A 51,235-nucleotide genomic window follows, 5' to 3' on the forward strand; every position below is an offset into this window, starting at 1 on the left:
TATGGTGAGCGCCGACCAACTGGGGCGGCGAGTTGTCGCTTCCGTGGCGACCTGCACCCAAACGCAAGTCACGCTCCGTAACGCCAGACTCTCGAAGCTCGCGATGTGCGGGCCGTATCGTTGGTGCGTCTATCTGGGCGAAGTGACGTGACGTCGAACGTGCTGCGACCGCCCCTCGGACGACTCCCAGCCGGGGGCGCGCGCACCACGACGTGCAGCCGCCCGGCCCGAGCCGGGTTGGCCCCGCGCCCGAGAAGTGGGAGTCGCCAACGCCGCCCCGGTCACGCTGACCGCTCTCGCGCGCCGCGTCAGCGACGGCGCAGGAGCGCGAAGAACATCGCGTCGGTGCCGTGCACGTGGGGCCACAGCTGCACGAACGGCCCGTCGCCGAGCCCGCCCAACGGCATACCGGCGGCGTCGACGAAGAGATCACGGGCGTCGACGAGCTCGACGTCGTCACGGTTCCTCATCACGTCCTGCACGACGAACCGGGTCTCGTTCAGGTGCGGGCTGCACGTGGCGTAGCCGACCACTCCCCCGGGCGCGGTGGCCTCGATGCCCGCCGCGAGCAGCTCCCGCTGAAGGCCGGCGAGAGCCGCCACGTCGCCGGGCCCGCGGCGCCAGCGCGCCTCCGGCCTCCGCCGCAGCGCCCCGAGGCCGGTGCAGGGGGCGTCGATGAGGACCCTGGTGTATGCCGCCGGCTCGTCGACCCCGACGTCGCGACCGTCGCCGGTGCGCACCTCCAGGGGCGTGCCGGCAGCCTCGGCCGCGTGCCTGGCCGCATGGAGCGTCTGGCGTACGAGCTGGGTGCGGTGCTCGGAGATCTCGTTGGCCACGAAGGGAATTCGCCGCTCGACCGCGAGTCCGGCCAGCAGACCGGCCTTGCCGCCGGGGCCCGCGCAGAGGTCGACCCACCGCTCCCCTGCCTCGGCGTCGACGCGCGCCGCCGCGAGGGCGAGCGCCAGGAGCTGGGAGCCCTCGTCCTGCACGGCGGCCCGACCCTCCCGCACGGCCGGTATGGCACCCGGATCGCCTTCGGTGAGAACGGCCCCCACCGGGCTGACCACCGACGCGGTCGCACCGGCCGCGACCAGCTCGGCGACGGTCGAGAGGCCCGGTCGGGCGACGAGGGAGACCTTGGCGGGCGTGTTGTCGGCCTCGAGCAGGCGGGCCAGGTGGTCCTCGACGTCGGCCGGCCCGGCGGTGCCGTGGCCGAGCAGCGCGGCCCGCAGGGCCTTGACCACCCACGTTGGGTGCGACGTGCGCGTGGCAAGGGCGTCGACCGGGTCGAGCGCCGCGGCCGCGACGACGTCGAGCCACTGGTCGAGCGGGCGCTCGCTCACCCGGCGCAGGACGGCGTTGACGAAGCCGGCGGCTCCGGCCCCGTTGACCTGGCGGGCGAGCGCCACGGTCTCGTCGACGGCGGCGTGCGGAGGCACCCGCATGCCGAGCAGCTGGTGCGTGCCGAGGCGCAGCGTGTCGAGGACCCGGCCGTCGATCCGGTCGAGCGGCCGGGCCGCCGCCTCGGACACGATGGCGTCATAGAGCCGCCGCAGGCGTGTCGCGCCGTAGACGAGCTCCGTGACGAAGCCCGCGTCCCGCCCGGTGACCCGCTGCTCGCGCAGGAGCCTTGGCAGCGCGAGGTTGGCGTAGGCGCCGCCCTCGATCTCCCGCATCGCGGTGTATGCCGTGAGCCGCGCCGCGTCGGTCCGGCGGGCTCGCTCCGCCGGACGGGTCGCGGACCGGTGGTGCGCCGCGTGCCGGCGCGCCGGGGGACGCTGGCGCCCGTGTCGGTCCCGGCCCTCCCCGGACCCACCGCCCCGGTGGGCCGGTCCTCCCGCGTCACTCATCGCCGACCTTCTCCCCCGGCTCGATCCGCACGCCTCGGGCCCAGTCCTCCGCGGGCATGGCCCTCCTGCCGTGCGGCCTGACCGTGCCGAGCCGGACGGGCGTCGACCCCGTGCCGACGAAGACGGCGTGCTTGGTGCAGGCCAGCCGGCCGGCGGCGAGCCCGGTCGCGTCGCCGGGCCAGGCCGCGTCGCCGGGCCAGGTCGCGTCGCCGAGGGCTCCGGCGAGCTCGTCGGCCGGGACGACGGCGACCGGGCCGATACCGAGGCGCTGCCCACGGAACGTCGTCCAGGCTCCGGGACTTGGGGTGCAGGCCCGCACCCGCCGGTCGACGGAGAGGGCAGGGTGCTCCCAGCGGACCCGGGCGTCCTCCGTCGTGAGCTTGGGAGCGTGCGAGACGCCTTCGGCCGGTTGCGGCTGCGCCACGAGGCGGCCCGCCTCGATGCCGTCGAGGGTGGCGACGAGGAGCCCGGCACCCGCCCCGGCCAGCCGGCCGAGCAGGTCGCCCGCGGTGTCGCACGGTCGGATCGACTCGGTGAGCACCCCGAAGACGGGGCCCGTGTCGAGGCCAGCCTCCAGCCGGAAGGTACTGGCACCGGTCACCTCGTCGCCGGCCAGGATGGCGTGCTGCACCGGCGCCGCGCCCCGCCACGCGGGCAGGAGGGAGAAGTGCAGGTTGACCCACCCGTGGGGCGGGATCTCGAGGGCGTCCGGCGGCACGAGGTTGCCGTAGGCGACGACCGGGCACGCGTCGGGCCGCAGCCGCCGCAGCTCGTCGAGGAAGCCGGCGTCCCTGACCGACGCGGGCGCCAGCACCGGCAGCCCGTGCTCGCCGGCCCGCACGCGCACCGGTGACGGCTCGAGCCGACGCCCCCGTCCGGCGGGGGCATCGGGACGGGTGACCACCGCCACGACCTCGTGGTCGGAGGCGACGAGCGCGTCGAGGCTGGGCAGCGCGACCTCGGGGGTACCGGCGAAGACCAGGCGCACCGTCACATCCCCAGGCCGAAGGTCGAGTGCGGGCTGACCCGGACGGTCGGGGGCCGTTCCCCGGCCCAGTCGGCCGCGCGGATGGCCCGCATCGCGGCCTTGCGCGTCTCGGTGTCCAGCCGGTCGATGAAGAGGATGCCGTCGAGGTGGTCGGTCTCGTGCTGGACGCACCGGGCGAGCAGCTCGCTGCCCTCGAGCACGACCGGTTCGCCCCACATGTTGTGCCCCTTGGCGACGACCGAGAGCGCCCGCTTCGTGTCGAAGGCCAGGCCCGGCAGGCTGAGGCACCCCTCAGGGCCGTCCTGCTCCTCCTCGGAGAGGTCGAGGACCGGGTTGACGAGGTGCCCGACGACGTCGTCGACGAAGTAGGTGAACACCCGCAGCCCGACGCCGATCTGCGGCGCGGCGAGTCCCGCGCCGGGCGCGTCGAGCATCGTGTCCTGCAGGTCCTTGACGAGGACCCGCAGCTCCTTGTCGAAGTCGACGACCTCGGCGGCGGGGGTGCGCAGCACCGGGTCTCCGAAGAGTCGGATGGCCTGGATCGACACGGGCGGCTTGCTCCTGGGGGGACGCGGGTGGCACGCGGCGGTCGGCGTGCGGCGGCACCTGCGGCGCCAGTCTAGGTCGTCGTCTGCATCCGCGACGCCCCGCCCGGGGTCGAGGCCGTCACGCCGTGCGGCTCACCTCGAAGGTGAAACCCTGCGCCCGCAGCCGCGCCACGAGCGGCTCGCCCATCGCCGTGGCCGGTGTGAGGACGCCCGCCCGGGCGGGCGTCGCGGCGCCGTCACGGGCGAGGCAGAGGGCGCTCTGGCCGAGCATCACCGCCGTGCCGTCATAACCGGGGTCGTAGTCGGCGCCGACCCGGGCGAGGTAGCGGGCGCCGCTCGTCGTCGTCGTCTCGATCTCCATCCGGAACCGGCCGGCGGCCCGTGTGGCGGCGTCCGGCCCCTGCCCGGGCCTCGGCAGGACGCGGTCGAGCACGGCCCGGGTGGGCCGGATGGACAGTCCCGTGAGCACGCCGCCGAGCCCGATGGCCATGCCCGCCGCGAGCAGCGGCGAGACCGGGCTGGACCCGAAGTCCGTCGCCTCCCGGTAGCGCAGGCCGCGGCCGTAGGACCAGCCGCTCAGCGTGTTGGACAGGCGCACGATCCGCGTGTTGAAGGAGGCCATGAGGAACGGGCCGGACCAGCGGCCCGTGCGTGGGTCGCGCTCGACGGGCAGGCGGGTGCGCAGGCGGCCCCGCACCCCGGTGGGCCCTTCCCGGCCGGAGGGCGGCTCCTCGGCTCGGCGGGGGCTGAGGCCGTAGGGGTCGGCGAGGACCGCGCGCGCCGACGGGTCGGCCCGCGCGGCGATCGCCTGCTGGCGCCCGGAGTCGATGGTGCCGCCGCTCAGCCCACCGCGCAGGGACCGCACGCGCAGGGTCGTCTCCCCGAGCGTCCCCTCGCCGTCCGCCGCCGCCCGGCGCGCCAGCAGCAGCACCCCGAGGTCCGAGGGGATCGAGTCGAACCCGCAGGCGTGCACGATGCGGGCACCCGTCTCCCGGGCCCGGGCGTCGACCTCGTCGAGCGACCAGCGCACGAAGAGCACCTCGCCCGTGAGGTCGGCGTATGCCGTGCCCGCTTCGGCACACGCGCGCACGACCTCCCTGCCGTGGACGGCATACGGCCCGACGGTGGACGCGAGCACCGTCGTGCGCGCCGCGAGCTTCCTCAGGCCGGAGGCGTCCGTGGCGTCCACCTCCACCAGCTCCCAGCCGTCCGTGGACGCGCCGAGGCCGGCCCGCACCGACTCCAGCCTGGCGCGGGAGCGGCCGGCGAGGGCGACCCTGACGTCGGGCCCGGCTTCGCGCGCGAGGTGCGCCGCGGTGAGCGCCCCCACGAAGCCGGTGGCGCCGAAGAGGACGATGTCGAGCTCGCGGCCGGTCATGCGCCCCACTCTGTCACTGACGCCGACGAGGGCACGCCCGACATACTGGCGGCATGGAGACGCTCTCGATCACGCAGATCCTCGACGCCCACCTCGACGACTGGCGCAAGCTCGCCCAGGCCCTCCACGCCCGGTTCCGGACCGGCGACTTCGCCACGGGCCTGCGGTTCGTCACCGCGGTCGGCGCTGCCGCCGAGGAGGCCAACCACCATCCCGACGTGACGTTGACCTATCCCTACGTGGACGTGCGGCTGTTCAGCCACGACGCGTCCGGGATCACGCAGCGCGACCTCCGACTGGCCCGGCGGATCAGCGACATCGCCCGCGAGCAGGGCATCCGGCCCGAGCCGAGCGCCGTCGCCGAGGCGGAGCTCGCGCTCGACACCGCGGACGTCGCGGCCGTCGGTCCCTTCTGGGCCGCCCTGCTCACGGGGAGCGCCGACGCTCTCGACGGCGACGACGTCCGTGACCCCGGTGGCCGCGTGCCCCTCCTGTGGTTCCAGCACACGGACGCTCACGACACGCCGCGGCAGCGCTTCCACGTCGACCTGTGGGTGGCGCACGACGTGGCCGAGGAGCGGATCGCCGCTGCGGTCGCGGCGGGCGGCCGGGTGGTCGACGACGCCCAGGCCCCGTCCTTCGTCGTCCTCGCCGACCCGGAGGGCAACAAGGCCTGCGTCTGCACCTGCCTGGACCGCTGAGGCCCACGGCGGCTCGCGCCCCTCTGCGCGGCCGCGCAGCCGCGCGGCGGCGCGGCGGCGCGGCGGCGCGGCGGCGCGGCGCTCACCAGCTGTCGAGCGGGTCGACGCGGACTCCCACCACGTCGGGCTCCTTGCGCGCCGAGCGGGTGGCCTTGAGCGCCACGAGCGCCCGGGTCAGCTCGGCCTGGCGTCGCAGGTCGATGCGGACCAGGGCGTGCCGGTCGGCGGCGCCGGCCCCGTCGACCGCACGCCCCGGGTCAGGCAGCGGCATCGGCCCGAGCAGCTGCGCCCCGGCGGGCAGGTCGAGCTGCTCGATCGCCCCGGCGAGGGCGTGGCGGGAGCCGGTCAGCTGGGCCATCCGGACGGCGGGCGGCAGGTCGAGCTCGCGCCGCTCGGCGAGCTCCCGCTCGGCCAGCCACGCCGGGTCCCAGCGCACGGCGGCCTCGACCGGCGGAAGCGCCACGGCGTCGGGCACCCCGCAGAGGACGACGGACCGGCCAGGCCGGACGAGGGCGGCGGCCGCGGCCCAGCGGCGCAGGGACTCCAGGGGCGCGTCGAGGACGGGCAGGTCGAGGCTCGCCCACGCGTCGAGCAGCAGCACGGCGCAGTAGCCCCGCTCGGCGGTGGGCTCGGCCCCCGGGGTGGCGATGACGAGCGCCGGCTCAGGCCCCACCGAGGGCAGCACCTCGCCGGAGCCGGAGGTGTGGACGGGCACGCCGGGAAACGCCCGCCCGACCTCCTCCGCGGTCCGCCGGGCCCCCACGACGGACGAGCGGACCCGGCGCGACCCGCAGGACCGGCACTCGAACTGCCCGGCGGCCAGAGCGAGCCCGCACCACCGGCACGACGGCGTGGCCGAGCTCGACCCGAGGGCCACCGGCCCCCGGCACCGCTCGCACCGCACCGGGGCCCGGCACTCCGCGCAGCGCAGCGCCGGCAGGTAGCCGCGCCGCGGGACCTGCACGAGGACCGGCCCCTCACGCAGGGCGTCCTTGGCGACCCGCCACGCCCGCGAGGGCAGGTGCGCCCGGGCGGCCGCGCCGTCGCGCTCCTCGTCGAGTCCCTCGCCGGCGACGGCGACCGCCGGCGCGGCGGCCCGCACCGTGGCGGGCTCGGCCTCGACCGGCACGAGACGCCCGGCCTCCACCTCCAGCTGGGTCCGCAGGCTGCGCACGAAGCCACCGGCGAGCAGGGCCGCCCCGCTCTGTGCGGCCCTCAGGCCGAGGACCACCCCCGCGTGGTGATACGGCGCGCGGGGCTCGGACAGCAGGTCGTCACCGTCGTCCCACCAGGCGACCAGGCCCAGGTCGCGCACGGGCGCGAAGGCCGCGGCCCGGGTGCCGATGGCCACGCGGGCGTGGCCACGCAGCACCTTGAGCCAGGCGGTGTAGCGGGCCTGCGGGCCCTGGTCGGCCGTGAGCCGGACGTGCCGGTCGGGACCGAGCAGCTCCCTCAGGGCGCGGTCGAGCCGCTCGACGTCGCGGTGGTCCGGCACGACGAGCACGGCTCCCCGACCCGCCGAGAGTGCGGTCGCGGCGGCGACCGCGAAGGCCGCGGGCCAGTCCCGCCCCGGCCCACGGGTGGGCAGCGCCGACCACGCCGCCGCGGGCGCCTGCCCGGCCGCGACCCGCCGCAGCCAGGCCGCCCCGGCGGGGTAGTCGTCCCACGGCCCGGACGGCGGGGCGGACACGGGCTCGCGAGCCGGCGGCTCCAGGGCCAGGGCGCGCTCGGCGGTGGCGTGCCGCTTGGGGACGGCCAGCCGCAGCACGTCGCTCAGCGTGCCGGCATACCGCGACGCCACCGCGCGGCAGAGGCGCAGCACTTCCGCGGTGAGGACCGGCTCGGGGCTGACCACCCGGCGCAGCGGGGTGAGCCGGCCGGCGTGCTCGGCCTCGGCGCGGCGCTCGACGACGAAGCCGTCGAGGTCGCGGCCCGCGAAGCGGACGCGGACCCGGGCCCCGGGCACGGCGGCGTCGGCGAGGTCGGCGGGCACGGCATACTCGAAGACGCGGTCGAGGTGCGCGAGCGGCGTCTCCACGACCACGGCAGCGACCGGTCGCTCGACCGGTCGCTGCTCGGGTGTCGTGGGGGGGTCGTCGCTCACGCGACGCAACCTAGCGTCAGCCGGAGACAGCCGACTGCAGCGCCTCCACGCGGTCGGTGCGCTCCCACGTGAACGGGTTCTCGACGCCGTCGGCCTTGGTGCGCCCGAAGTGGCCGTATGCCGCCGTCGGCTTGTAGATGGGCCGCAGGAGGTCGAGCGCATCGACGATGGCGGCCGGCCGCAGGTCGAAGACCATCCCGATCGCGTCCTGGATCTTGTCGACCGGCACGGTCTCGGTGCCGAACGTCTCGATGTAGAGCCCGACCGGCTGCGCCTTGCCGATGGCGTAGGCGACCTGCACCTCGCACCGGCGCGCGAGACCGGCGGCGACGACGTTCTTGGCCACCCAGCGCATCGCGTAGGCGCCGGACCGGTCGACCTTGCTCGGGTCCTTGCCGGAGAAGGCGCCGCCACCGTGGCGGGCCATCCCGCCGTAGGTGTCGACGATGATCTTGCGCCCGGTGAGGCCGGCGTCACCCATGGGACCGCCGATCTCGAAGCGGCCGGTGGGGTTGATCAGCGCCCGGTACGCCGACACGTCGAGGTCGGTGCCGCTGTCGCGCAGCTCGGCCAGGACCGGATCGATGACGTGCTGGCGGATGTCCGGCTCCAGCAGGCCCTCGAGGGAGATGTCGGGGGCATGCTGGGTCGACAGCACGACGGTGTCGAGCCGCACGGCCCGGTCCCCCTCGAAGGCGATGGTCACCTGGGTCTTGCCGTCGGGCCGCAGGTAGGCCAGCTCCTCGTTCTTGCGCACCTGGGTCAGCCGCTCGGCGAGCCGGTGCGCGAGGAAGATCGGCAGCGGCATCAGCTCGGCGGTGTCGTCGCACGCATAGCCGAACATCAGGCCCTGGTCGCCGGCGCCCTGCTTGTCGAGGGGGTCGACCCCGCCCATCCGGTTCTCGTGCGCGGTGTCGACGCCCTGGGCGATGTCCGGCGACTGGGCACCGATGGAGATCGACACGCCGCACGTGCGGCCGTCGAAGCCCTTCTGGGAGCCGTCGTAGCCCACCTCGAGGATCGTCTCGCGCACGAGCGCGGGGATCTCGACGTAGCTCGTCGTGGACACCTCGCCCGCCACGTGGACGAGGCCGGTCGTCACCATCGTCTCGACCGCCACCCGGGCCTGCGGGTCCTGGGCCAGCATCGCGTCGAGGATCGAGTCGCTGATCTGGTCACAGATCTTGTCGGGGTGTCCCTCCGTGACGGACTCGGACGTGAACAGACGTGCGGACACTTGGTCTCCTGGGTGGTCGCGGTCGGCGTGTTTCGCGCTCGGCGATGAGCCGTGCGGAAGTCTAGTCGTCAGGCGAGCAGGTCCTGCACGACGTCCAGCACGGCGGCGGCGACCGCCTCCTTGGCCGCCGGCCCGACCGTGCGGACCTCGTCGGTGTCGCGCCGCAGCAGGTGCACCGTGTTGTCGTCGGCCCCGAAGGTCCGGTCGGCGCCGACCTCGTTGACGACCTGCAGGTCGCTGCCCTTGCGCGCGAACTTGGCACGGGCGTGGTCCATGACCGACCCGGTGGCGTCGCCGGTCTCGGCCGCGAAGCTGACGATGACCGGCCTCGTCGCGGCTCCGCGGGCCGCGACGAGGCCCTTGACGATGTCGGGGTTCTCGACGAGCTCGAGGCGCAGGCCGGAGCCGGGGCCGCTGGACTTCTTGATCTTGCTCGGGCTGACCGCCGCGGGCCGGAAGTCCGCGGGCGCGGCCGCCATGATGACGGCGTCGGCGCCGACGGCCGCCTTCTCGACGGCCTCCTGCAGCTCCAGGGTGCTCTCGACCCGGACCACCTCGACGTCGCGGGGCAGGTCGAGGGCGACGTTGGCGGCGACGAGCACGACGCGCGCGCCGCGGGCCGCCGCGACCCGGGCGAGCGCGAGGCCCTGCTTGCCGGAGGAGCGGTTGCCGAGGTAGCGCACCGGGTCGAGCGCCTCCCGGGTGCCCCCCGCCGAGACGACGACGGTGCGCCCGTGCAGCGGGGCCTTGCTCGACTCGGCGGACACGACCGCCAGGCTCGCGGCATACAGCTCGCCGGGCTCGGGCAGGCGGCCCCGGCCGGTGTCGACGCCCGTCAGCCGGCCCTCGGCCGGCTCGATGACGTGGCAGCCGCGCCCGCGCAGGGTGGCGACGTTGGCGCGGGTGGCCGGGTGCTCCCACATCTCCGTGTGCATCGCGGGGGCGAACACCACCGGGCAGCGGGCGGTGAGGAGCGTGTTGGTCAGCAGGTCGTCGGCGAGGCCGTGGGCGGCCTTGGCGAGCACGTCGGCCGTGGCGGGGGCGACGACGACGAGGTCGGCCGACTGCCCGATCCGCACGTGCGGCACCTCGTGCACGGAGGTCCACACGTCGGTGCTCACCGGTTTGCCGGACAGGGCCGCCCACGTCGGCGCCCCGACGAACTCGAGGGCGGCCGCGGTCGGCACGACGGTGACGTCGTGGCCGTTCTCGGTGAAGAGCCGCAGCAGCGAGCAGGCCTTGTAGGCCGCGATCCCACCGCTCACGCCGAGGACGACCCGCATGGGGCGCTCAGGCCTCGGTCGGCTCGGCGGTCAGCAGGCCCTCGTCGATCTCGCGCAAGGCGATCGACAGCGGCTTCTCCGAGACCTCGGTCTCGACGAGCGGGCCGACGTAGTCGAGCAGGCCCTCCTGCAGCTGGGAGTAGTAGGCGTTGATCTGCCGGGCGCGCTTGGCGGCGTAGATCACGAGGGCGTACTTGCTGTCCGCCGCCTTGAGCAGGTCGTCGATCGGCGGGCGGGTGATGCCGATGGGGGCAGCCTTCGTTCCGGACACGTCGTCTCGTTTCGTCTCGTCGTCGCTGGGTGGCGTGCTCCCGAGGGGCACACGTAAGCGGGAACTCACCGGAGGGTGCGTCCCGATCTCATCAATGATACGAGTTCCTCGCTGGCCCGACGAACGTCGTCGTTGACGACGACCGCGTCGAACTCGCGCCGGCTCGCCAGCTCCTCCCGCGCGGTGGCGAGGCGACGCTCGCGCTCGTCGCCGTCCTCCGTGCCACGGCCGACCAGCCGGCGCACGAGCTCGTCCCAGCTCGGGGGCTCGAGGAAGACGAAGAGCGCCTCCGGCATCGTCTCGCGCACCTGCCGCGCACCCTGCAGGTCGATCTCGAGCAGCGCGTCCTTGCCCTCGCGCAGGGCTCGCTCCACGGGGCCGCGGGGCGTGCCGTACTGCGCCGTGCCGTGCACGACCGCGTGCTCGAGGAACTGGCCGGCGGCGACGAGCCGGTCGAACTCCTGGTCGTCGACGAAGTGGTAGTGCACGCCGTCCACCTCCCCCGGACGGGGCCTGCGGGTCGTCATCGAGACGGAGAACCACACCCCCGGGAAGTGCGTGCGGACGTAGGCCGCGATGGTGCCCTTGCCGACCGCCGTCGGGCCGGCCAGGACGGTGAGGCGGCCCGACTCGGGCGTCACGGCCGCTCGAACCGCTGCAGCAGCGCCGCGATCTGGTTGGCCCCCAGCCCACGCACCCGGCGGGACTCCGCGATCCCGACCTCGGCCATGATGGCCTTGGCCCGCACCCGCCCCACCCCGGGCATGGACTCGAGCAGCTCGGTGACCTTCATCTTGCCGATGACCGCGTCGGACTTGCCGTCCTCGATGACCTCGGCGAGCGACCCGCTGGAGTACTTGAGCCGGTTCTTGACGGCGGCCCGCTCCCGGCGCGCCGCGGCAGCCTTCTCCAGGGCGGCTGCGCGTTGCTCCGGAGTGAGCGGGGGAAGGGCCACGGCGGTGTTCTCCTCGGGTGGGCTGGGCGTTTCCGCCGAACCTAGCGACCCGGCGGACCGGGTCGCAAACGGGGCGGCGCAGCGCACTTCCGGCGCACGTGCGGCCCGTGGGCGTCAGGCGCGCAGCGAGTCGGCCAGCCGACGGGCGTGGTCGGTGAGGGCCCGCACGGATGGCCCGGCGGCGAGGACCTCGCGGCTGGAGGAGGCGAGGACCTGCCCGCGCGCCGCGCCGAAGACCTCGTCGAGGTTCGCGGCGCTGCCGCCCTGCGCGCCGACGCCGGGGGCGAGGATCGGCGCGTTCGCGGTGACGAGGTCGAGACCGAGGTCGGTCACGGCGGTGCCCACGGTGGCCCCGATGACGAGCCCGACGCTGCCGAGCTCGCCTTCCTCCCGGGCGGGGGCGTTGTCGACGGTGGCCCCGTCGACGACGGTGCCGGCCACGGCCCGGCCGTCGCGGAGCGCGTGCTGGACCTGCGCGCCCTCGGGGTTCGAGGTCAGCGTGAGCACGAAGACCCCGCGGCCCGCCTCCTGCGCGAGGTCGAGGGCCGGCCGCAGCGACTCGTAGCCGAGAAACGGGCTGAGCGTGATGGCGTCCGCGGCCGCAGGGGCGTCCGGACCGAGGAAGGCCTCGGCGTATGCCGCCATCGTCGTCCCGATGTCCCCGCGCTTCACGTCGAGGATGCTCAGCGTGCCGGCGGCGGCCAGCTCGCGCAGCACCCGCTCGAGGACCGCCACCCCCGCCGAGCCGAAGACCTCGAAGAACGCCGACTGCGGCTTGACCGCGGCCACCTGCCCGGCGAAGGCCTCGACGCACGTCATGGCGAAGCGCTCCAGCCCCGTCGTGTCCTGGGGTAGCCCCCAGGCGTCGAGCAGGCTGCGGTGCGGGTCGATCCCGACGCAGAGCGGACCGTGGGCGGCCATGGCCAGGCGCAGCCGCGCCCCGAACGTCGCCCTCATCCGCGGTGCGCGGCCGCGACCGCGTCGGCGAGGGCGGCATACCCCCGCGCCTCCAGCAGCGCCTCGAGCTCGTCGCGGACGCGGACCGGGGCCAGCGGGTCGGCGAAGGTGGCCGTGCCGACCTGCACCGCGCTCGCGCCGGCCGCGACGAGCTCGAGCGCGTCCCGGCCAGTGCGCACGCCGCCGACCCCGATGATCGGGACGGTGGGGATGCGGCCCTCGAACATGGCCTGCCGGACCTGCCAGACCGCGCGCACGGCGATGGGGCGGATGCCCGGTCCGGACAGGCCCCCGGTGAGCCCGGCCAGCTGCGGCCGCATCCGGTCGGTGTCGATGGCCATGCCGAGCAGCGTGTTGATCATCGTCAGGCCGTCCGCGCCGGCCTTGACGCACGCCGACGCGACGGCGCAGATGTCCGTGACGTCGGGGCTCAGCTTGGCGAAGACCGGCACCTCGCGGGGCAGCTGCTCCCGGACGAGGGCGATGACCTTGGCGGACGCGAGCGGGTCGGTGGCGAAGACCAGCCCGCGGTTGGCGACGTTGGGGCACGAGATGTTGACCTCGACGCCGACGACGCTGGCGAAGGCGCTGCTGCGCCGGAGCGTCGCCGCGACGGAGGCGAACTCGGTGCTCGACCCACCAGCGATGGACGGCAGGACCCGGGCTCCGCGGGCGGCCAGCCACGGCAGGTCGTCCGCTACGAAGGCGTCGATGCCGGGACCCTGCAGCCCGATCGAGTTGAGCATCCCCGACGGCGTCTCGGCCATGCGGGGGGTGCCCCGCCCCGAGCGCGGCTCGGCCATGACGGACTTGGTGACGAAGGCGCCCAGCTCGCACACGTCGAAGAAGCGGTGCAGCTCCTTGCCGTTGGCGGCGCAGCCCGAGGCCGTCATGAGCGGGTTGGGCAGGGTGAAGCCGCCGAGGCGGACCGACATGTCGACCATCAGTGGCCCGCCTCCCGCGGCGCGCCGACGGCGTCGGTCGGCACGCGGCAGTAGCCGGCGTCGAAGGCCTCCCAGCGCACCCGGTCGCCCCGGAACACCGGCCCCTCCACGCAGGACCGGACCATCCGCGTGGCCCCGTCGTCGCCGACAACCGGCATGACGCACGTCATGCACACGCCCACCCCGCACGCCATGGACTCCTCCACGGCCACCTGCGCCACGGCGCCGTGCGCGCCGGCGATCGTCGTGATCGAGGAGAGCATGCCCATCGGTCCGCAGCCGTAGACGACCCGGGCGGCGGTCCTCTCGAGGATCCCGGGCAGGACGTCGCTGACCCAGCCCCGCAGGCCCGCGGACCCGTCGTCGGTCGTCACGGTCACGCCGTCGCTGGTGCGCCGGGCCTCCACGACGCCGAAGAGCCGGTCCTCGCTCGCGGCCCCGAGGACCATCTCCACGGGGCAGCCGCGCTCCCGCAGCTCGCCGGCGAGCCAGAAGAGGGGCGCGCTGCCGTAGCCGCCGCCGACGAGGACGCACGGGACCGGCTCCTTGGGCAGCGGGAAGGCCCGGCCGAGGGGTCCGACGACGTCGACCTGCTGGTGCGGCTGCAGGCCGGTCAGCCAGCGGGTCCCCGGACCGACCGCCGAGACGATGACCTCGACGGTGCCGCCGTAGGTGCCGCTCGGCGTCACCTTGTGGATGGAGAAGGAGCGTCGCAGCAAGTGGGCCGAGGACTCGCCGCCGACGGCGAGGGCCACGAACTGGCCCGCGCGGGCCAGCTCGGCCACGCCCGGGGCGACGAGGGTCAGGTGCTGGTAGGCGCCGACCCGACGGGTCGCGATGACCTCCGCCACCTCCTTGGTGACCCGCGCCCGGGGCTCCCGCGCCCGGGGCTCCTGCGCCCGGGGCTCCTGCGTCCGGCGCTCCCGCGCCGCCTCGGCGGTCACGGGGCCACCGCCCCCGTGGCGCGCCCGTAGAGGTCGAGGTGGCGGGCGTGGTCCTGCAGGGACGTGACCCGCACCTCCTCGGTCAGCTGCGCCTCGATGCCGAGCACCGCGGCAGCCAGGGTCGCGATCGTCGTGATGATCGGCAGGTCCGCGCTCGTCGTGGCCGCGCGGATGGCGTAGCCGTCGGCCCGCGCGTGCGGCCCCGACGGGGTGTTGACGACCATCTGGACGCTGCCGTCGGAGATGAGGTCGACGATCGACTTCTCGGCCCCCTGGGCGTCACCGGTGCGCTGAGTGAGCTTGCGCACGACCGTCGCCTCGATGCCGTTACGCCGCAGGACGGCGGCGGTGCCCGTCGTGGCGAGGATCGTGAAGCCGAGCTCGACGAGCCGCTTGACGGGGAAGATCATGGCCCGCTTGTCGCGGTTGGCGACCGACACGAAGATGGCGCCCGACCGCGGCAGCCCGCCTCCGATGGCCTGTTGCGTCTTGGAGAACGCCGACCCGAAGTCCTTGTCGATCCCCATCACCTCGCCCGTGGAGCGCATCTCGGGGCCGAGGAGGGAGTCGACCGCGATGCCCTCCCGGGTCCGGAAGCGCTTGAAGGGCAGCACCGCCTCCTTGCACGAGATGGGCGCGTGGTCGGGCAGCGCGCCGCCGTCGCCGGACGGCGGCAGCATCCCCTCGGCCCGCAGCTCGGCGATGGTGGCCCCCAGCATGACGCGCGCGGCGGCGCTCGCGAGCGGCACGCCGGTCGCCTTGGCCACGAAGGGCACCGTGCGGCTGGCCCGCGGGTTGGCCTCGATGACGTAGAGGATGTCCTGGGCGAGCGCGAACTGCACGTTCATCAGCCCCCGCACCCCGATGCCCTCGGCGAGCTGGCGCGTGGCGGCCCGGACCCGGTCGAGCTCGGCGTCCCCCAGCGTCGCCGGAGGCAGGGTGCACGCGCTGTCACCTGAGTGGATCCCGGCCTCCTCGACGTGCTCCATGATCCCCCCGAGATACATGTCCTCGCCGTCGAAGAGCGCGTCCACGTCGATCTCGATGGCGTCGTCGAGGAAGCGGTCGATGAGCACCGGGTGCTCGGGTGAGGCCTCGGTGGCCCGCTCCACGTAGGTGACGAGCGAGTCGTCGTCGTAGACGATGACCATCCCCCGGCCGCCGAGCACGTAGGACGGCCGCACGAGGACCGGGTAGCCGATGCCCCTCGCCACCTCGAGCGCCTCCTCGGCGGTGTATGCCGTGCCGTGCTTGGGTGCGACGAGGCCCGCGCGGGCGAGCAGGTGGCCGAAGGCCCCCCGGTCCTCCGCGAGGTGGATCGCGGCGGGCGACGTGCCCACGATGGGCACCCCCTGGTCGGCCAGCGCCTGGGCGAGCCCGAGCGGCGTCTGGCCGCCGAGCTGCACGATCACGCCGGCGATCGGACCGGCCTGTGTCTCGGCGTGGATCACCTCGAGGACGTCCTCGAGGGTGAGCGGCTCGAAGTAGAGGCGGCTGCTCGTGTCGTAGTCGGTCGACACCGTCTCGGGGTTGCAGTTCACCATGACGGTGTCGAACCCCTTGTCCCGCAGGGCATACGAGGCGTGCACGCAGGAGTAGTCGAACTCCACGCCCTGGCCGATGCGGTTGGGGCCCGAGCCGAGGATGATGACCGCGGGGCGGTCCCGGGGCTCGACCTCCGTCTCCTCGTCGTAGGTGGAGTAGTGGTAGGGCGTCCGCGCGGCGAACTCCGCGGCGCACGTGTCGACAGTCTTGTAGACCGGCCGCACCCCGAGGGCGTGGCGCACGCCCCGGACCACGGCTTCCGGCATACGGCGCAGTGACGCGATCTGGGCGTCGCTGAACCCGTGCCGCTTGCCGAGGCGCAGGAGGTCGGACGTGAGCTCTGGAGCGTCGGCCAGCGTCGTCGCCACGTCGTTGACGAGCTGGATCTGGTCGAGGAACCACGGGTCGATGCCGGTCGCCTCGTGGACCGCCTCGACGCTAAAACCGGCACGGAGCGCCTGCTGCACCAACACGATCCGCCCGTCGGTGGGCGTCTTGGCCTCTGCGAGAAGGCGTTCGGCTGCTGGCTTCGTGATCTCGCCGTCCCAGTGGAAGCTCGCGCCCCTCTTCTCCAGGGAGCGAAGGGCCTTCTGCAGGGCCTCGGTGAAGTTGCGGCCGATCGACATGGCCTCACCGACGGACTTCATCGTCGTCGTGAGCGTGGGGTCGGCGGCGGGGAACTTCTCGAAGGCGAAGCGTGGCACCTTGACGACGACGTAGTCGAGCGTCGGCTCGAAGCTGGCCGGCGTCTCGCGGGTGATGTCGTTGGGCACCTCGTCGAGCGTGTAGCCGATGGCCATCTTCGCGGCGATCTTCGCGATGGGGAAGCCGGTCGCCTTGGAGGCGAGGGCGCTCGACCGCGACACTCGGGGGTTCATCTCGATGACGATGACGCGGCCGTCGACGGGGTTGACCGCGAACTGGATGTTGCAGCCGCCGGTCTCGACACCCACCTCGCGGATGACGGCGATGCCGATGTCCCGCAGCCGCTGGTACTCCCGGTCGGTGAGGGTGAGGGCCGGGGCCACCGTGATGGAGTCACCGGTGTGCACGCCCATCGGGTCGAGGTTCTCGATGGAGCAGACGACCACGACGTTGTCGCGGTGGTCGCGCATGACCTCGAGCTCGTACTCCTTCCACCCGAGGATGGACTCCTCGAGGAGGACCTCGGTCGTCGGGGAGTACTGCAGTCCCGCGCCGGCGATGCGGCGCAGGTCGGCCGCGTCGTAGGCGAAGCCCGAACCGAGCCCGCCCATCGTGAAGGAGGGCCGGACGACCACGGGGTAGCGCAGCTCCTCGGCGGCCGCGAGGCACTCGTCCATGGTGTGGCAGATGATGGACCGGGCGGACTCCGCGCCGCACCGCTCCACGACGCCCTTGAACTTCTCGCGGTCCTCGCCGAGCTGGATCGCCTCGACGCTCGCCCCGATGAGGGGGCAGTCGTACTTCTCGAGCACGCCCGCCTCGTGCAGCGCGATGGCGCAGTTGAGCGCGGTCTGGCCGCCCAGCGTCGCGAGCACGGCGTCCGGGCGCTCCTTGGCGATGATGGCCTCGACGACCTCGGGCGTGATCGGCTCCACGTAGGTCGCGTCGGCGAACTCGGGGTCGGTCATGATCGTCGCCGGGTTGCTGTTGACGAGGACGACGCGGATGCCTTCCTCGCGCAGGACCCGGCAGGCCTGCGTGCCCGAGTAGTCGAACTCGACGGCCTGGCCGATGACGATCGGGCCGGACCCGATGACGAGGACGCTCTTGATGTCACTGCGCTTGGGCATCAGGCATTCGCTCCCTGCTTGTTCATGGAGTGCTTCGTCGTCATCAGGTCGACGAACCGGTCGAACAGATAGGCCGCGTCGTGCGGGCCTGCCGCGGCCTCCGGGTGGTACTGCACCGAATAGGCCGGCACGTCAAGGCATTCCAGCCCTTCGACGACGTCGTCGTTGAGGCACACGTGGGAGACGCGCACCCGCCCGTATGCCGTGTCGCGCGGCGCGAAGGACGGCGCACCTGGCCACTCGATGGCGAAGCCGTGGTTGTGCGCGGTCACCTCGACCTTCCCCGTGGCGCGGTCGAGCACCGGCTGGTTGATCCCGCGGTGGCCGTACTTCAGCTTGTACGTGCCGAACCCGAGCGCCCGGCCGAGCAGCTGGTTGCCGAAGCAGATGCCGAAGAAGGGGATCCGTGCCTCCAGCACCTGCCGGAGCAGCGCGATCTGCGGGTCTGCGGCGGCCGGGTCGCCCGGCCCGTTGGAGAAGAAGACGCCGTCCGGCCCGGCCTCCCCGACCGCCTGGATGTCGGCGAAGCTGGCGGTCGCCGGCAGCACGTGCACCTCGATCCCCCGCCGGGCCAGCAGCTGCGGGGTCATCCACTTGATCCCGAGGTCGAGCGCCGCCACGGTGAACCGCCGCTCGCCGACGGCCGGCACGACGTAGGCCTGCGGCGTGGTGACCTCCTCGGCGAGGGCCGCGCCCTCCATGAGGGGCGCCTCTCGCACGATCGAGAGCAGCTGCTCGTCCGGCCGGTCGGCCGCGGCGCCGCTGAAGATGCCGACCCGCATGGCTCCGCGCTCACGCAGGTGGCGGGTCAGGGCGCGGGTGTCGACGTCGCAGATCCCGACGACGCCCTGGTCGCGCAGCTCGTCCTCGAGCTCCCGGGTGGCCCGCCAGCTCGACGAGCGGAGGGCGGGGTCGCGCACGACGTAGCCGGCCACCCAGATCCGGGAGGACTCGGCGTCCTCGGGGTTGACGCCGGTGTTGCCGACGTGCGGGGCGGTCATGACGACGACCTGGCGCCGGTAGCTGGGGTCGGTCAGCGTCTCCTGGTAGCCGGTCATGCCGGTCGAGAAGACCGCCTCGCCGACGGTCTCGCCGACCGCGCCGTATGACGAGCCGCGGAAGGCTCGGCCGTCCTCGAGGACGAGGGTGGCGCGGCTCCGGTGGTGCTGGGTGGGGACGTGCGGCGTCACAGGGCGCTCTCCATCTGGGGTTGGTGCGTGGTCGGCGAGATATCTGTCGAGTAGGTGACCCGCCCGCGCAGGACCGTCGTGTGCACGGCGCCCCGGAAGGTGCGCCCGTGCCACGGGTTGTTGCGCGACAGGCTGCGGCTCGTGCTCGCGTCGACGGTGACCGCGCCGTCGGGGTCCACGAGGGTGAGGTTGGCCGGGCTGCCGGGGGCGACGGGCCGGCCGTGGTCGGTCAGGCCCCCGATCCGTGCCGGCGTGCTCGACATGACCCGGGCGACGTCGGCCCAGCCGAGGAGTCCGGGGCGCACGAGCAGCTCGCTCACGACGCCGAGCGCCGTCTCGAGGCCGAGCATGCCGAAGGCGGCGTCGACGAAGGCATGCTCCTTGTCGTGCCGTGCGTGCGGGGCGTGGTCCGTGGCGACCGCGTCGATCGTGCCGTCGGCGAGCGCGGCGCGCAGGGCCTCGACGTCCTCGCGGGGCCGTAGCGGCGGGTTCACCTTGTAGACGGGGTCGTAGCCGGCGAGCAGGTCCGTCGTGAGGGCGAGGTGGTGCGGGGTCACCTCGGCGGTGACGTCGATGCCCCGCGCCTTGGCCCAGCGCAGGACCTCGACAGTCCCCGCCGTGGACACGTGGGCGACGTGGAGTCGGGAGCCCGTATGCCGCGCGAGCAGCACGTCGCGGGCGACGATGGACTCCTCGGCGACGCTCGGCCAGCCGGGCAGGCCGAGCCGCCCGGAGAGCTCGCCCTCATGACAGCACGCCGCGCGGTCGGCGAGCCGGGGGTCCTGGGCGTGCTGCGAGAGCACCCCGCCGAAGGGCTTGAGGTATTCGAGCGCACGGCGCATGATCCGGGCGTCCGAGACGCACGTGCCGTCGTCGGAGAAGACCCGGACCCGCGCCCGCGAGCGCGCCATGAGGCCGAGCTCGGCCAGCTCCGTGCCGCCCAGACCCTTGGTCACCGCGCCGACCGGCACGACGTCGACGAGCCCGCAGGCCGCGCCGAGATCCAGCACCCGCTCCGCCGCCTCGGCGGTGTCCGTGACGGGACTCGTGTTGGCCATGGCGAAGACCGCGGTGAAGCCTCCCGCCGCGGCGGCGGCGGAGCCGGTCGCAATCGTCTCGGCGTCCTCCCGACCCGGTTCGCGCAGGTGGACGTGCAGGTCGACGAGGCCCGGCAGGGCGACCAGGCCGTCCGCGTCGAGGACGGTCGCGCCCGCGGGTGCGCTCACGGTGCCGACCTCGCGGATGACGCCGTCCGCGACGAGGATGTCGGCGGCCTCGCCGCCGAGGATCCGGGATCCGCGGATCACGGTGGGGCCAAGGACATCGGTCACCGGGCTGCTCCTTCGGTGTCGTCGCCCGCGAGCAGGTGGTAGAGGACGGCCATCCGCACAGCCACCCCGGCCGAGACCTGGTCGAGGACGACCGACTGCGGGGCGTCGGCCGCGTCGGCGGCGATCTCCAGGCCCCGGTTCATGGGGCCGGGGTGCATCACGAGCACGTCGGGGTTGCGGGCCACGAGGCGGGCGAGCCGATCGCGGGTCAGGCCGTAGCAGACGGTGTACTCCCGAGCCGTCGGGAAGTAGCCGCCGGTCATCCGCTCCCGCTGCACGCGCAGCGTCATGACCGCGTCGACCGGCTCCGCACCGAAGAGGACCGCGTCGAGGTCCCAGCTCGTCGCGAAGCCCTCCGCCGCGCTCCACGTGTCGATGCCGCTCGGCATGAGGGTGGGGGGCGCGACGACGGTGACCTTGGCGCCGAGCGTGCGCAGGAGGATGGCGTTGGACCGGAACACGCGCGAGTGGGTCAGGTCGCCGACGATGACGACGTGCCGGCCCTCCAGGTCGTGCAGGCGGGTGCGCAGGGTGTAGGCGTCGAGGAGCGCCTGCGTGGGGTGCTCGTGGGTCCCGTCGCCGGCGTTGATGACGCTGGCCCGCACCCACTGCGCCACCTGGTGGCAGGCGCCCGAGGCGTGGTGCCGGATGACGAGTGCGTCCACCGCCATGGCGTCGACGGTCATCGCCGTGTCGCGCAGGCTCTCGCCCTTGGAGGTCGAGGACCCCTTGGCGGAGAGGTTGATGGTGTCGGCGGACATCCACTTCCCGGCGATCTCGAACGACGACCGGGTCCGCGTGGAGTCCTCGAAGAAGAAGTTGATGATGGTCCGCCCCCGCAGCGTCGGCACCTTCTTGACCTCCCGGCGTTGCAGGTCGTGCATCGAGGCCGCGCTGGCGAGAATGTCCTCGACGTCGTGCCGGTCGAGGTCGGCGGCGGAGAGAAGGTGCCGGGTCATCGGGTCTCTCCCCCGCTGATCCGCACGACGTCGAGCCCGTCGAGCTCGGCGACGCGGACGTGCACCCGCTCTCCCCGGGAGGTCGGCAGGTTCTTGCCGACGTGGTCGGCCCGGATCGGCAGCTCCCGGTGCCCGCGGTCGACGAGGACCGCGAGCCGCACCGCCCGTGGCCGGCCGAGCTCGGACAGGGCGTCGAGCGCCGCCCGGATGGTGCGCCCGGAGTAGAGGACGTCGTCGACGAGGACGACGACCTTGTCGTCGATGCCGCCGTCGGGGACGCTGGTGCGCTGGGCGGTGCGGACGGGGTGGCGCCGCAGGTCGTCGCGGTGCAGCGTCACGTCGAGCGCGCCCACCGGCACGGCCACCTGCTCGACGCTCTCGATGGCAGCGCCGAGGCGGCGGGCGAGCGGGACGCCCCGCGACGGGATGCCGAGCAGGACGAGGTCCTCGCTCCCGCGGTTGCGCTCGAGGATCTCGTGGCCGATGCGGCGCAGGGCTCGGGAGATGTCGTCGGCGCTCATGACGTCGCGCGCGTCGGGAGGGGTGTCGGACGAGGGGGCCGGTGCGCTCAGGTCAGGGCAGGTCACAGCCGCTGGACCTCCTTCCCCGCCTCACGGGACGGTGGTTAAAGGATGTCGGTCGGGCCAGAGTCTAGCCGAGGTCACGCAGGGGCTCCGCCGCCGGTCCGGCTCGTGAGCGAAGCCGCCCGGGCGCGGCTGGGGCTGTGGGCAGGGCGTGGGACCGCGCTCTCGGGTGCGACCTGTCGGCGCACCGACAGCCCACGCCCTCCCGCGCAGCCAGGGCCCGCCAGGGCAGCCGTATGCCGTCGCGGTGGCCCGCAGGACCGGGACCGGCGGGTCGGCATGGCGTCAGAGGACGGTGATGCCCGACCACGGCGAGACCGCGACGACCGCACCGGCCCGGTCGACCATGACCGCCCGCCAGCCGTAGTCGGTCCGGTCGGTGGCGACGACGGTGTACGTGAACGACCGGTCGCCCGCCGGGGTGAGGCGAGCGACGCTGGTCCAGCCGGTGCCGGCACCCGGGGCAGCGCTGCGCTGCACGACGACGACCGCCCCGTCGGGGGCGTCTCGCACCGTGCCGCCGAGCTGCGCGCTGCGCCCGACCCGCAGCCAGGCCTTCGACGCGCCGAGGGCCACGACCGGCGCCGGCGCCACGCGCACCGGCTGACGGGAGGCGCTGCGCGACGCGCGCTCCGGTGCCACGGTGGACCGCGGGTCGACGGGGCTCGCCCCACGCGAGCTCCCCGGCCCCGGCGCGGGCGTGGAGGTCGCAGGCTTGGGCGACGCACCCGACCGCACGGGGGCGCCCTTGCGGTGCAGGTAGGAGTCGGCGCGCATGCCGGAGCGCACCGAGTAGGCGTGGTAGCGCGGCCCGTTGAACTCCTCGATCGTCACGGAGCCGTCCGGTGCCACCGCCGTGACCAGCGCGACGTGCCCACGCGCCCACCAGGCGATGTCGCCCACCGACGGCGTCGACGTCGCGACCCGGCCGATGTTGCCGGCATAGGCCTTCCAGTCCACCGCCCCGCCCCGCCCGCTCGGGAAGCCGAAGGAGCGCCAGGTCAGCCCCAGCCTCCACGCGACGAAGTCGCCACACTCGAGGTAGATGAACCCCCGGCCCGGGTCGGCCGGATAGGTGTAGGCCGCCGAGGACGCTGCGGACGCGGGCGACGCGGGAAGGGCCACACCGACGCCACCGAGGAGTGCGGCGGACAGGGTCGCGGCCGCGAGCCGGGGGGCGCGCGCGAGCAGTGGCGTCATCGGGATCTCGCTTCGGGGGGCGGCAGGAGCGGCTCCCACGGTAGGCGGGGGCGGACGGCCGTGACAAATCCGTGACCTTCTGCGGCCTCCGGTTGGTGGCGCTTTGGGCCGAATGAGCCACGATGCCGCTGGCTCGCGGCCCCACCTTCCCGCCCAGCTCGCCAACCCGGCGCCCGGCTGCTGCCGCGCGGCGTCAGTCCATGACCCGTGCCGCGAGGGTGCCGCCCAGCTCGAACGCCGCCTCCCGCACGTGCCTGTCGACCGGGCCGGTGACGAGCAGCGGCGGCGCCGACCGCATCCAGCCGAGGGCGTGGGCGATCGACTCGATCGCGCGGCTCGCGCCCTCGGTGTCGTTGTTGCCGTGGACCCAGTAGCCGTAGGGCAGCCCGCGCTGCGCGCCGAGGCTCGGGTAGTAGACGGTGTCGAAGAAGTGCTTCAGCGCCCCCGACATGTAGCCGATGTTGGCCGGCGTCCCGAGGAGGAGGCCGTCGGCGGCGAGCAGGTCGCTGGCCGTGGCCGACAGGGCCGGGTGGACGTCGACGTCGACCCCCTCGATCCCCTCGGCACGGGTGCCCTCGAGCACCGCTTCGAGCACCTCCCGCGTCGCCGGCGACGGCGTGTGGTGGACGACGAGGAGGCGGGCGCTCACGACGTCACCGTATGCCGCCCGCGCCGGCTCGGCGGCATACGGTCAGACGATGGTGGCCTTGACCTCGGAGAGCCGGCCGAGCAGGCCGTTGACGAAAGCCGGCGACTCGTCGGTCGACAGCTCCGTCGCGAGCGCGACGGCCTCCGAGATGGCGACGGGATCGGGGATCTCGTCGTTCCAGAGGATCTCCCACGCGCCGAGCCGCAGGATGGCCCGGTCGACCGCGGGCATCCGCCCCAGGGTCCAGCCCTGGCTGTAGTCGGTGAGGGCCGAGTTGATGTCGTTCCACCGGGACACGACGCCGCGCACGAGCACCGCGGTGTAGGGGTTGTTCGCCGCGCGCGACTCGGGGTCGCCGAGGCGCTCGTCGAGCAGCGTCTCGGCGTTGAGGCCTCGCTGGTCGGCCTCGAAGAGGATGTCGAGGGCCCGGGTCCGGGCCTTGGTGCGGGCGGCCAAGGGGATCAGTCGCCGATCAGTCGTTGACTCGGCCGAGGTAGGAGCCGTCACGGGTGTCGACCTTGACCCTCGTGCCGGTCTCGAGGAAGAGCGGCACCTGGATCTGCGCGCCGGTCTCGAGCGTGGCCGGCTTCGTGCCGCCGGTCGAGCGGTCGCCCTGCAGGCCCGGCTCGGTGTGGCTGATCTCGAGGACGACCGAGGCGGGCAGCTCGACGTAGAGCGGCACCCCGTCGTGCGTGGCGACGATGGCGTTCTGGTTCTCGAGCAGGTAGCCCGCGGCGGTGCCCACGACGTCCTCGGCCACGTGCAGCTGGTCGTAGGTGTCGGTGTCCATGAAGACGAAGTCGCTGCCGTCCTTGTAGAGGTACTGCATGGTGCGCTTGTCGACGTTGGCGGTCTCGACCTTGGTGCCCGCGTTGAAGGTCTTGTCGACGACCTTGCCGGACAGCACCGCCTTGAGCTTGGTGCGCACGAAGGCCGGACCCTTGCCGGGCTTGACGTGCTGGAACTCGACGACGGACCACAGCTGTCCGTCGATGTTGAGCACCATGCCGTTCTTCAGGTCGTTGGTCGTAGCCACACCAGTCCACTTTCGTATGCCGCGTCCGGTGCCGGAGGCACGCCGGACGGGGGGGGTTCTCGTCGGGGGGATCGCGCAGGAGTCTATCGGCGCGCCCGGCCGATCGCGGAATCGCGGTGCCGGCGTCACCCCCTGCGGGCTGCCACTCGGCCGGCTCGGTGACCTCCGTCGACTGCGGTCCTGCCGGCTGGGGTCCGCTGCCGCCCCGGCCCATCAACTGGCAGATCAACTGGCAGACGGTGCTGCCCTGACGACACCGAACGCCAGCTGATCCGCCAGTAGATCCGCCAGTTGATCCGGTCGGCCGCCCCCGCCCATCAACTGGCAGATCAACTGGCTGACGGTGCTGCCCTGACGACACCGAACGCCAGCTGATCCGCCGGTTGATCCGACAGATCCGCCAGATCCGCATATTCGCCAGGGCCACCGCCTGCCAGCCACCTCCAGGCTGTGAAGAGAATCCACTGCAGTCGGTGTCTCAGACGCCTAAGGTGAGGGCCGCCGCATACCCGCTCGTCACACCGCCGGACATCGTCGCGAGCTGGTGCACGCCCCCGTCGTCGCCGAACACGTTGTCGCTCTCCAGGCTGAGCCGCGCGAGGGTCTGGACGCTGCGTTCGTAGCCCGGGGTCGCATAGACCGCGTCGCAGGCCGCCTGCGGCAGCGCGATCTGGGAGGTCTTGACGATGGGCCCGCTCGAGGTGGCGTCGGCGACCGTGCCATAGACCTCGAAGTGGATGTGCGGCCAGCGGCCGGGATAGCACGCCGGGAAGATCGAGGTGAACGTCGCCGTGCCGGAGCCGTCGGTCACCTGAACCCCGCGAAGGTAGTTCTCCCCCTCGACGCCACTGGAGTAGAGCGAGTAGTTGCCGTCACGGTCGCAGTGCCAGAGGTAGACGGCGGCGCCCACCATGGCCTGGCTCGTGGCGAGCGCCTTGACCGTCAGCCGGATCGTCAGCGGGACCCCCTCGGCCTTCGTCGTCGACGTGCCGTAGCTGGTGCGGATGTCCTGACGCACGATTCCGGAGTCGTCGAGGACGTTCTGGCCGTTGGACCCGTCGCCCGGATAGGGCCCGGCGGTCTCGTCGGGCGCTTCCGCGAGGGCCGCCTCGGAGGTGGCGGCACCCGTCGCCGCGCTCGTTCCCGCGCTCGCTCCCGCGCTCGTTCCCGCAGTCGTTCCCGCACTCGTCGCGCCCGAGGAGGAGGACGCGCCCGACGGTGCACCGCCTGCGGTGGTGTCGCCGCCGCTGCAGGCCGTGAGCGCGCCGACGACGCCGAGCCCGCCGAAGAGCGCGAGTGCCCGGCGCCGATCGAGGAGCGTGTGCACGTCGAAGAGCAGTCCGCGGTCGTGGTCTTCGCCGGCTGGGTTCGGGCTCATGGGTGACCTTTCCTCCGGGGACCCCGATGCGGCCCCTCCTCGCGAACAGTCTGACCGGCCGGGCCCTGCCCGAACTGTCCCGTGCCTGTGCCGTCCCTGTGCCAGGGGCCTCGCGGGTGGCTGGCGCTGGCTGGCGCTGGCTGACGCCGCCCGACTGCGCGCTCGAGTCGGATCCGCGCTCGTCACTTGACCGCCGACGCGGCCGGTCCATAGCGTGAAAGGTTCGAGCCGAGGGCCGGTGTCGGCGTGGCCAGCACCGAGTGGCCTCTACCGCGTGGCGGCTTGCCACAGGCGGAACGGTCGGCTCTGCACCTTGTGGGAGTTGCCATGACGCACCACCCGAACCAGCGTCGCGTTCTCACCGCCGCGGTCTTGACCACCTTGTTCCCCCTGATGGGGGCCGAGGCGGTCAGTCCGGCCTCGTCGATCGGGACGGCCGCCCCGGCCGCTGCACCGCCTCCCGTCGTCATGGAGCTGTTGTCGCGTGGCACGGTGGCCAAGCCGTTCGAGGCCGAGGCCAAGGGCATCGAGCTGGAGGCTCACCGGGCGATGGATGTCGTCACCCTTCGTCTCACCTTCGCGCCAGGCACCACCATCGACTGGCACACGCACCCGGGACCGGTCGTCGCGACGGTCACCTCCGGGAGCCTGACCTTCACCAACGACAAGTGCGCTCGCCACACGTTCAAGGTTGGGGAGGCTTTCGTCGAGAGGCCCGGCGAGCGCGGCAAGGCTCGCAACACCGGCACGACGACCACCACGACCATCGTCTCGTTCTTCGTCCCGAAGGGGACTGACAAGCTGCTCGTCCCCGCGGCGCCGCCCCCCTGCGCCCGGTGACTCGGTCCTGCCGCCCATAGCCGCAGCGCGCGCGCCGTGCCTAAGCCGAGCGGCGCGGCTCGCGAGTGACCGCGATCGGGAGTGACCGTGTCGGGCAGTGACGGTTGACCGACCCTCGCTGCTTCGCGCCCCCGTCGGATCAGACGAGGGCGCGCAGCGCGAGCAGGTAGGACTGGAGCCCGAACCCGGCGACCGTGCCCGTCGCGACGCCGGAAACGACGGAGGTATGCCGGAACTCCTCCCGCGCCGCAGGGTTCGACAGGTGCACCTCGACGAGGCTGCGCCCGCTCGTCGTGACGATGGCGCACGCGTCGCGCACGGCATACGAGTAGTGCGTGAAGGCTCCGGGGTTGAGCACCACGTCGGCGCCGGCGTCGACCGCCTCGTGGAGCCAGTCGATGAGCTCGCCCTCGGAGTTCGTCTGCCGGCAGTCGGCTGTGAGGCCGAGCCGCTCCGCCTCCCTGCCCACCGCCTCGTGCACGTCGGCCAACGTGTCGGAGCCGTAGATCTCCGGCTGCCGGGTGCCGAGGCGGTTGAGGTTGGGCCCGGAGAGCACGAAGACCGTGGGTGCCGTCATGCCGCGCAGTCTAGTGACGCCACAGGCGCCGTACCCGGGGTGCACGACGGCCGGCGTGCCGGGGTGCACCCGGCACGCTGACCTGGCGTGCCCGGCTCAGGGCGTGATCGCCGTGGTGAAGACGTCCGTGCGGTTGGCGGTGTTGCCGGAGTTGGTCGCCACGTAGAGCGACCGGAAGGCAGCCCCCGCAGCGGCGAGCCCCTCGTAGTCACCGACGAAGAGTCCGCGGGCGTTGGGCGCCGTCATCATGTCGAACGGCCCCGCAATGTGGCTGTCGGCCACGAACCCGTCGCGGGAGCTGCTGAACCAGTAGTCCGTGGGCAGCGTTGTGCTGTTGCCGGCGGCGAGGTTGCGGAAGTCGTAGTAGGTCAGGCCCACGGTGCCGTCCGCCGCCACCGCGATGCTCGGCGTGAAGGCAGGCCGTCCGGTGCGAGTGCTCACCTCGACCGGCGCCGACCAGGTGAGGCCTCCGTCGGACGAGCTGCTCATCGCCACCGTGTCATACAACCCGCCGGAGAACCTGGCGTCCTGCCAGACGACGTGCAGCGTGCCGGTGACCGGGTCGATGGCCGGCTCGGGGATGATGTCGCCGGTCCGCACGGCCGCGCCGGTGTTGGGGTCGGTCACGCCGACGCTCTGCAGCTGCGCGATCACCCGCGGAGCCGACCATGTGCGCCCCCCGTCGGTGGACTTCACGAAGGCCACCGTGCTGTGCGTCATGGTCACGCTGTTGGGTGGCTGGATCCAGTTGGCGACGTCGTAGAGGGTTCCCGGGTGCACGCGGTCGACGACGATCTGGTTGCCGATGGTCTGTTGCCGCGTACCGGTCGGGAAGATGACTCTCGGCGCGCTCCAGTGCCGCCCGCCGTCGGTCGTCATGGAGAGGTATCCGGGACCGCTGTACGCGGCAGTGAACAGGGCTGCGCGCGGGTTGCTCATGGGCGTCTGCAAGGTGTCCCAGACGGAGTAGGCAACCCCGGTGCGGAGCGGGTCAGCCGTGACCGAGTTCTTGTCCGTGAAGAAGGCTGCGGTGTCGAACGACTGGAGCGTGGCGAGGTTGGTCCACGTCTGGCCGCCGTCACTCGACGTCGCCGCGGTCACGGCGTTGCGTGGGGTGCTCTGGTCGAAGGAGATGGCGTTGGCGTATGCCGTGCCGTCGGGGCCGAAGGACACCCACGGGTCGGAGGCCCTCTCATAGCGCGCCCCGCCCGGCGCGCACGCCGAGAAGGGCAGCGGTGTCTCGAGCCACGTCAGCCCCCCGTCGCGGGAGGAGCCGGCAACGAGCCCGTGCGCGCCGCCGTCCGCCCAGCGGTCCTGCTGCCAGGCGCCGACGACCTGTCGGGTGTCGGCCGGGTTGACGGAGACCGAGGGCTCCACCTCGGCGTCGAGATAGTTGGTGCCGGGGCCGCCTACGGTGCACGCGGCATACGGCGTGGGACCGGAGACCCGCAGCGGAGCGGTGACGGTGGCGGCTGCCGTCGTGAGCACGACGGCGCCGGCCGCGGCGACGAGTGCCAATGGTGTGCGCTTGCTCATGTCCAACCCCCATCAGATTCCTAGCACAAGATGATGACGGCGGCGCTCACGCAGCGCCGCGGGGTCGGTCCGCCCTGATCGGGGCGGGCCGAGACGGACAGCGGCCACGGGGTGGCCGGCGTCGAGGCGCATCGAGTCTAGGGCCGGCACCGGCGCCGCGCAGGCAGATGTGCGTCCTTCAGGGATGTGCGTGCAACTCGCCGACCCGCTCGTATGCCGCCCGCAGCAGCTCCTCGCTCGGGCCGGCGAGCCGGGTGGGTGAGGCGAGCCCGGTCAACACGACGAAGCGCAGCGTCGAGCCCCGCGACTTCTTGTCGCGGCGCATCGCGGTCAGCAGCTCGGCCCAGCGGTCGGCACGATAGGTGACCGGCAGGCCGACCGCCTGCAACACCGAGCGGTGTCGCTCGACGAGGGCGTCGTCGGCGCGGCCGGTGAGGCGCGCCAGCTCGGCGACGTAGACCATGCCGACACTGACCGCCTCCCCGTGCCGCCACGTGTAGTGCTCGACCTGCTCGATGGCGTGGCCGAAGGTGTGGCCGTAGTTGAGGATCTCGCGCAGGGAGCTCTCGCGCAGGTCCGCGGCCACGACCTCGGCCTTGACCCGCACCGCGCGCTCGATGAGCTCCCGCAGGCGCGGGTTGTCCGCCCGCCGCGCCGCGACCGGGTCCGCCTCCACGAGGTCGAGGATGGCGGGGTCGGCGATGAAGCCGCACTTGATGACCTCCGCGAGACCGGCGACGAGGTCGGCCTGCGGCAGCGTGGCGAGCACGTCGACGTCGCAGAGGACCCCGGCGGGCGGGTGGAAGGCGCCCACGAGGTTCTTGCCCTCGACCGTGTTGATGCCCGTCTTGCCCCCCACGGCGGCGTCGACCATGCCGAGCAGCGTCGTCGGCACGGCGACGAAGGGCACCCCCCGCAACCACGTCGCCGCGACGAAGCCGGCGAGGTCGGTGACCGTGCCGCCCCCGAGCCCGATGACGGCGTCGGAGCGGGTGAAGCCGGCGCGGCCGAGCTGCGCCCACAGCCGGGCTGCGACGTCGGCCGTCTTGGCCGGCTCGGCGTCGGGGACCTCGGCCAGGTGCACGGCATACCCGGCCGTCGCGAGGGCCTGGGCCACGGCCGCGGTACGGTCCGCGAGGGTCGGTGGGTGCACGACCAGCACCCGCTCGGCGTCCGGGCCGACGAGCCCCGGCACCCGGCCCAGCACGCCGCTGCCGATGACGACGTCGTAGTCGCCGCCGACGCTCACCGTCGTGGGGTCGGTCCCGCTGGGGGGGCCGGTCCCGCTGGTGGGCTCGGCAGCCCGGGTCACGTCGCCGGTGCTCACGGCACGCCAGCCCGCACCAGGCGCAGGACCTCGGCCGCGACGTCCTCGGGCGAGCGCCCCGCCGTGTCGACGCGGTGGCTGGCGAGCCGCTCGTAGACCGGGCGTCGGGCGTTCATCATCGTCACCCAGCTGGCCCGGGGGTTGACCGCGAGCAGCGGGCGTGACCGGTCGAAGCCGATCCGCTTGGCCGCGTCGGCGATCGAGACGTCGAGGAAGACGACGACGTGGCCGGCGAGCGCCGCCGCCGTCTCGGCGTCAAGCACGGCGCCGCCCCCGAGCGCGAGGACGCCGTCGTGGGCGCCGAGCGCCCGGGCCACCTCCTCGCGCTCGAGCTTGCGGAAGAGCGCCTCACCGTCGTCGAGGAAGATGTCCGAGACCGACCGCCCGGTCGCCTGCTCGATGGCGCGGTCCGTGTCGTGCAGTCCCACCCCCAGCAGCTCGGCGAGGACGGCCCCCACGGTCGTCTTGCCGGCCCCCGGTGGACCGACGAGCACCGCCACGGGGCGGACGGGCGCCGGACCGCCGTCCCCGGTCACCACGTGCGCATCGCCTCCGGGACGTGGTCGAGGTAGGACTGGCGGTTGCGGGCCGTCTCGGCCACCGAGTCGCCGCCGAACTTCTCGAGGCACGCGGAGGCGAGGACGAGCGCCACCATGGCCTCCGCCACCACGCCGGCCGCGGGCACCGCGCACACGTCGGAGCGCTGGTGGATCGCGGTGGCCGGCTCGCCCGTGGCGACGTCGACCGTGGCGAGCGCCCGCGGCACGGTGCTGATGGGCTTCATCGCGGCCCGCACCCGCAGCACCTGGCCGGTCGACATGCCGCCCTCCGTGCCGCCGGCCCGCCCGGTGCGGCGCGTGATGACGTCGTCGACGCGGTCCATCTCGTCGTGCGCTGCGGAGCCGCGGCGCCGCGCGGTCTCGAAGCCGTCGCCGACCTCGACGCCCTTGATCGCCTGGATGCTCATGAGCGCGCCGGCGAGCTGCGCGTCGAGGCGCCGGTCCCAGTGCACGTGCGATCCGAGCCCGGGCGGCAGCCCGTAGGCGAGGACTTCGACGACGCCCCCCAGGGTGTCGCCGTCCCTCCTCGCCGCGTCCACCTCGGCGACCATCGCCGCGGAGCCAGCGGTGTCATGCGCGCGCACGGGGTCTGCGTCGAGGCGCTCGACGTCGTCGGGGGTGGGCAACTCGGCATCGGCGGGCACGGCGGCGGTCCCGATGGCGACGGTGTGGGAGACGAGCCGTATGCCGTAGGCCTGGTCGAGGAACCGGGCCGCCACCTCACCGAGCGCCACCCGAGCCGCCGTCTCGCGCGCCGAGGCGCGCTCGAGCACGGGCCGTGCGTCGGCGTGCCCGTACTTCTGCATGCCGACGAGATCGGCATGTCCCGGCCGGGGACGCGTGAGCGGCCGGTTGCGCGCGATCTCCTTCTCGGCACCCACGTCGTCGGAGGCGGCATACGCCTCCTCGGTGACCGGCTCGGGGCTCATCACCGTCTCCCACTTGGGCCACTCGGTGTTGCCGACGCGGATGGCGATGGGCGAGCCCAGCGTGATCCCGTGGCGCAGGCCGCCGAGGAACTCCACCTCGTCCTGCTCGAACTTCATCCGCGCTCCGCGGCCGTAGCCGAGCCGGCGCCGGGCCAGGGCCCCCCGGACGTCGGCCGAGGTCACCTCGACGCCGGCCGGCAGCCCTTCGAGCAGGGCCACGAGGGCAGGGCCGTGCGACTCACCGGCCGTCAACCAACGCAACATGGCCCCGATCCTGCCACGCACCGTGGCGCGTCCCGAGGGCCGCCCGGACCGCGGACGCCGACAGCTCGCAATCCTGCCCCCGTCGAGTGACCACTTGTGCACAACCCCGCCCCATGCACAGCCCCGCCCCTCACGTCGAGTGGCCACTTGTGCACACCCCCGCCCCTCACGTCGAGTGGCCACTTGCGCACACCCTCGCCCCGTGCACAACTGGCCACTCGACGGGGTGGACGCACGACACCGCCGGGCAGCCTCCGCGCACACCCCCGCCCCGTGCACAACTGGCCACTCGACGGGGTGGGGAGGCACGGCACTCGACGGGGTGTGGAGGCACGGCAGGCTCTTCAGAGCAGCGGGCGCACCTCCACCAGGAGCGCCACGGCGGCGCCCACGAGCAGCCAGGGCCCGAAGGCCACCGCGTCGCGCCGGCCGGCCCGGCGGAGCAGGACCCGTCCGCCGGCCCACGCACCGCCGAGGAGGAAGGCGGCATACGTCGCGACGACCGGCCCCCACCACGCGAGGTATCCGGTCATGAGGCCGACCAGGCCGGCGAGGGACACGTCCCCGCGCCCGAACCCGCTGCGCAGCAGGGCGGCCAGCAGGGCCAGGGCGAGGTGCAGCAGCCACAGCGCCACCGCGCCGGCGACAGCACGGACCAGAGCCGCCCCGTCGCCGCTCGCGGCCGACGCGAGCGTGAGCTGGACGGCGAGCACCGGGAGCGCCGGGCGCGTGAGGCCGGTCGGCAGGCGGTGCACGTCGACGTCGACCCACAGCAACGCCATCCCGACGGTGGCGAACGTCAGGTATGCCGCCAGCACCGTCCCGTGCGCCACCGTGCCGAACCGCCAGCCGAGCACCGCCCAGACGAGGCCGGTGAGCGGCACGAGGAGGCCCGGGGCGAACGGGAGCGGACGCCCCGCCTCGTCGTCGAGGCGGTAGCCGGCGGTCGCGAGCCGGGTCGCGAGCAGCCGGCCGACGACGGCGCCGAGCAGGGCGACCACGGCCACGAACCACATCGGCGCGCCGGGCGCCTGGGCCCACGTCACGTGCCGGGCCGCACGGTCAGGCCGACGTCGTCCGCGCCGCGGCGAGCGCAGCCCGCATGGCCTCGATCGGCGCCGGGCGGCCGGTCATGAGCCGCACCTGGGCACCCGCCTGGTGCAGCAGCATGCCGGTCCCCTCGGCCAGGCGCCAGCCCCGGGCCAGCGCCTCGTCCTCCAGCGGGGTGCGGCCCTCTCCGTAGACGGCGTCGAGGAGGACTGGCCGCTCGGCACGCGCGCCCACGACGGGCAGGTCGCCCAAGCCACCGACGGCCTGCGGCGGCACGGTGCTGACGAGCACGTCGACCGGCACCCACTCCCCCATGCCGACGACCGCCACCCGTACCCCGGCTGCCCGCGCCTGGGCGACGGTCTCGGGGCGGGCCCGGTCGCGGACCATGAAGGTGATGGTCCGGCACCCGGCGCCGACGAGCGCGCTGACGGCCGACCGCGCCGTGGCACCGGACCCGAGGACGAGGGCCTTGTCCACGCGGCCGACCCCCGCCTCGCGCAGTGCGGCCCGGAGGCCGTGGACGTCGGTGTTGTGCCCGACCCAGCCCTCCGGCTCGCGCACGAGCGTGTTGACCGCCCCCGTCTCCCTCGCGGCGTCTCCGAGGCGGACGGCCGCGGCGGCCGCGACCTCCTTGAGCGGCATCGTCAGCGACAGGCCGCGCCACTGCGGCCCGAGGCGGGCCAGCTCGGCGGGAAACGTCGACTCGTCCACCTCCCGCCGCTCGTAGCTCCACCCGGTGAGGCCGAGGGCGGCGTATGCCGCCCGGTGCAGGACCGGAGAGAGCGAGTGCCCGATCGGGCGTCCCCAGACCTCGCACCGCATCCGGCTCAGCACTTGCCCTTGTTGGCCTGGCACCACTGCTGGAACAGGGCGACGTTCTGCTCGTGCTCGGCGAACGTCGTCGCGAAGCGGGTCTCCCCCGTCGTGGGGTTGACGGCGACGAAGTACAGCCACGGGCCGGCCACCGGCGCGGCGGCGGCCTTGAGGGCGCTCTCTCCCGGGTTGCCGATGGGGCCGGCGGGCAGCCCGACCACCTTGTAGGTGTTGTAGGGGCTGCTCGACGCCCGTGCGGCGTCGGTGGTCGTGATGGTGCGGCTGCCGACGGCGTAGCTGACCGTGGAGTCGAGCTGCAGGGACATCTTGGCGGCCAGCCGGTTCTCGATGACCCGGGCCACCTTGGGCCGGTCCTGCTCCCGCCGGGCCTCCGCCTCGACGATGCTCGCAACGGTGACGACGTGCTCCATCCGCGCCGGGGTCACGCCGAGGGCGGAGAGCCGTTTGACGGAGGCCGCCACCATGGCCTTGAGGTGGGACGCCGCGGTGGTGTCCGGGTCGAAGGTGTAGCTGGCCGGGAAGAGGTAGCCCTCGACGTTGCCCTTGGCGGCGGCGGGCAGGCCCAGGGCCGCCGCGTCCTTGGCCGCCCGCTCGTAGTCGGCGACGGCCAGCCCGGTCTGGGCGGACAGCTTGGCGTAGACCTCCTTGGCCCAGAGCCCCTCGGGTATGACGACGGAGGTGGTCACCCGGTTCTTGGCCTCGACGAGGACGGCCACCACGTCGCTGGCAGCCATCTGCTTGCGCAGCGCGTAGACGCCCGGCTGGATCGAGGTGCTCTTGTCGTTCGCGCTGGCGGCGTCGAGATAGGCCTTGGCGGTCTTGACGACCCCCGCCTCGACGAGCCTCCGTCCGATGGCAGCGCCGGTGTCGCCCTCCTCGACCCGGACCCGCACGTCCCCGGCGCCGGGCCCTGGGTAGTCGTTGGACTCGAGGATGCCGCCGACGACGGGACGCAGGACGTTGAAAGCGGCATACGCGCCGGCGCCGACGACGAGGAGGGCCACCAGGATGACCGCGAGCCGGCGCCGCGGGTGGGGACGCCCGGACCGGCGGCGCCCGCCCCGATCCCGGCTGCCCACGGAGGACGGCGCGTGGGCCTCGGGCGCGTGGTCGTCGTGCTCGTGGCCCGTCTCGTGCTCGCCGGAGTCGCCGAAGATCGACGAGTCGAGGTGGTCCTTCATCGCCGGCGCTCCTTCTTCCGTGCTGCGCGGGCGGCCCCGACGGCCTCACCCGGTGGCCTGCCCGACGCCGCTTCCGCGTCGATGGCGAACTGCAGGATGAGCACGGCCGCCGCCTGGTCGACGACCGACCGCTGCCCACGCCCGGGGACCCCACTCTCGCGCAGTCTCCGGTGAGCGTCCACGGTGGTCAGGCGCTCGTCGACGAGCCGCACGGGCACCGGCTCCACGCGGGAGGCCAGCGACGCGGCATACTCGCGCGCCAGTCGAGCAGCCTCCCCCTCCTTGCCGGAGAGCAGCAACGGCAGCCCGACGACGACCTCGACGGCCGCCCGGTCCCGGACGATCTGGGCGATCTCGCCGAGATCGGTCCGGTCCCGCTCGTCGCGGGCAAGGGTCGCGACCGGGCTCGCGAAGGTGCCCGACGGGTCCGACGCGGCGAGCCCGACGCGGGCCCTGCCCACGTCCACGCCGATCCGCACCCCGGTCCGCACGGTCATCCCGGCGCCGGTCACGCAGCCCGGCTGCGCAGCTGGTCCTCGACCGCGCCGAGGGCGAGCGAGACCTTGGCCACGTCGGTGCCGCCGCCCTGGGCGATGTCGTCCTTGCCGCCGCCGCCGCCGCCGAGCAGCGAGGCCGCGACCTTGACGTAGGCGCCCGCCTTGACCCCGGCCTCCCGGGCCCGGGCGTTCGTCGCGACGATGACCAGCGGCCGCCCCGCCATCACGGAGGCCATCGAGACGAGGACCGGGCGGTCGTTGCCGAGGCGTCCGCGGACGTCGAGCACGAGGGCCCGCAGGTCCTCGGCGGCGACGCCCTCGCCCGCGTCGTGGCTGACGAAGGTCACCCCGCCGATGTCGCGGGCGGACGCCACCAGCCCGGCGGCGGCCCCGAGCACCTGGGCCTGCTTGACCGCCGCGATCTCCTTCTCGGCGTCGCGCAGCCGGGACAGGATGCCGGAGATCCGCTCCGGCAGCTCCTCTGGGCGGGCCTTGACGATGTCGGTGAGCTGCCCGACGATGGCGTGCTCGCGGGCGAGGAAGCCGTAGGCGTCGGCGCCGACCAGCGCCTCGACGCGCCGCACGCCGGAGCCGATGGAGGACTCGCCGAGGAGCTTGACGACGCCGAGCTGCCCGGAGCGCTGGGCGTGGGTGCCGCCGCAGAGCTCTCGGGCCCAGTCGCCGACCGAGACCACGCGCACCTCGTCGCCGTACTTCTCGCCGAAGAGCGCCATGGCCCCGATGTCGCGCGCCTCCTGCTGGGTCATGACCTCCGCGTGCACCGGGAGGTCGTCGAGGAGCAGGGCGTTGACCTTGGCCTCGACATCGGACAGGACGCTCGGGGGCACCGCCTGCTGCGCAGTGAAGTCGAAGCGGAAGCGGCCGGGAGCGTTCTCCGAGCCTGCCTGCGTGGCGGTCTCGCCGAGCGCCTCGCGGATCGCCTTGTGCACCATGTGAGTTGCGGTGTGCGCGCGCGAGATCGACCGGCGGCGAGCGATGTCCACCTTGGCGTGGGCGAGCTCGCCACTCGCGACTTCCCCGTGCACGACCGTCGCCCGGTGCACGACGAGGCCGGAGATCGGCTTCTGCACGTCACGGACCTCGACGAGAGCGCCGCCGGCCAGCTCGATGCGGCCACCGTCGGCGAGCTGGCCGCCGCCCTCGGCGTAGAAGGGGGTGCGGTCGAGGACGAGCTCGATCTCCTCGCCGGCGCTCGCCGACTCGACGTGGCTGTCGCCCCGGACGATCCCGACGACGCGGGCCTCGCTCACGACCTCGTCGTAGCCGGTGAACTCCACCTCGCGGCCGAGCGAGTCCGCCACGGAGCGGTAGGCGCCCGTGTCGCCGTGGGCGCTCTTCTTCGCCTTGGCATCGGCCTTGGCCCGGTTCCGCTGCTCGGCCATGAGGCGGCGGAAGCCCTGCTCGTCGACGCTGACCCCCTGCTCGGCGGCCATCTCGAGGGTGAGGTCGATGGGGAACCCGTAGGTGTCGTGGAGGGTGAAGGCCTGCTCGCCGCTCAGGCGCCGCTCGCCGTCCGGCACCGCCTTGACCCGGCTCACCGCGGTGTCGAGGATCGTCGTGCCGGAGGCGAGCGTGCGCCGGAAGGCCTCCTCCTCGGCATACGCCACCTGGCTGATCCGCTCGAAGTCGGTGCGCAGCTCGGGATAGGACTGGCTCATCCGCTCCATGCTCACCGGGAGCAGGTGCGGCAGGGCCGGCTCGTCGACGCCGAGCAGGCGCATCGAGCGCACGGCCCGGCGCAGCATCCGGCGCAGCACGTAGCCGCGGCCCTCGTTGCCCGGGGTGACGCCGTCGCCGATGAGCATGAGGGAGGTGCGCACGTGGTCGGCCACCACCCGCAGCCGCACGTCGTCGGGATGGCTCTGCGCGGCGACGTGGATGTGGCTAGCGCCATAGGTCTTTCCCGCCATCTCGGCGGCCTTGTCGAGGACGGGGAAGACCTCGTCGATCTCGTAGAGGTTGTCGACGCCCTGGAGGATGCTCGCGACCCGCTCGAGGCCCATCCCGGTGTCGACGTTGCGCGCCGGCAGCGGGCCGCGGACGTCGAAGTCCTCCTTGGCCCGCACCGCGGACAGCTCGTACTGCATGAAGACGAGGTTCCAGATCTCCATGAACCGGTCCTCGTCGACGGCCGGCCCGCCGTCGCGGCCGTACTCGGGGCCGCGGTCGACGAAGACCTCGCTGCACGGGCCTCCGGGGCCCGGAATGCCCATGTGCCAGTAGTTGTCCTTGCGCCCGCGTCGCACGATCCGCTCGCGCGGGATGTCGGTCAGCTCGAGCCAGAGCGCGGCCGCCTCGTCGTCGTCCTCGTAGACGGTCGCCCAGAGCTTGTCGGGGTCGAGCCCGTAGCCCCCCCGCGGCTGCGGCGTCGTGAGCAGCTCCCAGGCATAGGCGATGGCGCCCTCCTTGAAGTAGTCACCGAAGGAGAAGTTGCCGTTCATCTGGAAGAACGTGCCGTGCCGGCTCGTCTTGCCGACCTCCTCGAGGTCGGGGGTGCGCACGCACTTCTGGACCGACGTGGCCCGCTGCCACCGCGGCGTCTCCTGGCCGACGAAGTAGGGCACGAACGGCACCATCCCGGCCGCGACGAAGAGCAGGTTGGGGTCGTCGAAAGGCAGCGGGGCGCTCGGCACGACGGTGTGTCCCCGGCCCTCGAAGAAGGAGAGCCAGCGACGCCTGATCTCGGCGGTTTCCATGAGTGGTCGCGTCCTTGGGTGGTCGTGCGGGCGTGCGGGGAGAAGGGCGCCGGGCGGTCGACCGGCCAAGGGCCCACCCTAGCCGACGGGGACCGGACCACCCCATCCTCGGTATGCCGCCGACCGCCGGCCACGTCGTGGCGGGCGGCCGGCATACGGATGCGGTCACACGGTCCAGTCAGGCGGTCTGGTCGACGTGCGTGATCACGTTGGGGTTGACCTCCGCGAAGTGGCACGCCGTGACGTGCGGCCGCCTGCCGTCCTCGTGGCCAGGCACCTGGTGGGAGACGAGCGGCGGCTCCTGCGCGGCACAGATCTCCTCGGCCTTCCAGCATCGGGTGCGGAACCGGCACCCGCTGGGAGGGTCGATGGGGCTGGGCACATCCCCGACGAGGCGGATGCGGTCGCGGGTCACGTGCCCGCGCAGGGTCCCCATGTCGGGGGCGGCGGACAGCAGCGCCTGGGTGTACGGGTGCTCCGGGGCGCCGTAGGTCTGCGCCTTGCCCGCCATCTCGACGATCTTGCCGAGGTACATCACGGCGACGCGGTCGCTGAAGTGCCGGACCACCCCGAGGTCGTGGGCGATGAAGATGAAGGCGATGCCGAGGTCACGCCGCAGCTCGTCGAGCAGGTTCATCACCTGGGCCTGGATCGACACGTCGAGCGCGGACACCGGCTCGTCGGCGACGATCACCTTGGGCTCGACCGCGAGCGCCCGGGCGATGCCGATCCGCTGGCGCTGCCCCCCGGAGAACTCCGACGGGTAGCGGTTGTGGTGCTCGGGGTTGAGCCCGACGCGCTCCAGGAGGTCCTGGACGCGGGCCATCTCCTTGCCCTTCGCCAAGCCGTGCACCTGCAGCGGAGTCGAGATGATCGTGCCGACCGTCTGCCGCGGGTTGAGCGACGAGTACGGGTCCTGGAACACCATCTGGATCTCGCGTCGGAAGGGACGCAGCTGCTTCTCGGGCAGGGTGGCGATGTCCGTCCCGTTGAAGATGACCCTGCCGGACGTGGGCTTGTAGAGCCGGGTGATCGCCCGTCCGAGCGTGGACTTGCCGCACCCCGACTCCCCCACGAGGCCAAGCGTCTCGCCCGCGGCCAGCGTGAACGACACGTCGTCGACGGCCTGGACGAGCTGCTTCTTCGCCCACAGGCCCTCGACGCTCTTGACGGGGAAGTACATCTTGAGGTGCTCCACCTCGAGCAGCGGGCGATCCGACGGGACCTGCTGCGTCGACTGCGGGGTCGACTGCGGCGCCGGCTGGCTCGGGTGAGACACGGACGACCACTCCTTCGGGTGTGGGTGGTTGGGCACCGCCGTCATGCGAGCCCCGGCTGGACCTCGGACCGGAAGATCTCCGCGGGGTCCTTGAGGTGACAGCGCGACAGGTCGGGGACTCCGGGGTAGTGGGCCACGAGCTCCGGCAGGACGGTCACGCACGCGTCTCCCTCGACCCGGTCCGGGTAGCGACAGCGCGGGTGGAACGGGCAGCCCGACGGCACGTTGACCAGCGACGGCGGGTTGCCTCGGATGGGACGTAGCTGCTCGGCATCGGCGTTCACCGACGGGATGGACTCGAGCAGTCCCCACGCGTACGGGTGGTTCGGCCGCAGCAGCACCTCCTCCGCGGTGCCGTACTCGACCGCTCGGCCGGCATACATGACGAGGACGTCATCGGCCACCTCGGAGACCACCCCGAGGTCGTGCGTGATCATGATGATCGCGGAGCCGAACTCCTTCTGCAGGTCATTGAGGAGGTCGAGGATCTGCGCCTGGACGGTCACGTCGAGCGCCGTCGTCGGCTCGTCGGCGATGAGCAGCTTGGGGTCGTTGACGAGAGCCATGGCGATCATGGCCCGCTGCCGCATCCCCCCGGAGAACTCGAACGGATACTGGTCGATGCGCCGCTGGGGGTTGGGGATGCCGACCCGGTCGAGCAGCTCCAGGGAGCGCCTGCGCGCCACCGCCCTGGAGACGTTGTGGTGCTCGCGGTAGGCCTCGGAGATCTGCCACCCCACCTTGAAGTACGGGTGCAGGGACGACTGGGGGTCCTGGAAGATCATCGACGCGACCTGGCCCCGGTACTTGCGCATGTCGTTGGAGCTGAGGCCGACGAGCTCGTCCCCGCCCAGCTTGATCGAGCCGGTGATCCTCGTGCGCTTGAGGTCGTGCAGGCCCATGATCGCCATGCTCGACACGCTCTTGCCCGACCCGGACTCGCCCACGATGGCAAGGGTGCGGCCCAGCGGCAGGTCGTAGCTGAGGCCCTGGACCGCCTTGACGACGCCCTCGGCGGTCGGGAACTCCACCCTGAGGTCCCGCACCGACAGGTAGGCCTCGCCGCCCGTGGGAGAGACGGCCCTGCGGGTCCGGGCGACCATCTCGGGCCCGCGCTGGAGGCGGTCAGGCGCTCCCGGCGTCACGGCGGTCGGGGTGGTCTCGGTCATGCAAGCCTCACACGGGGGTCGAGGAAGGAGTAGACGATGTCGACGGCCAGGTTCATGGTCACGAGGACCACCGCACCGATGATCGTGGTCGCCATGATGACGGGCAGGTCGAAGTCCCGGAAGCTGCGCAGCACGAGGTTGCCGAGGCCGTTGAGGCCGAAGATCGACTCAGTGAAGATCGAGCCGACGATGAGCGCCGCGATGTCCAGGCCGTAGATCGTCACGACCGGGGTGATCGCCGAGCGCAGCGCGTGCCGGAAGGCGACCCGACGCTCGCTGAGGCCCTTGGCGCGCGCCGTGCGCACGTAGTCCTCGCTGAGCGACTCGATCATCGACCCGCGGGAGTAGCGCGCGTAGGCCGTGGAGTTGACGAGCCCGAGCACGAGCCAGGGCGTGAGGTAGTTGAGGAACCACTTGACCGGTCCGTCCCCGAAGAACGTTGCGCCGCTCGGCCTGGGCAGCACCTGGAACTGCAGGACGAGGTAGAGGAAGGTGAGCAGGGCCACGACGTAGTAGGGGATGGAGCTGAGGACGAGCGTCGACCCGACGAGCAGCCGGTCGGCCCGCGAGCCCCGGCGCCGCGCCGCCATGGAGCCCATCAGGACACCGAACGTGAAGAAGATGACCGACGCTCCGAGCACGAGGGTGAGCGTGACGGGCAGGGCGTCGAGGACCATCTCGAGGACCGGTCGGTCGTTCTTGTAGGAGTAGCCGAGGCACGGCGCCGCACAGTTGCGGATCACGCCGCCGCTGGCGAAGTCGCGCCCGGCGACGATGCCCTGCAGGTACTCCCACAGCTGCACGAGAATGGGTCGGTCGATGCCGAGGCTCTTCTTGATGTCGTTGTAGCGGTCCGGCGTGCACCTCGCCTCGCCACACACTGCGCCGGCAGGGTCCGTCGGCGCCACGAAGAAGAGGGCGAACGACGCGACGATCGCCGCGAAGACGACGGAGATGGCGCTGGCGATGCGCCGGACGAGGTAGGGCAGCACGGGCGGGTCTCCAGGGTAGGTGGTGCTGAGACCGGGGTCCGGTGGGCGGAGACGCCCCGCCCACCGGACCTCGTCAGTCGGTGACCTTCTTCACTGCTTGACGTAGAGCTGCGTGAAGATCGGCAGGCCCTGGGTCGGGTCGTTCTGGGCTGCACCGATCTTGGAGCCCGCGAGGTAGGCCGCCTTGTCGTAGTAGAACGGCAGCGCCGGCAGGTACGTCTCCAGGATGTACTTGTCGAGCTCGCCCCACTTCGCCGGCTGCTCCTCGATCGGCAGCTTGCTGATGGCGTCGATCTTCTGGTCCAGCGCCGGGTCGCTCAGCTGCCCGATGGAGTTCTTCGCCGGGATCGAGCTGCTCTTGAAGAGCACCGGGAACCACGAGGAGCCGCTCGGCCAGTCCGAGCACCAGCCGCGGGGGGACCACAGCATGTTGATCGGGTTGGGTGCCGGGTCGTACTTGTTCGTGTAGGACCGGAGCTTCGCCTTGGGCACACCGATCGGCTTGACGGTGAAGCCGGCCTTCTCCAGCATCTGCTGGCGGAAGGCGGAGACCTTCGTCGCGGTCTGGCTGTCGTTGGAGTAGTACCACGCGAGCGTGAAGCCCTTGCCGCCCGTGGCGGCCATGAGGGCCGCCTTGGCGGCGGCCGGGTCGCCCTTGCCCTTGCCGTTGAGGTTGGGCAGCTCGAACTTGGTGTAGCCCGGCACGGCCGGCGGCAGGATCGTCGAGGCGGGCTGGGTGCTGATCGGGGTGTTGCCGGAGACCTTGTTCATCCCCTCCCAGTCGTAGGCCATGGCGATGGCCTTGCGGACGGGGAGCGGGATCTTGCGCGTGTCCAGCTGCTCCACGATGGTGCAGGGGCTCTCCCCGGTGATGAGCTGGCTCTTCTTGTCGGGCGTGACCGAGGGCACGACCGTGGCGTCGATGGCGTCGACCTCCATGGAGGTGGCGTCCTGTCCCTGGCCGAGCAGGACCTGCTTCTGGGCGGTGACCGCGTCACCCCCCCACTTGAAGTGGAAGCCGTCGACGTACTGGTGGCGCACCGGGTCGGTGCTGGCGTCCCAGTTGGGGTTCTTGACGAGCTTGAGCTCCTGGCCGGCCGTGTAGCTCTGCCACATGTAGGGGCCGGTCGTCATCGGGCTCTTGTCGTAGTTCTGCTTCGTGTCCTTCCCCTTGGGGATGGGGGTGAACATCGTGAAGGCACCGAAGAAGGGCAGGTCGGGGAACGGCTTGGCGAGGTGGATGACGAGCGTGTTGTCGTCGGGCGTCTCCACCCCCGAGTAGGTGTCTCCCGAGGTGTACGGGCCCTTGTACTTGTCCGCGTCCTTGAAGTAGTCCAGCTGGTACGTCGGGCCGGCGTCGTAGATGTCGTGGGCGAAGGAGCGCTTGACGGCGTAGGCGATGTCCTGGGCCTTCACCTCGGAGCCGTCCTGGTACTTGATCCCCTTCTTGATCTTGAAGGTCCACGTCAGCCCGTCGGCCGAGGCCTTGCCCAGGTCCTCGGCGAGGTCGGGCACGAGCACCGGCTTGCCACCCCGGATGTCGAACTGGGTCAGCGTCCGGTAGGTCAGCTTGCCGATCTGGAACCCGTCGACGTAGTAGATGTTCGTCGGGTCGAACGTGTCGGGAGTCGACTCCTCGAGGACGGTGATCGTGCCGCCCTTCTGCGCGCCCGGGATCTCCTTGGCCGGCCCCTTGGCGGTGGCGTCGCTCACCTGCGACTGGGCGCCACCGATGTTGTCACCCCCCGTGCTCCCACCGGTGCTCTGCCCGGACGGCGCGGCGCAGGCGGCAAGCCCCACCAGGCCGGCGGCGGCGATGGCAGACACGCCCCTTCTTGGAACCATTGAGTCTCTCCTTCACAGTTACTACTTGGCCACGCCGCACGGTCAGCGGCGAGTTCTGGGGTCGAACGCGTCCCGCACGCTGTCCCCGAGCCATGAGAGGGCAAGGGTGAGGACCGAGACGCTGAAGACCGGGATCCACAGGTAGAGCGGGTCCACGGAGTAGTAGTTCTGGGCACGCGAGATGAGCTGTCCCCAGGACGGGATCGGGTCGATGAGGCCGACCCCGAGGAACGAGAGCCCGGCCTCGGCGACGATGTAGGCGGGCACGGCGAGGCTGAACTGGATGACGATCGGGGCCACGAGGTTGGGCAGCAGCTCCCGCGCGAGCGTGCGCCTCGTCGGCACGCCGAGGACCTTCGCGGCCTGGACGAACTCGCGCTCGCGCAGCGAGAGCACCTCGCCGCGGATCAGCCGCGCCAGGCTCGCCCATCCGAAGAACGCGAGCACGCCGATGAGCGAGAAGAACCGGATGTTCGCGTTGTCCTCGGCGCTCACCACCTCGATGCCGCCCTTGATGCTGACGATGATCGGGACGACGGCGATGGCGATCAGCAGGTAGTTGAGGGAGAGCACGAAGTCGACGACCCAGCTGATGACGCGATCGACCCAGCCGCCGAGGAAGCCGGAGAGCAGGCCCATGGTGACGCCGACCACCGACGTGATGGCGGAGGCCACGAAGGCGATCGTGAGGCTGGGCCGGGCGCCATAGGCCCACTGCGCGAAGAGGTCACGGCCGGTCGCAGGCTCCACCCCGAACCAGTGGGAGGAGGTGGGCCCGATGACCGGCAGCAGGTAGGCGTCGACCAGGTCGGTGTTGAAGTCCGCGTAGTTCTGACCCTCGATCGCGGACAGCACCGGGGCCAGGACGGCCACGAGGATGAAGAACACGACGACCCCCAGGCAGGCCATCGCCATCTTGTCCCTGCGGAGCCGGCCCAGCGCGATCTGCGAGGGCGACCGGCCGGGTGGGTGCTTCTCGGGCGGGCGCGACGGATCGACGAGAGGCGCGCTCACCTCCGCCTGGATCTCGGCCGCAGCGCCCGACAGCGTGCTCAACGGGTGCCTCCGTCCTCGGGGGATCTGGTCACGATGCGTGATGGTGAGCCGAACTCGACGTCCCTCCGGGCAGCACGACCACGGCGCCTTCGATCCCTCAGGACGCCGTCACATTGCCACACGCTCGGGCCCCGTCCAAGGATCACGACCCCGTTGGATGACAAATCGTTACCGGACTTCACGTTTGGTCCCCGCGCATCGCCGGTCAGAGTCCGAATTGCGCGCAGATCATCCGCCCGACGGCCCCCCGCCCAGCCGGTCCTTCAGCCATCCGAGCCGCACGCGCAGGCGCTCCTCGAACCCCCTGCCCGTGGGCCGGTAGTAGTCGGTGCGTCCGGCCAGGTCGTCCGGGAGGTACTGCTGCGCGGCCACCGCGTCCGGCTCGTCGTGGGCGTAGCGGTAGCCCACCCCGTGGCCGAGACGCTCGGCACCGGCATACCCGCTGCCCCGCAGGTGCGCCGGGACCGCGCCGCCGCGCCCGGCGCGCACGTCGGCGATGGCCTCGTTGATCCCGACGTATGCCGCGTTCGACTTGGGCGCGAGGCAGTTGTGGACGACCGCCTGGGCGAGGATGATCCGCGCCTCGGGCATGCCGATGGAGGCGACGGCATGCATGGCCGCGACTGCGGTCTGCAGCGCCGTCGGGTCGGCCATGCCGACGTCCTCGCTCGCGGCGATGACGATGCGCCGGGCGAGGAACCGGGGGTCCTCACCCGCCTCGAGCATGCGGGCGAGGTAGTGCAGGGCGGCGTCGACGTCGCTGCCGCGCATCGACTTGATGAGCGCGCTCGCCACGTCGTAGTGCTGGTCCCCGGCCCGGTCGTAGCGCACGGCTGCCTGGGCCACGGCCTGTTCGACGTGGGCGAGGGTGATCGCGACGGGACCGGCGGCCACGGTGCCGGCCGGCAACGCGTCGAGGGCGACGCCGGCCGCGGCCTCGAGCGCGGTCAGCGCACGCCGGGCGTCACCGCCGGAGATCCGCACGAGGTGCGCGACGGCGTCCTCGTCGAGCGTGTGCGCCCCGGCGAACCCTCGCTCGTCGGACAGTGCGGCGCGCACGACGTCCTCGATGTCGGCATCGGACAGCGACCCGAGGGTGACGAGCACCGAGCGGGACAGCAGGGGGGCGATGACGGAGAAGGACGGGTTCTCCGTGGTCGCCGCGACGAGGATGACGGTCCGGTTCTCGACGCCGGGCAGCAGCGCGTCCTGCTGTGCCTTGGTGAACCGGTGGATCTCGTCGAGGAAGAGGACCGTCTGGCGGCCGTAGAGATCCCGCTCGCCGACCGCCGACTCCATGACCGACCGGACGTCCCGGACTCCGGCCGTGACGGCGGAGAGCTCGACGAAGCGCCGGTCGGCGGCCGTCGCGACGAGGTGGGCGAGCGTCGTCTTCCCCGTGCCCGGCGGCCCCCAGAGGATGGCCGACAGCGGCCCGGCCGCCCCGCCTGAGCCCTCGATGAGCCGGCGCAGCGGGCTGCCGGGCCGCAGGACTGCCGACTGGCCACGGACCTCCTCGAGCGTGCGGGGGCGCATCCGCACCGCGAGCGGCGCGGCGCCCGCGGCGGCGGGCTGCCTCTCCCGCTCGGCGGCCCCCGCGGCACCGAACAAGTCGTCGGACGTCACTGTGGAAGGCTATCTCCGTGCCTGCGGCCCCGACTTCCGACCCGTCCGCGCGACGGACCACCCTGTCCAGGCTGGGCGGAGCCATCGGCCGCCACCCGGTCTCGTGGATCGCCGGCTGGCTCGTCCTCGCGGTGGCCGCCTTCGCCGTCGCGGTCGGGGGCGTCACGGGCGAGTCGCTCTTCGACCGGCTGCAGTCCGGGGAGCCGAGCGTGGAGGGCCAGTCCCAGCAGGCGCGCGCCATCATCGCCGCCATGCAGCCGAGGGGCGAGAGCCTGCTGCTCCAGGTCGACGGAGCACCGCTCACGGATGCGGCGGCGGTGCGGGCCGCGGCCGCCGCGACGGCCCGGGTGGGCTCGGTCCCGGGAGTGGCGGCCGTCCGGTCCCCGCTGCTCGCTCCCGGCGGCCTCACCGATCCCGCAGTCGCACCCCTCCTCGCCGGGGGCAGCCCGGCCGCGGGACGCTTCGCCACGGTCGTCGAGTTCGACAAGGACCTCGACGGGCAGGCGCAAGAGGCAGCGACGGCCGCCGCCGAGCAGGGACTCGACGAGGTGGTGCGGGCGCTGCCCGGCGCGACGGGATCGTTCGGCAGCACCGACCGGGTCGTCTCGGCCATCACCGGCACCGTGGAGCGGGACCTCGTCCGTGGCGAGGGCATCGCGCTGCCGCTGACGTTCGTCGTGATGCTCTTCATCTTCGGGGGCCTCGTCGCGGCCGGCCTGCCCATCGTCGGGGCCGTCGTCGCCATCGGCGGGGCGCTGCTGGCCCTCTTCGGCTTCTCGCACCTGCTGGGCCTGGACGCCACCGTGGTCAACATCGTCACGCTGCTCGGCCTCGGGCTGTCGATCGACTACGGCCTGCTCACCGTGAGCCGCTTCCGTGAGGAGCTCGCCGTCCCGCGCGGTCACCGGTCGTTGCGCCGTGCCGACGTCGTGGCGGCGACCGAGCGCACGCTGGCGACCGCCGGGCGCACCGTCCTCTTCTCGGGCGTCACCGTGGCCATCGCCCTGTCCGGCCTGCTCGTCTTCGAGGCCGAGATCATGAAGGCGATCGGTCTCGCCGGGGTCAGCGTCGTGCTCGTCGCCATGCTCGTGGCGGTCACCCTCGTGCCGGCCCTCGCGGTGCTCGGCGCCCGGCGCCTGGCCCGGAGAGGGCCGGGCCGCGAGACCGACGAGGGGGCGTTCTCCGCGCTCGCCCGCTCGGTGCAGCGGCGCCCGGTCGCCGTCATCGCCGTGGTGGCCGCCGCGCTCGTCGCCCTGGCCCTGCCCACCCTGTCGATGCGGCTGGCATCCTCGGGGACGCACCTGCTCCCGGTGGAGGCCCAGCAGCGGGTCTTCTTCGACCGCCTCGCGACCGACTACCCCGCCCTGTCGAGCCCCGACGTGATGGTCGTGGCGCGCAGCGAGGACACCGCGGCGGTGACCAGCTGGGCCGCAGACCTCGACTCGATGGCGGGGGTCTCGTCCGTGGCGGTGCGGCCGCTCGGCACGGCATACCAGCTCGTCAGCGTGGCGGTCGACGGCCAGCCCTCCTCCGACGACGCACAGCGGGTCGTGACGCACGTGCGGGAGTCGGGCGCGCCCTTCCAGACCTGGGTGACGGGCGAGGCGGCCGGGCAGATCGACTTCCTCGCGTCGATGAACCACGGGGCCCCGTATGCCGTGGGGCTCGTCGTCCTCGGCACCGTCGTGCTGCTCTTCCTCATGACGGGGTCCCTGGTCATCCCCGCCAAGGCGCTGCTGCTCAACGTCATCTCGCTCGGGGCCGCGCTCGGGGTGGTCGTGTGGGTCTTCGAGGACGGCCACCTGCAAAGGCTGCTCGGTTTCTCCTCCGTCGGCGCGGTCGAGTCGATGGTGCCGTTCCTCGTGCTGGCGTTCGGCTTCGGCCTGTCGATGGACTACGAGGTGTTCCTGCTCTCCAGGATCGCGGAGTTCCACTCGTCCGGCGTGCCGAACGACCGGGCGGTCGCGCTGGGGCTGCAGCGCACCGGCCGGATCATCACGTCGGCCGCGCTGCTCATCGTCATCGTCTTCGCCGGCTTCGTCGTGGGGGACATCCTCATCATCAAGGAGATGGGCGTCGCCCTCGTGTCGGCCATCCTCATCGACGCGACGCTCGTGCGGATGCTCCTCGTCCCCGCCACGATGACGCTCCTCGGGCGGTGGAACTGGTGGGCGCCGGGGCCCCTGCGGCGGCTGCACGCCCGCTTCGGGATCGCCGAGTGACGGCCCAGCTCCTCCGGCACGAGGGTTTCGCGGCGCTGCTCGCGGAGACGGGGGACCACCCGTTCGTGCGCTACGACGTGTCGCCCGCCCTCGCGACCACGTGGTGGCAGGTCCGGGACGCGGTCGCCTTCCGCCGCACCGGACACCGGGGCCACGCCTCGTGGACCGTGCTGGGCAGCGACGAGGGCGTGGCCGCGGTCGTCCACGCCCTGCCCGGGCTGCTGCGGGAGCAGGGGCCGGTGCGACCCGGCCGCGCCGGGCACGACGGCCGGGCCGGGCACGACGGCCGGGTCGGGCGACGCCCGGCCTCCGTCTCGGTCCCGCAGCACCTCGAGCCGCTGCTGCACGAGCGCTTCCGGGTCTCCGGAGGCGGCGACTGGGAGTGGTTCTTCACCACGCAGGCGCCGGCCGAGGTGGACTCGGCCGAGACGGTCGTCCCGCTCGACCACGTGGCGCGGCGCGACGAGGTGGCGGCGTTCCTCGCCGCACACTCGCCGACCGCCGACACCCAGCCGGGCGGCCCCGAGTGGTGGTTCGCCGTCGAGTCCCCGGGCCACGGGCTGCGGGCGGTCACGGCATACGGCCTGACGGGGTCCGGCGCCCCGATCCTCTCCTCCGTCGCCGTCGACTCCGCCGCGCGAGGTCGCGGGCTCGGACGCCGGATCGTGGGGACCGTCACCCGGCTCGCGGTCCACGAGCGCGGGGTCTGCACCCTCGCGATGTACTCCTCCAACGCCGGGGCTCGCGCGCTCTACCGGTCGCTCGGCTACACCTGCCCGGTGGCGTGGGCGAGCCGGGCCGTGCTGCCCCTTCCGTGAGCGCGGCGGCTCAGGCCGGCACGCCCTTCGGCTCGGCGCTCGACTCGCCCCGCGGCTCGGGCACCGCGTCCACCCCGGCCTCGCGGCGCTGCTCGGCGGTGATGGGGGCCGGTGCCGCGGTGAGCGGGTCGTATCCGCCACCCGACTTGGGAAAGGCGATGACCTCGCGGATCGACTCGGCGCCCGAGAGCAGGGCCGTGATCCGGTCCCAGCCGAAGGCGATGCCGCCGTGCGGCGGCGCCCCGTAGGCGAAGGCATCGAGCAGGAAGCCGAACTTCTCCTCGGCCTCCTCGTGCGAGATGCCCATGACCTCGAAGACCCGCTCCTGGACCTCGCGCCGGTGGATACGGATCGAGCCGCCCCCGATCTCGTTGCCGTTGCACACGATGTCGTAGGCGTAGGCCAACGCCGAGCCGGGGTCCGTGTCGAAGGTGTCCTCGGACTCGGGCTTGGGAGACGTGAAGGCGTGGTGGACGGCCGTCCACGCGCTGTAGCCCAGCGCGACGTCGCCGGAGGCGGTGGCGTCGGCGGCCGGCTCGAAGAGCGGTGCGTCGACCACCCAGAGGAACGACCACGCCGACTCGTCGATGAGGCCGCAGCGGCGGCCGATCTCCAGGCGCGCGGCCCCGAGCAGCGCGCGAGCCGCCTTGGCCGGGCCGGCCGCGAAGAAGATGCAGTCCCCCGGCGCGGCCCCGACGTGGGCGGCAAGCCCGGCCCGCTCGGCGTCGGTGAGGTTCTTCGCGACCGGACCGCCGAGGGTGCCGTCCTCCTGGACGAGGACGTAGGCCAGGCCCTTGGCCCCGCGCTGTCGCGCCCACTCCTGCCAGGCGTCGAGCTGCTTACGCGGCTGCGCGGCACCACCGGGCATGACGACGGCGCCGACGTGCTCGGCCCGGAAGACGCGGAAGGTCGTGTCGGCGAAGTAGCTGGTGCAGTCGACGAGCTCGTGACCGAAGCGCAGGTCGGGCTTGTCCGTGCCGTAGCGCGCCATCGCCTCGGCATACGTCATCCGCGGCAAGGGCGCCTGCAGCTCGACCCCGATGAGGCGCCACAGCGCTGCGAGGATCTCCTCGCTGAGAGCGATGACGTCGTCCTGCTCCACGAACGACATCTCGACGTCGAGTTGGGTGAACTCTGGCTGCCGGTCGGCCCGGAAGTCCTCGTCGCGGTAGCAGCGCGCGATCTGGTAGTAGCGCTCCATCCCCGCCACCATGAGCAGCTGCTTGAACAGCTGCGGACTCTGGGGCAGGGCGTACCACGTGCCCGGGCGCAGGCGGGCCGGCACGAGGAAGTCGCGCGCGCCCTCCGGGGTGGAGCGGGTCAGCGTCGGCGTCTCGATCTCGACGAAGTCGTGCCGCCCCAGGACCTCGCGTGCCGCGGCGTTGACCTTGGAGCGGAGCCGGAGCGCGGCGCCCTGCGCGGGGCGGCGCAGGTCGAGGTAGCGGTACTTCAGCCGGGCCTCCTCCCCCACGCTCACCCGCTCGTCGATCTGGAACGGCAGCGGGGCCGAGGGGTTGAGGATCTCGAGCTGCCCGGCGACGACCTCGATCTCGCCCGTGGGCAGCTCCGGGTTGGCGTTGCCCTCGGGTCGCTCGCGCACCTCCCCGGTGACCCGGACGCAGTACTCGTTGCGCACGTCGTGCGCGCCGCCCTGGGCCAGCACCTCGTCGCGGGCGACGACCTGGACCACCCCGGAGCCGTCCCGCAGGTCGAGGAAGGCCACGCCGCCGTGGTCGCGGCGCCGGGCCACCCAACCGGCGAGGACAACCGTGTGGCCGACATGGCCGTTGCTGCCGGCGCGGAGCGTGCCGGCCTCGTGACTGCGGAGCACTGGGGGTCCTTCCAAGGAGATGACGGGGGGCATGGCGTATGCCGTGGCAGCCGCACCGTGGCAGCCGAACGCGGTGACGCCGGACGGGCACCGACCGCCAATCCTACGGCGTGCGCCCGCCGCCCCCCTCCACCTCGAGTGGCCACTTCCGCGCACCCGGGGGCCCCCGCCCACCTCGAGTGGCCACTTCCGCACACCCCCGGCCGCCCCCGCCCACCTCGAGTGGCCACTTCCGCACCCCCCCGGCCGCCCCCGCCCACCTCGAGTGGCCACTT

General features: G+C 73.0%; 44 protein-coding genes. 4 read left to right on the forward strand and 40 right to left on the reverse strand.

The annotated features are described in order from the left end of the window. Positions 1-308 precede the first annotated feature (308 nt). The 4 genes from VFJ94_RS13250 to VFJ94_RS13265 form a co-directional block, all read right to left on the reverse strand. The gene (locus tag VFJ94_RS13250; RefSeq protein WP_325004690.1) at positions 309-1,850 is read right to left on the reverse strand and encodes an RsmB/NOP family class I SAM-dependent RNA methyltransferase; all 1,542 of its coding nucleotides are present in this window, start codon (positions 1,848-1,850) and stop codon (positions 309-311) included. Next, on the reverse strand, positions 1,843-2,838 hold the full coding sequence (gene fmt, locus VFJ94_RS13255; protein ID WP_325004729.1) for a methionyl-tRNA formyltransferase: 996 nt from the start codon (positions 2,836-2,838) through the stop codon (positions 1,843-1,845). The genes VFJ94_RS13250 and fmt overlap by 8 nt, the downstream gene beginning before the upstream one ends. Positions 2,839-2,840: 2 nt before the next feature. Next, on the reverse strand, positions 2,841-3,386 hold the full coding sequence (def, locus tag VFJ94_RS13260; protein ID WP_325004691.1) for a peptide deformylase: 546 nt from the start codon (positions 3,384-3,386) through the stop codon (positions 2,841-2,843). 118 nt (positions 3,387-3,504) lie between these two features. Beyond that, entirely contained in the window at positions 3,505-4,764 is a 1,260-nt protein-coding gene (locus tag VFJ94_RS13265; protein WP_325004692.1) for a saccharopine dehydrogenase family protein, read from the reverse strand. 53 nt (positions 4,765-4,817) lie between these two features. On the opposite strand from VFJ94_RS13265, the gene VFJ94_RS13270 reads away from it, so the two are divergent. Continuing rightward, a complete protein-coding gene (locus tag VFJ94_RS13270; protein ID WP_325004693.1) occupies positions 4,818-5,465 on the forward strand; it encodes a 4a-hydroxytetrahydrobiopterin dehydratase in 648 nt (215 codons plus the stop codon). Between the two features lie 82 nt (positions 5,466-5,547). Here VFJ94_RS13270 and VFJ94_RS13275 read toward each other — a convergent pair whose 3' ends face one another. The 19 genes from VFJ94_RS13275 to VFJ94_RS13365 form a co-directional block, all read right to left on the reverse strand. After that, entirely contained in the window at positions 5,548-7,569 is a 2,022-nt protein-coding gene (locus tag VFJ94_RS13275) for a primosomal protein N' (protein WP_325004694.1), read from the reverse strand. Between the two features lie 16 nt (positions 7,570-7,585). Next, positions 7,586-8,806 carry a methionine adenosyltransferase gene (metK, locus tag VFJ94_RS13280; protein ID WP_325004695.1) on the reverse strand — a complete coding sequence of 407 codons (1,221 nt, stop codon included), beginning with the start codon at positions 8,804-8,806 and terminating at the stop codon, positions 7,586-7,588. A 68-nt stretch (positions 8,807-8,874) separates the two neighbouring features. After that, complete coding sequence (gene coaBC / locus VFJ94_RS13285) at positions 8,875-10,089, reverse strand: bifunctional phosphopantothenoylcysteine decarboxylase/phosphopantothenate--cysteine ligase CoaBC (protein ID WP_325004696.1); 1,215 nt, start codon at positions 10,087-10,089, stop codon at positions 8,875-8,877. Positions 10,090-10,096: 7 nt separating this feature from the next. Next, a complete protein-coding gene (rpoZ, locus tag VFJ94_RS13290) occupies positions 10,097-10,360 on the reverse strand; it encodes a DNA-directed RNA polymerase subunit omega (protein WP_325004697.1) in 264 nt (87 codons plus the stop codon). Between the two features lie 65 nt (positions 10,361-10,425). Beyond that, complete coding sequence (gene gmk, locus VFJ94_RS13295; RefSeq protein WP_325004698.1) at positions 10,426-11,001, reverse strand: guanylate kinase; 576 nt, start codon at positions 10,999-11,001, stop codon at positions 10,426-10,428. Next, the gene (gene mihF, locus VFJ94_RS13300; protein ID WP_325004699.1) at positions 10,998-11,315 is read right to left on the reverse strand and encodes an integration host factor, actinobacterial type; all 318 of its coding nucleotides are present in this window, start codon (positions 11,313-11,315) and stop codon (positions 10,998-11,000) included. Before mihF ends, gmk begins: the two co-directional genes overlap by 4 nt. A 114-nt stretch (positions 11,316-11,429) precedes the next feature. After that, positions 11,430-12,272, reverse strand: a complete 843-nt coding sequence (gene pyrF / locus VFJ94_RS13305; RefSeq protein WP_325004700.1) for an orotidine-5'-phosphate decarboxylase — start codon at positions 12,270-12,272, stop codon at positions 11,430-11,432. Next, on the reverse strand, positions 12,269-13,216 hold the full coding sequence (locus VFJ94_RS13310) for a dihydroorotate dehydrogenase (protein WP_325004701.1): 948 nt from the start codon (positions 13,214-13,216) through the stop codon (positions 12,269-12,271). The genes pyrF and VFJ94_RS13310 overlap by 4 nt, the downstream gene beginning before the upstream one ends. Continuing rightward, the gene (locus tag VFJ94_RS13315; protein ID WP_325004730.1) at positions 13,216-14,067 is read right to left on the reverse strand and encodes a dihydroorotate dehydrogenase electron transfer subunit; all 852 of its coding nucleotides are present in this window, start codon (positions 14,065-14,067) and stop codon (positions 13,216-13,218) included. Before VFJ94_RS13315 ends, VFJ94_RS13310 begins: the two co-directional genes overlap by 1 nt. Positions 14,068-14,156: 89 nt before the next feature. Continuing rightward, positions 14,157-17,480 (reverse strand): carbamoyl-phosphate synthase large subunit, encoded by a 3,324-nt coding sequence (gene carB / locus VFJ94_RS13320; protein ID WP_325004702.1) that lies wholly within the window; start codon positions 17,478-17,480, stop codon positions 14,157-14,159. Next, a complete protein-coding gene (gene carA / locus VFJ94_RS13325) occupies positions 17,480-18,670 on the reverse strand; it encodes a glutamine-hydrolyzing carbamoyl-phosphate synthase small subunit (RefSeq protein WP_325004703.1) in 1,191 nt (396 codons plus the stop codon). Before carA ends, carB begins: the two co-directional genes overlap by 1 nt. After that, positions 18,667-20,001, reverse strand: a complete 1,335-nt coding sequence (locus VFJ94_RS13330; protein WP_325004704.1) for a dihydroorotase — start codon at positions 19,999-20,001, stop codon at positions 18,667-18,669. The genes carA and VFJ94_RS13330 overlap by 4 nt, the downstream gene beginning before the upstream one ends. Continuing rightward, complete coding sequence (locus VFJ94_RS13335) at positions 19,998-20,960, reverse strand: aspartate carbamoyltransferase catalytic subunit (RefSeq protein WP_325004705.1); 963 nt, start codon at positions 20,958-20,960, stop codon at positions 19,998-20,000. Before VFJ94_RS13335 ends, VFJ94_RS13330 begins: the two co-directional genes overlap by 4 nt. Further along, positions 20,957-21,481: a bifunctional pyr operon transcriptional regulator/uracil phosphoribosyltransferase PyrR gene (gene pyrR, locus VFJ94_RS13340; RefSeq protein ID WP_325004731.1), complete on the reverse strand. Its 525-nt coding sequence runs from the start codon at positions 21,479-21,481 to the stop codon at positions 20,957-20,959. The genes VFJ94_RS13335 and pyrR overlap by 4 nt, the downstream gene beginning before the upstream one ends. Before the next feature lie 348 nt (positions 21,482-21,829). Next, positions 21,830-22,744 (reverse strand): CHAP domain-containing protein, encoded by a 915-nt coding sequence (locus VFJ94_RS13345; protein ID WP_325004706.1) that lies wholly within the window; start codon positions 22,742-22,744, stop codon positions 21,830-21,832. 193 nt (positions 22,745-22,937) lie between these two features. After that, positions 22,938-23,393: an NAD(P)H-dependent oxidoreductase gene (locus VFJ94_RS13350; protein WP_325004707.1), complete on the reverse strand. Its 456-nt coding sequence runs from the start codon at positions 23,391-23,393 to the stop codon at positions 22,938-22,940. A gap of 42 nt (positions 23,394-23,435) precedes the next feature. After that, on the reverse strand, positions 23,436-23,849 hold the full coding sequence (gene nusB / locus VFJ94_RS13355; RefSeq protein WP_325004708.1) for a transcription antitermination factor NusB: 414 nt from the start codon (positions 23,847-23,849) through the stop codon (positions 23,436-23,438). A 16-nt stretch (positions 23,850-23,865) separates the two neighbouring features. After that, entirely contained in the window at positions 23,866-24,429 is a 564-nt protein-coding gene (gene efp / locus VFJ94_RS13360) for an elongation factor P (protein WP_325004709.1), read from the reverse strand. 478 nt (positions 24,430-24,907) lie between these two features. Then, a complete protein-coding gene (locus VFJ94_RS13365) occupies positions 24,908-25,807 on the reverse strand; it encodes an intradiol ring-cleavage dioxygenase (RefSeq protein ID WP_325004710.1) in 900 nt (299 codons plus the stop codon). A gap of 327 nt (positions 25,808-26,134) precedes the next feature. Here VFJ94_RS13365 and VFJ94_RS13370 point away from each other — a divergent pair, with 327 nt between their 5' ends. Next, positions 26,135-26,647, forward strand: a complete 513-nt coding sequence (locus tag VFJ94_RS13370; protein ID WP_325004711.1) for a cupin domain-containing protein — start codon at positions 26,135-26,137, stop codon at positions 26,645-26,647. A gap of 139 nt (positions 26,648-26,786) precedes the next feature. Here the strand turns inward: VFJ94_RS13370 and aroQ are convergent, their stop codons facing one another. The 16 genes from aroQ to VFJ94_RS13450 form a co-directional block, all read right to left on the reverse strand. Then, a complete protein-coding gene (aroQ, locus tag VFJ94_RS13375; protein ID WP_325004712.1) occupies positions 26,787-27,224 on the reverse strand; it encodes a type II 3-dehydroquinate dehydratase in 438 nt (145 codons plus the stop codon). A 96-nt stretch (positions 27,225-27,320) separates the two neighbouring features. Further along, the gene (locus tag VFJ94_RS13380; protein WP_325004713.1) at positions 27,321-28,760 is read right to left on the reverse strand and encodes a sialidase family protein; all 1,440 of its coding nucleotides are present in this window, start codon (positions 28,758-28,760) and stop codon (positions 27,321-27,323) included. A 178-nt stretch (positions 28,761-28,938) separates the two neighbouring features. After that, complete coding sequence (aroB, locus tag VFJ94_RS13385; RefSeq protein WP_325004732.1) at positions 28,939-30,009, reverse strand: 3-dehydroquinate synthase; 1,071 nt, start codon at positions 30,007-30,009, stop codon at positions 28,939-28,941. 74 nt (positions 30,010-30,083) lie between these two features. Further along, positions 30,084-30,626 carry a shikimate kinase gene (locus VFJ94_RS13390; protein WP_325004714.1) on the reverse strand — a complete coding sequence of 181 codons (543 nt, stop codon included), beginning with the start codon at positions 30,624-30,626 and terminating at the stop codon, positions 30,084-30,086. After that, positions 30,620-31,840 carry a chorismate synthase gene (gene aroC / locus VFJ94_RS13395; RefSeq protein ID WP_325004715.1) on the reverse strand — a complete coding sequence of 407 codons (1,221 nt, stop codon included), beginning with the start codon at positions 31,838-31,840 and terminating at the stop codon, positions 30,620-30,622. The genes VFJ94_RS13390 and aroC overlap by 7 nt, the downstream gene beginning before the upstream one ends. A gap of 344 nt (positions 31,841-32,184) precedes the next feature. Beyond that, complete coding sequence (locus VFJ94_RS13400) at positions 32,185-32,886, reverse strand: prepilin peptidase (protein ID WP_325004716.1); 702 nt, start codon at positions 32,884-32,886, stop codon at positions 32,185-32,187. 16 nt (positions 32,887-32,902) lie between these two features. Further along, positions 32,903-33,727: a shikimate dehydrogenase gene (locus VFJ94_RS13405; protein ID WP_325004717.1), complete on the reverse strand. Its 825-nt coding sequence runs from the start codon at positions 33,725-33,727 to the stop codon at positions 32,903-32,905. After that, entirely contained in the window at positions 33,721-34,908 is a 1,188-nt protein-coding gene (gene mltG, locus VFJ94_RS13410; RefSeq protein WP_325004718.1) for an endolytic transglycosylase MltG, read from the reverse strand. Before mltG ends, VFJ94_RS13405 begins: the two co-directional genes overlap by 7 nt. Beyond that, entirely contained in the window at positions 34,905-35,405 is a 501-nt protein-coding gene (ruvX, locus tag VFJ94_RS13415) for a Holliday junction resolvase RuvX (protein ID WP_325004719.1), read from the reverse strand. Before ruvX ends, mltG begins: the two co-directional genes overlap by 4 nt. 11 nt (positions 35,406-35,416) lie before the next feature. Continuing rightward, positions 35,417-38,122, reverse strand: coding sequence for an alanine--tRNA ligase (alaS, locus tag VFJ94_RS13420; protein WP_325004720.1), 2,706 nt, complete (start codon positions 38,120-38,122; stop codon positions 35,417-35,419). 178 nt (positions 38,123-38,300) lie between these two features. Then, positions 38,301-39,305 (reverse strand): ABC transporter ATP-binding protein, encoded by a 1,005-nt coding sequence (locus tag VFJ94_RS13425; RefSeq protein WP_414654613.1) that lies wholly within the window; start codon positions 39,303-39,305, stop codon positions 38,301-38,303. A 137-nt stretch (positions 39,306-39,442) separates the two neighbouring features. Further along, positions 39,443-40,570 (reverse strand): ABC transporter ATP-binding protein, encoded by a 1,128-nt coding sequence (locus VFJ94_RS13430; RefSeq protein WP_325004722.1) that lies wholly within the window; start codon positions 40,568-40,570, stop codon positions 39,443-39,445. Beyond that, positions 40,567-41,562 carry an ABC transporter permease gene (locus tag VFJ94_RS13435; RefSeq protein WP_325004723.1) on the reverse strand — a complete coding sequence of 332 codons (996 nt, stop codon included), beginning with the start codon at positions 41,560-41,562 and terminating at the stop codon, positions 40,567-40,569. Before VFJ94_RS13435 ends, VFJ94_RS13430 begins: the two co-directional genes overlap by 4 nt. A 90-nt stretch (positions 41,563-41,652) precedes the next feature. Further along, positions 41,653-43,389: an ABC transporter substrate-binding protein gene (locus tag VFJ94_RS13440; RefSeq protein WP_325004724.1), complete on the reverse strand. Its 1,737-nt coding sequence runs from the start codon at positions 43,387-43,389 to the stop codon at positions 41,653-41,655. Positions 43,390-43,449: 60 nt separating this feature from the next. Further along, positions 43,450-44,463, reverse strand: coding sequence for an ABC transporter permease (locus tag VFJ94_RS13445; RefSeq protein WP_325004725.1), 1,014 nt, complete (start codon positions 44,461-44,463; stop codon positions 43,450-43,452). Positions 44,464-44,691: 228 nt separating this feature from the next. Further along, the gene (locus VFJ94_RS13450; RefSeq protein WP_414654612.1) at positions 44,692-46,089 is read right to left on the reverse strand and encodes a replication-associated recombination protein A; all 1,398 of its coding nucleotides are present in this window, start codon (positions 46,087-46,089) and stop codon (positions 44,692-44,694) included. A gap of 17 nt (positions 46,090-46,106) precedes the next feature. Here VFJ94_RS13450 and VFJ94_RS13455 point away from each other — a divergent pair, with 17 nt between their 5' ends. Beyond that, a complete protein-coding gene (locus VFJ94_RS13455; RefSeq protein ID WP_325004726.1) occupies positions 46,107-48,311 on the forward strand; it encodes an MMPL family transporter in 2,205 nt (734 codons plus the stop codon). Beyond that, positions 48,308-49,129 carry a GNAT family N-acetyltransferase gene (locus tag VFJ94_RS13460; protein ID WP_325004727.1) on the forward strand — a complete coding sequence of 274 codons (822 nt, stop codon included), beginning with the start codon at positions 48,308-48,310 and terminating at the stop codon, positions 49,127-49,129. The genes VFJ94_RS13455 and VFJ94_RS13460 overlap by 4 nt, the downstream gene beginning before the upstream one ends. Positions 49,130-49,139: 10 nt before the next feature. Here the strand turns inward: VFJ94_RS13460 and aspS are convergent, their stop codons facing one another. Then, on the reverse strand, positions 49,140-50,960 hold the full coding sequence (aspS, locus tag VFJ94_RS13465) for an aspartate--tRNA ligase (protein WP_325004728.1): 1,821 nt from the start codon (positions 50,958-50,960) through the stop codon (positions 49,140-49,142). Positions 50,961-51,235 lie beyond the last annotated feature (275 nt).

The organism is Intrasporangium sp. (genome assembly GCF_035688975.1).
Classification (GTDB): Bacteria; Actinomycetota; Actinomycetes; order Actinomycetales; family Dermatophilaceae; genus CALMNV01.

Bases quoted from the DNA above. Each gene is read 5' to 3' on its own strand.
- VFJ94_RS13380 (WP_325004713.1), bottom strand. From the start codon at position 28,760: ATGAGCAAGCGCACACCATTGGCACTCGTCGCCGCGGCCGGCGCCGTC.
- ruvX (WP_325004719.1), bottom strand. From the start codon at position 35,405: ATGACCGTGCGGACCGGGGTGCGGATCGGCGTGGACGTGGGCAGGGCC.
- aroQ (WP_325004712.1), bottom strand. From the start codon at position 27,224: ATGACGGCACCCACGGTCTTCGTGCTCTCCGGGCCCAACCTCAACCGC.
- VFJ94_RS13365 (WP_325004710.1), bottom strand. From the start codon at position 25,807: ATGAGCCCGAACCCAGCCGGCGAAGACCACGACCGCGGACTGCTCTTC.
- VFJ94_RS13310 (WP_325004701.1), bottom strand. From the start codon at position 13,216: ATGGTCGACATGTCGGTCCGCCTCGGCGGCTTCACCCTGCCCAACCCG.
- VFJ94_RS13270 (WP_325004693.1), top strand. From the start codon at position 4,818: ATGGAGACGCTCTCGATCACGCAGATCCTCGACGCCCACCTCGACGAC.
- VFJ94_RS13430 (WP_325004722.1), bottom strand. From the start codon at position 40,570: ATGACCGAGACCACCCCGACCGCCGTGACGCCGGGAGCGCCTGACCGC.
- carB (WP_325004702.1), bottom strand. From the start codon at position 17,480: ATGCCCAAGCGCAGTGACATCAAGAGCGTCCTCGTCATCGGGTCCGGC.
- VFJ94_RS13265 (WP_325004692.1), bottom strand. From the start codon at position 4,764: ATGACCGGCCGCGAGCTCGACATCGTCCTCTTCGGCGCCACCGGCTTC.
- mltG (WP_325004718.1), bottom strand. From the start codon at position 34,908: ATGAAGGACCACCTCGACTCGTCGATCTTCGGCGACTCCGGCGAGCAC.
- VFJ94_RS13335 (WP_325004705.1), bottom strand. From the start codon at position 20,960: ATGACCCGGCACCTTCTCTCCGCCGCCGACCTCGACCGGCACGACGTC.
- VFJ94_RS13250 (WP_325004690.1), bottom strand. From the start codon at position 1,850: ATGAGTGACGCGGGAGGACCGGCCCACCGGGGCGGTGGGTCCGGGGAG.
- alaS (WP_325004720.1), bottom strand. From the start codon at position 38,122: ATGGAAACCGCCGAGATCAGGCGTCGCTGGCTCTCCTTCTTCGAGGGC.
- VFJ94_RS13425 (WP_414654613.1), bottom strand. From the start codon at position 39,305: ATGTACTTCCCCGTCAAGAGCGTCGAGGGCCTGTGGGCGAAGAAGCAG.
- VFJ94_RS13370 (WP_325004711.1), top strand. From the start codon at position 26,135: ATGACGCACCACCCGAACCAGCGTCGCGTTCTCACCGCCGCGGTCTTG.
- pyrF (WP_325004700.1), bottom strand. From the start codon at position 12,272: ATGAGGGCGACGTTCGGGGCGCGGCTGCGCCTGGCCATGGCCGCCCAC.
- aroC (WP_325004715.1), bottom strand. From the start codon at position 31,840: ATGTTGCGTTGGTTGACGGCCGGTGAGTCGCACGGCCCTGCCCTCGTG.
- pyrR (WP_325004731.1), bottom strand. From the start codon at position 21,481: ATGAGCGCCGACGACATCTCCCGAGCCCTGCGCCGCATCGGCCACGAG.
- VFJ94_RS13345 (WP_325004706.1), bottom strand. From the start codon at position 22,744: ATGACGCCACTGCTCGCGCGCGCCCCCCGGCTCGCGGCCGCGACCCTG.
- coaBC (WP_325004696.1), bottom strand. From the start codon at position 10,089: ATGCGGGTCGTCCTCGGCGTGAGCGGTGGGATCGCGGCCTACAAGGCC.